The 55,726-nt window shown below is 63.8% G+C and carries 53 protein-coding genes, 1 tRNA gene and 2 pseudogenes (1 of these 56 cut by a window edge); 37 read left to right on the top strand and 19 right to left on the bottom strand.

The features are described 5' to 3' along the window. The 5 genes from C0Z18_RS28250 to nadC form a co-directional block, all read left to right on the top strand. A protein-coding gene (locus C0Z18_RS28250; protein ID WP_102648742.1) for an RsmB/NOP family class I SAM-dependent RNA methyltransferase crosses the window boundary here: on the top strand, window positions 1-1,112 show its 3' portion. The gene continues 286 nt to the left of window position 1, outside the view; 1,112 of the gene's 1,398 nt are visible here — the last part of the coding sequence; the start codon falls outside the window, past its left edge; it ends in the stop codon at window positions 1,110-1,112. A 99-nt stretch (window positions 1,113-1,211) separates the two neighbouring features. Further along, complete coding sequence (locus tag C0Z18_RS28245; RefSeq protein ID WP_102648741.1) at window positions 1,212-2,612, top strand: mechanosensitive ion channel family protein; 1,401 nt, start codon at window positions 1,212-1,214, stop codon at window positions 2,610-2,612. 235 nt (window positions 2,613-2,847) lie between these two features. Further along, a complete protein-coding gene (locus C0Z18_RS28240; protein WP_102648763.1) occupies window positions 2,848-4,044 on the top strand; it encodes a DesA family fatty acid desaturase in 1,197 nt (398 codons plus the stop codon). Window positions 4,045-4,197: 153 nt separating this feature from the next. Beyond that, window positions 4,198-5,331 (top strand): quinolinate synthase NadA, encoded by a 1,134-nt coding sequence (nadA, locus tag C0Z18_RS28235; RefSeq protein WP_102648762.1) that lies wholly within the window; start codon window positions 4,198-4,200, stop codon window positions 5,329-5,331. An 85-nt stretch (window positions 5,332-5,416) separates the two neighbouring features. Further along, window positions 5,417-6,319, top strand: coding sequence for a carboxylating nicotinate-nucleotide diphosphorylase (gene nadC / locus C0Z18_RS28230; protein ID WP_102648740.1), 903 nt, complete (start codon window positions 5,417-5,419; stop codon window positions 6,317-6,319). Between the two features lie 37 nt (window positions 6,320-6,356). On the opposite strand, the gene nadB is transcribed toward nadC, so the two are convergent. From nadB to radC, 4 genes are all read right to left on the bottom strand, one after another. Next, complete coding sequence (gene nadB, locus C0Z18_RS28225) at window positions 6,357-7,955, bottom strand: L-aspartate oxidase (protein WP_102648739.1); 1,599 nt, start codon at window positions 7,953-7,955, stop codon at window positions 6,357-6,359. 165 nt (window positions 7,956-8,120) lie between these two features. Continuing rightward, entirely contained in the window at window positions 8,121-8,288 is a 168-nt protein-coding gene (gene rpmG / locus C0Z18_RS28220; RefSeq protein ID WP_007586229.1) for a 50S ribosomal protein L33, read from the bottom strand. A gap of 10 nt (window positions 8,289-8,298) precedes the next feature. Then, a complete protein-coding gene (gene rpmB, locus C0Z18_RS28215; RefSeq protein WP_102648738.1) occupies window positions 8,299-8,532 on the bottom strand; it encodes a 50S ribosomal protein L28 in 234 nt (77 codons plus the stop codon). Between the two features lie 340 nt (window positions 8,533-8,872). After that, a complete protein-coding gene (gene radC, locus C0Z18_RS28210) occupies window positions 8,873-9,610 on the bottom strand; it encodes a RadC family protein (protein WP_102648737.1) in 738 nt (245 codons plus the stop codon). 202 nt (window positions 9,611-9,812) lie between these two features. On the opposite strand from radC, the gene C0Z18_RS28205 reads away from it, so the two are divergent. The 8 genes from C0Z18_RS28205 (at window position 9,813) to C0Z18_RS28170 (ending at window position 17,454) form a co-directional block, all read left to right on the top strand. Beyond that, window positions 9,813-10,268, top strand: coding sequence for an FKBP-type peptidyl-prolyl cis-trans isomerase (locus tag C0Z18_RS28205; RefSeq protein ID WP_102648736.1), 456 nt, complete (start codon window positions 9,813-9,815; stop codon window positions 10,266-10,268). Between the two features lie 2 nt (window positions 10,269-10,270). Further along, entirely contained in the window at window positions 10,271-11,236 is a 966-nt protein-coding gene (ispH, locus tag C0Z18_RS28200) for a 4-hydroxy-3-methylbut-2-enyl diphosphate reductase (RefSeq protein ID WP_102648735.1), read from the top strand. A 339-nt stretch (window positions 11,237-11,575) separates the two neighbouring features. Next, a complete protein-coding gene (locus C0Z18_RS28195; RefSeq protein WP_102648734.1) occupies window positions 11,576-12,316 on the top strand; it encodes a hypothetical protein in 741 nt (246 codons plus the stop codon). Window positions 12,317-12,538: 222 nt separating this feature from the next. Then, a complete protein-coding gene (locus C0Z18_RS28190; protein ID WP_102648733.1) occupies window positions 12,539-13,489 on the top strand; it encodes a branched-chain amino acid ABC transporter permease in 951 nt (316 codons plus the stop codon). Between the two features lie 18 nt (window positions 13,490-13,507). Further along, window positions 13,508-14,677 carry an ABC transporter permease subunit gene (locus C0Z18_RS28185; protein ID WP_102648732.1) on the top strand — a complete coding sequence of 390 codons (1,170 nt, stop codon included), beginning with the start codon at window positions 13,508-13,510 and terminating at the stop codon, window positions 14,675-14,677. Window positions 14,678-14,702: 25 nt separating this feature from the next. Continuing rightward, a complete protein-coding gene (locus C0Z18_RS28180) occupies window positions 14,703-15,479 on the top strand; it encodes an ABC transporter ATP-binding protein (protein ID WP_102648731.1) in 777 nt (258 codons plus the stop codon). Then, window positions 15,479-16,195 (top strand): ABC transporter ATP-binding protein, encoded by a 717-nt coding sequence (locus C0Z18_RS28175; RefSeq protein WP_102648730.1) that lies wholly within the window; start codon window positions 15,479-15,481, stop codon window positions 16,193-16,195. The genes C0Z18_RS28180 and C0Z18_RS28175 overlap by 1 nt, the downstream gene beginning before the upstream one ends. A 119-nt stretch (window positions 16,196-16,314) precedes the next feature. After that, window positions 16,315-17,454 (top strand): branched-chain amino acid ABC transporter substrate-binding protein, encoded by a 1,140-nt coding sequence (locus C0Z18_RS28170; RefSeq protein ID WP_102648729.1) that lies wholly within the window; start codon window positions 16,315-16,317, stop codon window positions 17,452-17,454. Between the two features lie 151 nt (window positions 17,455-17,605). Here the strand turns inward: C0Z18_RS28170 and C0Z18_RS28165 are convergent, their stop codons facing one another. Together C0Z18_RS28165 and C0Z18_RS28160 are read right to left on the bottom strand one after the other, a co-directional pair. Beyond that, window positions 17,606-18,790: an acetylornithine transaminase gene (locus C0Z18_RS28165; protein ID WP_102648728.1), complete on the bottom strand. Its 1,185-nt coding sequence runs from the start codon at window positions 18,788-18,790 to the stop codon at window positions 17,606-17,608. Window positions 18,791-19,063: 273 nt separating this feature from the next. Beyond that, complete coding sequence (locus C0Z18_RS28160; RefSeq protein WP_102648727.1) at window positions 19,064-20,095, bottom strand: CDP-6-deoxy-delta-3,4-glucoseen reductase; 1,032 nt, start codon at window positions 20,093-20,095, stop codon at window positions 19,064-19,066. Between the two features lie 77 nt (window positions 20,096-20,172). Between C0Z18_RS28160 and C0Z18_RS28155 the strand changes: the two genes are divergently transcribed. Continuing rightward, on the top strand, window positions 20,173-21,240 hold the full coding sequence (locus tag C0Z18_RS28155; protein ID WP_102648726.1) for an NAD-dependent epimerase/dehydratase family protein: 1,068 nt from the start codon (window positions 20,173-20,175) through the stop codon (window positions 21,238-21,240). Here the strand turns inward: C0Z18_RS28155 and C0Z18_RS28150 are convergent. Both C0Z18_RS28150 and C0Z18_RS28145 read right to left on the bottom strand, forming a co-directional pair. Then, entirely contained in the window at window positions 21,233-21,421 is a 189-nt protein-coding gene (locus C0Z18_RS28150) for a hypothetical protein (protein WP_102648725.1), read from the bottom strand. The two genes, C0Z18_RS28155 and C0Z18_RS28150, sit on opposite strands and share 8 nt — an antisense overlap. A gap of 212 nt (window positions 21,422-21,633) precedes the next feature. Continuing rightward, entirely contained in the window at window positions 21,634-22,335 is a 702-nt protein-coding gene (locus tag C0Z18_RS28145; protein ID WP_102648724.1) for a pseudouridine synthase, read from the bottom strand. Between the two features lie 161 nt (window positions 22,336-22,496). Here C0Z18_RS28145 and C0Z18_RS28140 point away from each other — a divergent pair, with 161 nt between their 5' ends. The 3 genes and pseudogenes from C0Z18_RS28140 to C0Z18_RS28130 all read left to right on the top strand — a co-directional run bounded on the left by C0Z18_RS28140 (window position 22,497) and on the right by C0Z18_RS28130 (window position 23,730). Beyond that, a complete protein-coding gene (locus tag C0Z18_RS28140) occupies window positions 22,497-22,901 on the top strand; it encodes a DUF2946 domain-containing protein (protein ID WP_146014118.1) in 405 nt (134 codons plus the stop codon). A 94-nt stretch (window positions 22,902-22,995) separates the two neighbouring features. Then, a pseudogene (locus tag C0Z18_RS28135) lies at window positions 22,996-23,340 on the top strand (hypothetical protein); the annotation flags it as partial. Window positions 23,341-23,355: 15 nt separating this feature from the next. Next, a complete protein-coding gene (locus tag C0Z18_RS28130; protein WP_102648722.1) occupies window positions 23,356-23,730 on the top strand; it encodes a copper resistance CopC family protein in 375 nt (124 codons plus the stop codon). 78 nt (window positions 23,731-23,808) lie between these two features. Here C0Z18_RS28130 and C0Z18_RS33055 read toward each other — a convergent pair whose 3' ends face one another. After that, complete coding sequence (locus tag C0Z18_RS33055; RefSeq protein WP_158244321.1) at window positions 23,809-23,979, bottom strand: hypothetical protein; 171 nt, start codon at window positions 23,977-23,979, stop codon at window positions 23,809-23,811. Between the two features lie 23 nt (window positions 23,980-24,002). Between C0Z18_RS33055 and C0Z18_RS28125 the strand changes: the two genes are divergently transcribed. The 7 genes from C0Z18_RS28125 to C0Z18_RS28095 all read left to right on the top strand — a co-directional run bounded on the left by C0Z18_RS28125 (window position 24,003) and on the right by C0Z18_RS28095 (window position 33,034). Continuing rightward, the gene (locus C0Z18_RS28125; protein WP_102648721.1) at window positions 24,003-24,941 is read left to right on the top strand and encodes a dihydrodipicolinate synthase family protein; all 939 of its coding nucleotides are present in this window, start codon (window positions 24,003-24,005) and stop codon (window positions 24,939-24,941) included. Window positions 24,942-24,960: 19 nt separating this feature from the next. After that, window positions 24,961-26,541, top strand: a complete 1,581-nt coding sequence (locus tag C0Z18_RS28120) for an aldehyde dehydrogenase (NADP(+)) (protein ID WP_102648720.1) — start codon at window positions 24,961-24,963, stop codon at window positions 26,539-26,541. Between the two features lie 56 nt (window positions 26,542-26,597). Continuing rightward, window positions 26,598-28,352 (top strand): L-arabinonate dehydratase, encoded by a 1,755-nt coding sequence (gene araD / locus C0Z18_RS28115; RefSeq protein WP_102648719.1) that lies wholly within the window; start codon window positions 26,598-26,600, stop codon window positions 28,350-28,352. A 275-nt stretch (window positions 28,353-28,627) separates the two neighbouring features. Further along, complete coding sequence (locus C0Z18_RS28110) at window positions 28,628-29,836, top strand: porin (RefSeq protein ID WP_102648718.1); 1,209 nt, start codon at window positions 28,628-28,630, stop codon at window positions 29,834-29,836. Window positions 29,837-30,075: 239 nt separating this feature from the next. Next, window positions 30,076-31,068, top strand: coding sequence for a TRAP transporter substrate-binding protein (locus C0Z18_RS28105; RefSeq protein ID WP_102648717.1), 993 nt, complete (start codon window positions 30,076-30,078; stop codon window positions 31,066-31,068). A gap of 128 nt (window positions 31,069-31,196) precedes the next feature. After that, window positions 31,197-31,676: a TRAP transporter small permease gene (locus C0Z18_RS28100; RefSeq protein WP_102648716.1), complete on the top strand. Its 480-nt coding sequence runs from the start codon at window positions 31,197-31,199 to the stop codon at window positions 31,674-31,676. 5 nt (window positions 31,677-31,681) lie between these two features. Then, entirely contained in the window at window positions 31,682-33,034 is a 1,353-nt protein-coding gene (locus tag C0Z18_RS28095; RefSeq protein ID WP_102648761.1) for a TRAP transporter large permease, read from the top strand. 10 nt (window positions 33,035-33,044) lie between these two features. Here C0Z18_RS28095 and C0Z18_RS28090 read toward each other — a convergent pair whose 3' ends face one another. The 6 genes from C0Z18_RS28090 to C0Z18_RS28065 form a co-directional block, all read right to left on the bottom strand. Continuing rightward, on the bottom strand, window positions 33,045-33,815 hold the full coding sequence (locus C0Z18_RS28090) for an HpcH/HpaI aldolase family protein (RefSeq protein ID WP_102648715.1): 771 nt from the start codon (window positions 33,813-33,815) through the stop codon (window positions 33,045-33,047). A 33-nt stretch (window positions 33,816-33,848) separates the two neighbouring features. Continuing rightward, a complete protein-coding gene (locus C0Z18_RS28085) occupies window positions 33,849-34,661 on the bottom strand; it encodes an NAD-dependent epimerase/dehydratase family protein (protein WP_102648714.1) in 813 nt (270 codons plus the stop codon). A gap of 49 nt (window positions 34,662-34,710) precedes the next feature. Further along, window positions 34,711-35,622 carry a 2-hydroxy-3-oxopropionate reductase gene (locus C0Z18_RS28080; RefSeq protein ID WP_102648713.1) on the bottom strand — a complete coding sequence of 304 codons (912 nt, stop codon included), beginning with the start codon at window positions 35,620-35,622 and terminating at the stop codon, window positions 34,711-34,713. A gap of 35 nt (window positions 35,623-35,657) precedes the next feature. Then, complete coding sequence (gene hyi / locus C0Z18_RS28075) at window positions 35,658-36,434, bottom strand: hydroxypyruvate isomerase (RefSeq protein ID WP_102648712.1); 777 nt, start codon at window positions 36,432-36,434, stop codon at window positions 35,658-35,660. Window positions 36,435-36,676: 242 nt separating this feature from the next. Further along, the gene (locus C0Z18_RS28070; protein ID WP_408647143.1) at window positions 36,677-37,393 is read right to left on the bottom strand and encodes a FadR/GntR family transcriptional regulator; all 717 of its coding nucleotides are present in this window, start codon (window positions 37,391-37,393) and stop codon (window positions 36,677-36,679) included. A gap of 87 nt (window positions 37,394-37,480) precedes the next feature. Beyond that, window positions 37,481-38,440, bottom strand: coding sequence for an SMP-30/gluconolactonase/LRE family protein (locus C0Z18_RS28065; protein ID WP_102648710.1), 960 nt, complete (start codon window positions 38,438-38,440; stop codon window positions 37,481-37,483). A gap of 293 nt (window positions 38,441-38,733) precedes the next feature. Here C0Z18_RS28065 and C0Z18_RS28060 point away from each other — a divergent pair, with 293 nt between their 5' ends. From C0Z18_RS28060 to C0Z18_RS28045, 4 genes are all read left to right on the top strand, one after another. Next, window positions 38,734-40,914, top strand: coding sequence for a TonB-dependent receptor (locus tag C0Z18_RS28060; protein WP_102648709.1), 2,181 nt, complete (start codon window positions 38,734-38,736; stop codon window positions 40,912-40,914). Window positions 40,915-40,988: 74 nt separating this feature from the next. Then, window positions 40,989-41,285 carry a hypothetical protein gene (locus C0Z18_RS28055; protein WP_102648708.1) on the top strand — a complete coding sequence of 99 codons (297 nt, stop codon included), beginning with the start codon at window positions 40,989-40,991 and terminating at the stop codon, window positions 41,283-41,285. After that, window positions 41,267-41,530, top strand: coding sequence for a hypothetical protein (locus C0Z18_RS28050; protein ID WP_102648707.1), 264 nt, complete (start codon window positions 41,267-41,269; stop codon window positions 41,528-41,530). The genes C0Z18_RS28055 and C0Z18_RS28050 overlap by 19 nt, the downstream gene beginning before the upstream one ends. A 2-nt stretch (window positions 41,531-41,532) precedes the next feature. Then, on the top strand, window positions 41,533-43,080 hold the full coding sequence (locus C0Z18_RS28045; protein WP_102648706.1) for a PepSY-associated TM helix domain-containing protein: 1,548 nt from the start codon (window positions 41,533-41,535) through the stop codon (window positions 43,078-43,080). A gap of 31 nt (window positions 43,081-43,111) precedes the next feature. Here the strand turns inward: C0Z18_RS28045 and C0Z18_RS28040 are convergent, their stop codons facing one another. Then, window positions 43,112-43,546 (bottom strand): lysozyme inhibitor LprI family protein, encoded by a 435-nt coding sequence (locus tag C0Z18_RS28040; RefSeq protein ID WP_102648705.1) that lies wholly within the window; start codon window positions 43,544-43,546, stop codon window positions 43,112-43,114. Between the two features lie 169 nt (window positions 43,547-43,715). Between C0Z18_RS28040 and C0Z18_RS28035 the strand changes: the two genes are divergently transcribed. The 4 genes from C0Z18_RS28035 (at window position 43,716) to C0Z18_RS28020 (ending at window position 47,481) form a co-directional block, all read left to right on the top strand. Further along, entirely contained in the window at window positions 43,716-44,903 is a 1,188-nt protein-coding gene (locus tag C0Z18_RS28035; RefSeq protein WP_102648704.1) for a pyridoxal phosphate-dependent aminotransferase, read from the top strand. Window positions 44,904-45,068: 165 nt separating this feature from the next. Beyond that, entirely contained in the window at window positions 45,069-45,932 is an 864-nt protein-coding gene (locus C0Z18_RS28030; RefSeq protein ID WP_102648703.1) for an RHS repeat-associated core domain-containing protein, read from the top strand. 39 nt (window positions 45,933-45,971) lie between these two features. Next, window positions 45,972-46,880, top strand: coding sequence for an RHS repeat-associated core domain-containing protein (locus tag C0Z18_RS28025; protein ID WP_102648702.1), 909 nt, complete (start codon window positions 45,972-45,974; stop codon window positions 46,878-46,880). A gap of 226 nt (window positions 46,881-47,106) precedes the next feature. After that, entirely contained in the window at window positions 47,107-47,481 is a 375-nt protein-coding gene (locus tag C0Z18_RS28020; RefSeq protein WP_102648701.1) for an HVO_A0114 family putative DNA-binding protein, read from the top strand. Window positions 47,482-47,637: 156 nt separating this feature from the next. Here the strand turns inward: C0Z18_RS28020 and C0Z18_RS28015 are convergent. Beyond that, window positions 47,638-47,722, bottom strand: a tRNA-Leu gene (locus C0Z18_RS28015). 374 nt (window positions 47,723-48,096) lie between these two features. Between C0Z18_RS28015 and C0Z18_RS28010 the strand changes: the two genes are divergently transcribed. Next, window positions 48,097-50,007, top strand: coding sequence for a methyl-accepting chemotaxis protein (locus C0Z18_RS28010; protein ID WP_146014120.1), 1,911 nt, complete (start codon window positions 48,097-48,099; stop codon window positions 50,005-50,007). Window positions 50,008-50,020: 13 nt separating this feature from the next. On the opposite strand, the gene C0Z18_RS28005 is transcribed toward C0Z18_RS28010, so the two are convergent. Further along, window positions 50,021-51,193, bottom strand: coding sequence for an ABC transporter substrate-binding protein (locus C0Z18_RS28005; RefSeq protein ID WP_102648700.1), 1,173 nt, complete (start codon window positions 51,191-51,193; stop codon window positions 50,021-50,023). A gap of 86 nt (window positions 51,194-51,279) precedes the next feature. Next, window positions 51,280-52,221: a CysB family HTH-type transcriptional regulator gene (locus C0Z18_RS28000; RefSeq protein ID WP_102648699.1), complete on the bottom strand. Its 942-nt coding sequence runs from the start codon at window positions 52,219-52,221 to the stop codon at window positions 51,280-51,282. Window positions 52,222-52,426: 205 nt separating this feature from the next. Between C0Z18_RS28000 and C0Z18_RS27995 the strand changes: the two genes are divergently transcribed. From C0Z18_RS27995 to C0Z18_RS27980, 4 genes and pseudogenes are all read left to right on the top strand, one after another. Continuing rightward, a complete protein-coding gene (locus C0Z18_RS27995; protein WP_102648698.1) occupies window positions 52,427-54,106 on the top strand; it encodes a nitrite/sulfite reductase in 1,680 nt (559 codons plus the stop codon). A 28-nt stretch (window positions 54,107-54,134) separates the two neighbouring features. Beyond that, entirely contained in the window at window positions 54,135-54,671 is a 537-nt protein-coding gene (locus tag C0Z18_RS27990) for a DUF934 domain-containing protein (RefSeq protein WP_102648697.1), read from the top strand. Continuing rightward, on the top strand, window positions 54,668-55,435 hold the full coding sequence (locus tag C0Z18_RS27985; protein WP_102648696.1) for a phosphoadenylyl-sulfate reductase: 768 nt from the start codon (window positions 54,668-54,670) through the stop codon (window positions 55,433-55,435). The genes C0Z18_RS27990 and C0Z18_RS27985 overlap by 4 nt, the downstream gene beginning before the upstream one ends. Window positions 55,436-55,545: 110 nt before the next feature. Next, window positions 55,546-55,726 (top strand): annotated as a pseudogene (locus tag C0Z18_RS27980) (sulfate adenylyltransferase subunit CysD); the annotation flags it as partial.

Genomic DNA, 55,726 nt, shown 5'->3' with positions numbered 1-55,726 from the left:
CCGTGTTCGCGGTCCTGCGCCGGCGCATGGAGTTCGCTCACCTGGCCGAAAGCGGCAGCGGCAATCCGACGCGGCGTCTGGCGCTGCTCGGTTTGATGCAGACCGCGGGCCGCGCGGCCGTGGCGCCGTTCGTCTCCGAGGCCGAGGGGGCTTGGCTCGAGCACGTCTCGAAGATCGACCCGGCCAGTTTGCCGCTGCGTGTGCGCACAAATCTGCCTGAGTGGATCGTCGAAGCGCTCGCCAAGCGATTCGACGAGCAGGAACTCGCGCAACTCGCGGCGGCGCTAAATTACCCGGCGCCGCTCGACCTGCGGGTCAATCCGATCAAGGCCAATCGCGAGCAGGTGCTCGACGCGTTGCAGGCCTCGGGGATCGAAGCGGGCGCGACGCCGTTCGCGCCGCTCGGCGTGCGCGTGTCGGGCAAGCCCGCGCTGACCAAGCTCCAGCCGTTCGAGGACGGTTGGATCGAAGTCCAGGATGAAGGCAGCCAACTGCTGTGCGCGCTCGTCGCGCCGCGCCGTGGGGAGATGGTCGTCGACTTCTGCGCCGGTGCCGGCGGCAAGACGCTCGCACTCGGTGCCGCGATGCGCTCGACGGGGCGGCTTTACGCGTTCGACGTGTCCGACCGTCGTTTGGCCAAGCTCAAGCCGCGGCTCGCGCGAAGCGGCTTGTCGAACGTGCACCCCGTGCTCATCGACAGCGAACAGGATGCCAAGATCAAACGGCTGGCCGGCAAGATCGATCGCGTGCTGGTGGACGCGCCGTGCAGCGGTCTCGGCACGTTGCGCCGCAACCCCGATTTGAAGTGGCGCCAAAGCCCGGCCTCGGTCGAGGAACTGGTGCCCAAGCAGGGCTCGATCCTCGCCAGCGCGGCGCGTCTCGTGAAGCCGGGCGGCCGGCTCGTTTATGCGACGTGCAGCATGCTCGAGGCGGAGAACGAAGCGATCGTCACGCAATTTTTGGCCGACCATCCCGATTTCACGCTGATTCCCGCGGGCAAGGTGCTGGCCGAGCAGCGCATCGAGATCGAAATGGGCGACTATTTGTCCCTCTGGCCGCATCGGCACGCGACCGACGGCTTTTTCGCGGCCGTCCTCGAGCGCCGCGCTTGAAGTGAGCGGCGGCGGCCCCAGCCCGCTCGCGGCTTGCGAGCGGGCCTTGCCCGTTGATGGACTCCGGGCCGGCCGCGCGGCCGGCCCCTCGTGGAACCGATGACACAGAACCGAATCCTTTCCCATATGCTCGCGGGCATCGTCCGCGATTACGGCGAGCCGGTGATGATCTGGCAGGCCGCCACACTCGTCGGCACGTTGCTGTTCGCATGGATCTTCGCCCGGCTCTTGCGCCGCAAGCTCGATTCTCACCGGCAAGCCCGGCACCAGACGGCCCGCTTCGGCGCCGAAAGCCTGCACAAGGCGCTATTCCCGCTCCTGGGCGGCGCGCTCGTTTGGATCGCGCAGACGGTCCTCGACGAGTACATGTCCACGTCGCTGCTCGAGCTGGCCCTCGTGCCGCTCATCGGCATCGCGTTGATCTATATCGTTTTTTTCATCGCGCGCCGCGTGTTTGCTCGATCGGGGCAGGCGCATGCTTGGCTCTCGATCACCGAGAAACTCGTCTCGTTCCTCGTATGGATCGGCATGGTCGTCACCGTGCTCGGCATCCAGGACGAGGTGTTGCGCTGGATGGCGTCGGTGCACTTTCGCGTCGGCACGGCGCACATGACGCTGCTCTCGCTCACGACCGGGCTCATGTGGGTCGGCGCCACCGTCATCGCGGCGCTTTGGCTCGGTTCCGTGTACGAGGATCGCGTGATGCGCGCGTACTCGATCGACGCGAACCTGCGAGTCGTGCTTTCGCGCCTCGGGCGGGCGCTCTTCGTGCTCGCGGCATTGCTCGTGAGTTTCTCGCTCGTCGGTATCGACATCACGGTGCTGGGCGTGTTCGGCGGCGCGCTCGGCGTCGGGCTCGGCTTCAGCTTGCAAAAGATCGCGAGCAATTACGTGTCGGGCTTCATCATCCTGATCGACCGGTCGCTGCGCATCGGCGACACGATCAACGTCGCGGGGCTGCAAGGGCAAGTCACCGAAATCCGCACGCGCTACACCACGGTGCGCGGCCTCGACGGTATCGAGACGCTGATCCCGAACGAAAAGCTCGTGACCGACGTCGTGCAAAACCATTCGTCGTACCTCACGCGCGGCTATGCCAAGGCAGTCGTCCAGATCGCCTACACATCCGATCTCGATCGGGCGCTGGCGCTGCTCGTCGAAGCGGCGCAGGGTGTCGAGCGCGTGGTGACGGACCCCGCGCCGGCCGCCTACCTGGCCGGCTTCGGGGCCGACGGCATCAACCTCGAACTCGGGTTTTGGATCGAGGAGGCCGCCAAAGGGACGGCCGGCACACGCTCGACGATCAACCGCAACATCTGGCGGCTGTTCAACGAAAACGGGATTTCGATTCCGTTCAGCCGGCGCGATATTCATATCGTCGGCGGGTTGCCGACGGCCGTCGGCGGCGCCGTCGAAATAGGGCGGGAAGGGGCCAACGCTCCGATGCCGCCCGGCGAGCCGCCCGCTGGAGCGGGCACGGCGTTGGCTGCCGATGCATGAGAGGTGCGCATGGGGTGCTCGATCGTCGCTGCGTCGATCGGCCGCAGCGCCCGCGCGCAAGCCGTAAATCGGGATAAACCTGGCGCCCGTTGCGGTCGCGCATCGGGGTAAAACCTCATTTGTTACAACTACTTGCGGCGGTTGAAGTAGAATGCCGAGCAGGTCTGAAAGCCAGCTTTCAACTTTTTGACGCCCGCAACCGAGCTGGGTGTCGTCGCAATACAGGTACAACGCCTTGCTGAACTCCCTTCTCGATTTTCTTGCACACGGTTTCCTTCGCTTTTCTTGGTGGCAAATCGTATTGTTCGCCCTTGCCGTCACGCACGTGACGATTATCGGCGTCACGGTTTATCTCCATCGCTGCCAAGCGCACCGCGCGCTGGATCTGCATCCGGCCGCAAGCCACTTCTTCCGTCTCTGGCTTTGGATGACGACGGGCATGCTCACGGGCCAGTGGGCGTCGATCCACCGCAAGCACCACGCGAAATGCGAGACCGAGGAAGATCCGCATAGCCCGCAAACGCGCGGTATCTGGAAGGTGCTGCTCGAAGGCGCCGAACTGTATCGCGCCGAAGCGAAGAACGAAGAAACGCTGCGCCGTTTCGGGCACGGTACGCCGAACGACTGGATGGAGCGCAACGTCTACACGCGCTATCCGATCCTCGGCGTGAGCATCATGATGGTGATCGACGTGGCGCTGTTCGGCGTGGTCGGCTTGTCCGTCTGGGCCGTGCAGATGGTGTGGATTCCGTTTTGGGCGGCGGGCGTCGTCAACGGGCTCGCGCACTTCTGGGGCTACCGCAATTTCAATTCGGCCGACGCGAGCACGAACATCTTCCCGTGGGGCATCATCATCGGCGGGGAAGAGTTGCATAACAATCACCACACGTTCGCGACGTCGGCGAAGCTCTCGAACAAGTGGTACGAATTCGATATCGGTTGGATGTACATCCGCATGATGTCGGCCGTCGGACTTGCGAAGGTCAAGAAGGTCGCGCCCACGCCGCGGCTCGCCGACCGCAAGCTCGTGCTCGATCAAGAGACGCTGCAAGCCGTGCTGAGCAACCGCTACGAAGTTATGGCGCGTTACGCCAAGACGGTCAAGCGTGCCTATCGTCAGGAGCTCGCGCGTTTGAAGGAAATCGGCTCGCGCGAGAAGTACCAACTGATGCGCGGTGCACGCAACTGGTTCCACAAAGAGGAGGCGGGCCTCGACGAGCCGCAAAAGCGCCAGCTTCCCGAGATCTTCGCGGATAGCCAGACGCTGCGGACGTTCATCGAGTTGCGCAACGATCTGAGCGCGATCTGGGAACGCTCGAACGCTTCGCGCGAGCAATTGCTCGTGCAACTTCAAGATTGGTGCCATCGGGCCGAGCAAAGCGGCATCAAGGCGCTGCAGGAATTCGCGATGCGCTTGCGCCGGTACGCCTGAGCACGGCTAAACGCGAAATCCTTTAAAATTTCGGTACGTCACACACCCCGCGTCTGGCGGGGTGTTGCTTTTTGGGGCCCTCGTTATGCACTCCGCTCATCTCGATCGTCAGGCGAGAGGCCCACGCCGCCAGGCGCACTAGTGGAGAACACGATGGATCCGGCCATCAAAACCGTCGAATTCGACAAGCCGCAGGGCGGCGCCGTGTGCGGCGTCGGCCACGCATGGGCCAAGGTGCCGCCGGCGCCGGCGCCCGAAGAGCGCGCGCGGCTCAAGGCGCGTGTGCGCGAGTTGCTCGTCCGCGAAAAAGCCGTGCTCGTCGCGCATTACTACGTCGACGCCGAGTTGCAGGAGTTGGCCGACGAAACGGGTGGCTGCGTAGCCGATTCGCTCGAGATGGCTCGCTTCGGCCGTGACCACGAGGCGCAAACGCTCGTCGTGGCGGGCGTTCGCTTCATGGGCGAGACGGCCAAGATTCTGAGCCCCGGCAAGCGTATCTTGATGCCCGATCTCGACGCGACGTGCTCGCTCGATCTGGGCTGCCCCGCCGATGAATTTTCCGCTTTTTGCGACGCTCATCCCGATCGCACCGTCGTGGTCTATGCCAATACGAGCGCTGCCGTGAAGGCGCGCGCCGATTGGATGGTCACGTCGTCGATCGGTTTGGAAATCGTGAAGCATTTGCATGCGCGCGGCGAAAAAATCCTGTGGGCGCCGGATCGCCACCTCGGCACGTATATCCAGAAGCAAACGGGTGCCGATATGCTGCTCTGGCAGGGCTCGTGCCTCGTTCACGACGAGTTCAAGGGCATCGAGCTCGATTTGTTGCGCGCCGAATATCCGGGCGCCAAGGTCCTCGTGCATCCCGAATCGCCGGCGGGCGTCGTTTCGCAGGCCGACGTGGTCGGTTCGACGACGCAACTGATCGACGCGGCCACGCGTTTGGACGCGACCCACTTCATCGTCGCGACCGATCTCGGTATCTTGCACAAGATGCGCCTCGCCGCTCCCGGCAAGACGTTTATCGCGGCTCCCACCGCGGGCAACAGCGCGACGTGCAAGAGTTGCGCGCATTGCCCGTGGATGGCGATGAACGGGCTGGCCAACTTGGTCGACGTGCTCGAGCGCGGCCATAACGAGATCTTCGTAGACGCCGGCATGGGCGAGCGTGCGCGTGTGCCGATCGATCGGATGCTGGCATTCGCGGCCGAGCATAAGAAGCGCGTTCGTACGAGCGGCGATTTGGCTCGCGATACGGCGCTGTTCGCGAACGTCGGCCCGGCCTGACGAGACGCCTTTTTCCGCAGTCCCCCCATTCGTGCGCCGTGGCCGCCCGCGTGGCCGCGAAAGGCGCAAAGGATCACTTGACCCTATGACCGAGCAACAAGCAACGCGTGTGGCGGACGCCGTCTCGCCGCTTTTCGCCGAAGTCCGCTCGCGCTACGGCGCGGCGTTCGATGCGGCGCTCGCCCGCAATGTCGCCGATGCGCTCGCGGAAGACGTCGGCGACGGCGACCGCACGGGGCGGCTCGTCCCGGCCGATTCGATTCGCGAGGCGCGCATTCTCGTGCGCGAGGAGGCGGTGCTCTGCGGAGTGCCCTGGTTCGTCGCCGTCATGCGGCAGGTCGACGCATCGATCGAGATCGATTGGCGTTATCGCGAAGGCGATCTCATGACCGCCGATTCGGCGGTCTGTTTCCTGCGCGGGCCCGCGCGCTCGCTGCTGACGGCCGAGCGCAACGGCCTGAACTTCCTGCAGTTGCTCTCGGGCGTGGCCACGGCGACGCGCCGCTATGTGGACGCCGTCACGGGCACCCGGGCCCATATTCTCGATACGCGCAAGACGCTGCCCGGGCTGCGCCTGGCGCAAAAGTACGCGGTGCGCGTGGGCGGCGGCGCGAACCAGCGCCTGGCGTTGTACGACGGCATTTTGATCAAGGAAAACCATATCGCCGCAGCCGGCGGGGTGGGGGCGGCCTTGGACGCGGCCTATGCGCTCGACGCGGGCGTGCCGATTCAGATCGAGGTGGAAACGATCGAGCAATTGGAGACGGCGCTGGCCCACCGAGCCGAATCGATCTTGCTCGATAACTTCTCGTTCGAGGCGATGCGCGATGCCGTCAAGCTAACGGCGGGGCGAGCCCTGCTCGAGGTATCGGGCGGCGTCAGTTTCGACACCGTGCGCACGATCGCCGAGACGGGAGTCGATCGCATTTCGATCGGCGCGCTGACGAAAGACGTGCGCGCCACCGACTACTCGATGCGCTTGATCTAGCGCGTTTGCGAGCCGGCGGCGCGGGCTCGATCCTCGATCAGATCTTCCGGTTGCGTACTCGCTCGGGCGAGAGCACGGTCGGCAGCGCCTTGGGGAGCGCCGACGGCCAATCGCGCGAGAAATGCAGACCGCGGCTTTCCCGGCGCGAGCGAGCGCTATCGACGATCAGGGACGCGACGTCGACGAGATTGCGCAGTTCGAGCAGATCGCGGCTCACCTTGAAATTCGCGTAGTACTCCTGAATTTCGTCGCGCAGCATCGCGATGCGGTGCTTGGCGCGCGCGAGGCGTTTATCGGTCCGCACGATACCGACGTAATTCCACATGAGCCGGCGCAGTTCGTCCCAGTTGTGGGCCACGACGACTTCCTCATCGGGATCGGAGACGCGGCTTTCGTCCCAATCGGGCAGCGGCGCGTGGGCGCCGGCATCGAAACCTTCGGCCTCGATCGCTTCCGCCGCGGAGCGTCCGATGACGAGACACTCGAGCAACGAATTGCTGGCGAGGCGATTGGCGCCGTGCAGGCCCGTGCACGACGTTTCGCCCACCGCGTACAAGCCGGCCAGGTCGGTACGCCCGGCCAGGTCGGTCACGACGCCGCCGCATGTGTAGTGCGCGGCCGGCACGACGGGAATCGGGTCCTTTGTGATATCGATGCCGAATTCGAGGCAACGGGCAAGGATCGTCGGAAAATGCTCGCGCAGGAACTCGGCCGGTTGATGACTGATATCGAGGTAGACGCAATCGATACCGCGTTTCTTGATCTCGAAGTCGATCGCGCGCGCGACGATGTCGCGCGGCGCGAGTTCGGCCCGCTCGTCGTGCGCGGGCATGAAGCGGGTGCCGTCGGGCAACAGGAGCTTGCCGCCTTCTCCGCGTACCGCTTCGGTGATCAGGAAGGATTTGGCGTAGGGGTGGAACAGGCACGTCGGGTGGAACTGGATGAACTCCATGTTCGAAACGCGGCAGCCCGCGCGCCACGCCATGGCGATCCCGTCGCCGGTGGCCGTGTCGGGGTTCGTCGTGTACAAGTAGACCTTGCCGGCCCCGCCTGTCGCGAGGATCGTATGCGGTGCCTGTAGCGTGACCGTGCGGCCGTTGGCCAAATCGAGCGCGTAAAGGCCATGGCAGCGCCGGCCGGGCAAGCCGAGGCGATCCGACGTGATGAGGTCGATCGCGTAATGGTCTTCGAGCAGTGTGATGTTCGGGTGGGCGCGCACGCGCTCCGAGAGCGTGGCGACGACGGCGTGGCCCGTGGCGTCGGCCGCGTGAATGATGCGCCGATGGCTGTGGCCGCCTTCCCGCGTCAGATGGAAGCCGAGCTCGGCGGCATCGTCGCGTGTGAACGGCACGCCTTGCGCGATCAGCCATTCGATGGCGGTGCGGCCGTTTTCGACGATGAAGCGCGTGGCGCCTTCGTCGCAAAGGCCGCCGCCGGCGATCAGCGTATCGCTGACATGATTTTCGACGCTGTCCGCCGAATCGAGCACGGCGGCGATCCCGCCTTGCGCCCAATCGCTCGCGCCCTCCATCATCGATCGCTTGGCGATGACGGCGACGCGCCGTTTTTCAGCCAAATTCAGCGCGACGGTTAGCCCCGCGAGCCCGCTGCCTACGATTACGACGTCGAAATTCATGTGCAAATCCTCTGTCCCCGATCTCGCTTGCGCCCGCCGCGATGTAAAAGTTGCGCGGGTAAACGAGGGAGGATACCGCGCGCCGGCACGGAAGGGGTAGAGCACGACGCAAAAAGCCCCGCACGAGGCGGGGCTTTTAGTGTCTTCGAGCTCGAAGGGAACCGATTACTTGATCTTCGTTTCCTTGTACGCCACGTGCTTGCGGACGACGGGATCGAACTTCATGATCTCCATCTTTTCCGGCATGTTGCGCTTGTTCTTCGTGGTCGTGTAGAAGTGACCCGTGCCTGCGGTCGACTCCAGCTTGATCTTGTCGCGTGCGCCTTTGGCCATGACTTACTCCTTAGATTTCGCCGCGTGCGCGCAGATCGGCGAGCACGGTATCGATGCCGTTCTTATCGATGAGGCGCAGACCGGCGTTCGAAACGCGCAGACGCACGAAACGGTTTTCGCTTTCCACCCAGAAACGGCGGTATTGCAGATTCGGCAAGAAGCGCCGCTTCGTCTTGTTGTTCGCGTGGGAAACGTTGTTGCCGCTCATCGGCGCTTTCCCAGTTACTTGGCATACGCGTGCCATATGAGAGCACTCCTAAAACGCTTAAATTCGGGGTTCAAGCCTGGGTCGGGCCTAACAGGAAAGGTAGACACCGCCGCTTTTCTCGCCGTTCCTAGCAAGCCGAGACATGCGCCTAACGGCGCGCTGCCCTGACAAGCTAAGCCGCGTGAAAGCGATGGATGGTGGGCGGCGGGCGGCCCAAACTGGGCACGGGAAGCCGATCAGCAACCGGTCGCGGCGACCTCCCCCCAAGCTTCTGAACGGGGTTGGAAACAGGCAGACGGCGATTCTAGCAGAAAAAGCGCCGAAAAATCAAACCGAATTTACATCGATCTGTGGCGAACGTGCCGGCGCCCCGCCATCAAAGCCAGCCGGCGTGCGCGAACGAAAAGATATCGTTGCGTCCGACCACCAGATGATCGACGAGCCGCACGTCGATCAGCGCGAGCGCATCGCGCAGTACCTGGGTGAGTTGCCGGTCGCTCGCGCTCGGTTTGACCGCGCCCGACGGGTGATTATGCGCCACGATCAGGCTCGCGGCGTTCGCCTCCAGCGCCCGACGCACGATTTCGCGCGGATAGACGGCCAGGCGGGTGAGCGATCCGCGCGACGTTTCCTCGGTATCGATCAGCCGGTGCCGCGCATCTAAATAGAGGCAGACGAACACTTCATGGGGCCGGGCGCCGATCAGCAGCCGGACGTAATCTTGCACCGCGGCGGTCGAATCGACGAGCGGACGCTCGCGGGCGCGCTCGGCGAGCGCGCGCCGTGCCATCTCGATGACGGCCAACAGCACGGCTGTCTTGGCGGGGCCGATACCGCGCAACCCGCGAAAGTCGGCCGGGGTCGCGTCGAGCATCGCGCGCAGCGAGCCGAAACGCTCGAGCAGCGAACGGGCGACGTCGAACACGTCGTGGCCCGGCAGCCCCGAGCAGAGGAAGATCGAGATCAGTTCGGTGTCCGAGAGCGCGGCCGGGCCGACGTCGATGAGCCGCTCGCGCGGCATATCGCGCGCCGCGCCGGGGCGCGGGCGGCACTTGCCGCCTTGCGCGCGGCCGGGCGGGGCTCGAAACGGTACGACGGTGGAACTATCTTGCATTGTGCGTCTCCGAATAGCGGCGTTGCGGGAGGTTCGCGCCGGGCGCGCTCATAGGGCGCGATCTCGCCCGGCGCGAGCTGGCTTACAATGGATGCTTTGTGCGGGGCGGCCATCCGCGGGGCGGCCACCCTAGGGGCGCGATCCGTCCCGGCGCTCCTTGCGCGCGCCGCGCAACTCACGTTTGCCCAACGAGCTACACAGCATGAGCATCATCGATATTTCAGAAGTGAAGGCCGGCTCGCATGTCACGCTTCACTACCGGCTTGCACTGGCCGATGGCGGCGACATCGTGAACACGTTCGGCGACAAACCGGCTACGCTGCTCCTCGGCGCGGGCCAGTTGGCCGAGCCGCTCGAAGATATTCTCGTGGGGATGAAGACGGGCGACCATTCGACCTTCCGGCTAGGTGAGGGCGAAGCCTTCGGTCCGCGCAACCCCGATTTGATCCAGCGCGTGTCGCTTGCGACGCTGCGCGAAAACGGCATGATGGGCGAGGATTTTGCTCCGGGCGATCTGATCGAATTCAACGCGCCGAGCGGCGGACGCTACGCGGGCGTGCTCAAGGAGGTCGGCGAAACCTCGGCGCTGTTCGATTTCAATCACCCGCTCGCGGGCCAAGCGCTCACGTTCGAAGTGCAAATCATCGGAATTCTGTAGACATGAGCCTCACGGACACCTCCCTCGCCGCAGCCGAGGCGGAAATTCTGCTCGCGCAGCCGCGCGGCTTTTGCGCGGGCGTCGATCGCGCCATCGAGATCGTCGAGCGCGCGATCACACTATTCGGCGCGCCGATCTACGTTCGGCACGAGATCGTCCATAACGCCTACGTCGTCGAGGATCTACGCAAGAAGGGTGCGGTCTTCGTCGAATTGCTCGACGAAGTGCCCGCGGGCAGCACGGTCATCTTCAGCGCCCACGGCGTATCGAAGGCGGTGCGCGAGGAAGCCGACGCGCGCGGGCTGCGCATTTACGACGCCACCTGTCCCCTCGTCACCAAGGTTCATATAGAAGTGGCGAAGATGCGGCAGGAGGGTCTCGACATCGTCATGATCGGTCACAAGGGTCACCCCGAGGTGGAGGGGACGATGGGGCAGTGCGGCGAGGGCATGTATCTCGTCGAAAGCATCGACGACGTCAACGCGCTCGAAGTCGACGATCCCGCGCGGATCGCTTTCGTCACGCAAACGACGTTGTCGGTCGACGACGCGGCCGATATCATCGCCGCCCTCAAGGCGCGTTTCCCGCTGATTCGCGAGCCGAAGAAGCAAGACATTTGCTATGCGACGCAAAACCGGCAAGACGCGGTCAAGTTCATGGCGCCGCAGTGCGACGTCGTGATCGTCGTGGGCAGCCCGAACAGCTCGAATTCGAACCGTCTGCGCGAAGTCGCCGAAAAGCGGGGCGTGCCCGCCTATATGGTGGACTCGCCGGATCAAATCGATCCCGCGTGGGTCGAGGGGAAGGTGCGTATCGGCGTCACGGCCGGCGCGTCCGCCCCCGAGGTGCTCGCCCAAGCCGTGATCGCGCGGCTGCGCGAGCTCGGCGTGCGCAACGTGCGTGCGCTGGAAGGGATCGAGGAGAACATCTCGTTTCCGCTGCCGCGCGGTCTTGCTTTGTCGACCTGACGCAAGGTGGGACGCAAGCCGATCGATCGTTTCCATCGATATCGCGGCTCGGGGTTTTCCCTTGGTGGCTGTTTCGATTGAAAAAGCGCGCCTTTTCGGGCGCGCTTTTTTATTTGCCCCAAGAACGCGCCGGTAGAGGTTGCTCCCAATAAATGCCGAAATGTTGCAACTAGGTTGCGACGTTCACCAAATAAGGGTCTCAAAAAAAGGTTGCAATGCAGGAAAACCCTGGCGATTCAGCATATTGGCCGTTCGGTAATTAGAGTTACAATGCGCGCGTCCTCAAGGTCCCCGGGCCTTCTGGCATCGGTATTGAGTAAGGCGCAGGAGACCTAGTTAATGCAAGTCAAGTTTGCTTACGCCGCAACGAGCAACACGAAGGGCGGCGAGGCGAGCATCGGTGTCGCGGCGAGGGCCGTCGCGGGGCCGGCGAACGAGACGGCGGCTATCGTCTCCTTGGGGCCAGCCGGATGGATGGCGGCATGCCCTGCGCCTTTGGATCAGGACAAACAAAATAAAAAGCAGGCGGCGTCGCGGTTGAGCGACCACGCGCGGCCAGCTCGCTCGCACCGGCTCGTGCCTTCGCGCACGTCGGCGCCGGCGATTTTCCCCACCCGCACCGGGCGCGCTCGAATGAGCACGCGCGGGTATGGCGGAATATTTTCGTTGAGTGTGTTGCCTGCAGCGCAGGCCGCACTCGAAATCGGAGCAACAATCCTTGCGGGCGGCGTGCGTGCCGGCAAGGGGATGCCGTCCGCACTCGATGCGTGGCGGTATCGCGCCGGTTCGCAGGCAGGTTCATCGCCCGCGTGCCGGCGGCAAGAAGCTGACTTCGCGCCGCATGGCGAAGCCCGCGCAAGCACGCTGGTGCCGGAGGCCGCTTTGGCGGCGTTCGACGCGAAAAAGTGTGCCGCCTCGATCGAGACGCCCAAGACGCTGATGGCGATGACACCCACGCACGCGAGTGCGCGGATGGCCCTCATCACCCTCGACGTCCGCGGCGATTCGCGAGACGGTGCCATTACGCTTCACGACTTCAAGGACAGCGTCCGCGCGGTTCTCGACGTCGTGGAGGTGTAGTGACGGAGCATGGCAACGCGACGGCACCGGATACCCGACGGTGCCGTTTTTGCATCCGCCCCACCGGTCTGCTGCCGAATCACGGCTTCGAGCGGTAGCTGTGAGGTGGCCGACCCTTACCGGTTTTTTTATCAGTACCCGCAGTGCCGTTGCGGTTTTCGCCGACCCTGGTTACAACCGGCGCGAAGCGAAGATCCAGTCGCACGGGCTAAGGAGCTTTAAATGGATATCTTCATCCAGCAGATCCTCAACGGTCTGGTGCTTGGGAGCGTTTACGCGATCATCGCACTGGGCTATACGATGGTGTACGGCATCTTGGGCATCATCAACTTCGCTCACGGCGACGTGCTGATGGTCGGTGCGATGGTCGCGCTGTCCACCATCAACGTGCTGCACAACCACTTCCCCGGGCTTGGCAACATCCCGACGCTCATCATCGGGCTCATCGTCGCCGCCGCCGTGTGCGCGGTCGTCGGTTACCTGATCGAGCGTACCGCGTACCGGCCGCTGCGCCGCGCGCCGCGCCTGGCCCCGCTGATCACCGCCATCGGCGTGTCGATCCTGCTGGAAACGCTGGCCATGATGATCTGGTCGCGCAACCCGCTGCCGTTCCCGCAGCTCATTTCGACCGATCCGCTCAACGTCATCAAGGCGACCGACACGAGCGTCGGCGCGGTGATCTCGATGACTGAAATCACGATCATCGTCGTCGCGTTCCTCGTGATGGGCGGTCTGCTGTTGCTCGTGCACAAGACGAAGCTCGGCCGCGCGATGCGCGCCATCGCCGAGAACCCGAACGTCGCGAGCCTGATGGGCGTGAACCCGAACTTCGTGATTTCGGCCACCTTCATGATCGGCTCGGCCTTGGCCGCGTTGGCCGGCGTGATGATCGCCTCCGAATACGGCAACGTTCACTTCTATATGGGCTTCATTCCGGGCATGAAGGCGTTTACCGCAGCGGTGCTCGGCGGCATCGGCAACCTGGGCGGCGCCATGGTCGGCGGCGTGGTGCTGGGCCTGATCGAACAGCTCGGTGCCGGCTACATCGGCAACCTCACGGGCGGCGTATTCGGTAGTAACTATCAAGACGTGTTCGCCTTCGTCGTGCTGATCATCGTCTTGGTCTTCCGTCCGTCGGGTCTGCTCGGCGAACGTGTGGCTGACCGCGCGTAAGGGTAAGGAGCAAAGCAAATGACTTCAATTCAACCGATCGAGCCGTCCACCACGCTCATCCCCGAGAAAAATGCCACGAAGACGCTTGTCGTGGGTGTACTCACGGCTATCTTCGTTATTGCGGCGCCGATGATCATCGGCGCGGCCGGCGGCAACTATTGGGTTCGCGTGCTCGACTTCGCGATGCTCTACGTGATGCTGGCGCTGGGCCTGAACGTCGTGGTCGGCTTCGCCGGCCTGCTCGACTTGGGCTACATCGCGTTCTACGCAGTGGGTGCCTACACGGCCGCGCTGCTCACTTCGCCGCACCTGTCCACGCAGTTCGAATGGATCGGCCATATTTGGCCGAACGGTCTGCACCTGTCGTACTTCGTGGTCGTGCCGATCGCGATGGGCTTGGCCGCGCTGTTCGGCGTGCTGCTCGGTGCGCCTACATTGCGTTTGCGCGGCGACTACCTGGCGATCGTGACGCTCGGTTTCGGTGAAATCGTGCGGATTTTCATGAACAACCTGGACCGCCCGATCAACATCACGAACGGACCGCAAGGGATTACCGGCGTCGACCCGGTGCACGTGGCGGGCTTCAGCCTCGCGCAAACGCACACGTTGTTCGGTTTCGAATTCCCGTCGGTCTATTCGTACTACTACCTCTTCGTGCTGTGCTCGCTGTTCGTGATCTGGGTCTGTACGCGCCTTCAGCATTCGCGTATCGGCCGTGCTTGGGCCGCGATTCGCGAAGACGAAATCGCCGCGAAGGCGATGGGTATCAACACGCGTAACGTGAAGCTGCTCGCGTTCGCGATGGGCGCGTCGTTCGGCGGCCTCTCGGGTGCGATGTTCGGCGGCTTCCAAGGGTTCGTCTCGCCCGAGTCGTTCACGTTCTGGGAATCGGTCGTGGTGCTCGCCTGCGTCGTGCTCGGCGGCATGGGCCACATCCCCGGTGTGATCCTGGGTGCCCTGCTGCTGGCCATCTTCCCGGAATTCCTGCGCTCGACGATGGGGCCGCTGCAACATTGGATGTTCGGCCATCAGATCGTCGACACGGAAGTGATCCGTCAGCTGCTCTACGGTCTGGCGATGGTTCTGATCATGCTCTACCGCTCGGAAGGTCTGTGGCCCGCGCCGAAGCATGAGGACAAGATCGCGAAACTGGCCAAGCGCAACGCCAAGAAGCCGGTGCGCGCTTAACGCTCGACGGAACGGGAGTCTATCTATGAGCAACAAAAGCATTCGTTTGTCCGTCAAGGGCGTGAACAAGCGGTTCGGCGGCCTGCAAGCGCTGTCGGACGTGGGTCTGCAAATCGAGGAAGGTACGATCTATGGTTTGATCGGCCCGAACGGCGCGGGCAAGACCACGTTCTTCAACGTGATCACGGGGCTGTACACGCCCGATTCGGGCGATTTCAAGCTCGACGGGCTGGACTACACGCCGACGGCCGTGCACCAAGTGGCGCAAGCCGGTATCGCGCGTACGTTCCAAAACATTCGTTTGTTCGGCGGCATGACGGCGCTCGAGAACGTGATGGTGGGGCGCCACGTGCGCACCAAGCACGGGCTGCTGGGCGCGGTGTTCCAAACGCCGGCCGAGCGTAAGGAAGAGCGCGAGATCAAGGAGCGCGCGCTCGAGCTGCTCGAGTACGTGGGCGTGCTGCAATACGCCGACTACACGGCGCGCAACCTGTCGTACGGCCACCAACGCCGCTTGGAAATCGCGCGCGCGCTGGCCACCGATCCGAAGCTGCTTGCGCTCGACGAGCCGGCGGCGGGGATGAACGCGACGGAGAAGGTCGAACTCACGCGTCTTCTGGAAAAGATTCGCGACGACGGCAAGACGATTCTGTTGATCGAACACGACGTGAAGCTCGTGATGCACCTGTGCAATCGCATGACGGTGCTCGATTACGGCAAGGTGATCGCTGAAGGTCTGCCGCAAGACGTGCAGAAGAACCCGAAGGTGATTGAGGCATATCTGGGCGCGGGGGTCCACTGATGGCTACGGCAATGTTGAAAATCAAGGGCCTGCAGGTCAATTACGGCGGCATCCAGGCAGTCAAGGGCGTCGACATGGAAGTGGCGCAGGGCGAGCTGGTCACGTTGATCGGCGCGAACGGCGCGGGCAAGACGACGACGATGAAGGCCATCACGGGCCTGAAGCCCTATTCGGCCGGCGACATCGAGTATATGGGCCAGTCGATCAAGGGCGTGCCGGCGCATGAGTTGCTCAAGCGCGGCTTGGCGATGGTGCCGGAAGGCCGCGGCATTTTCGCGCGCATGTCGATCCTCGAAAACATGCAGATGGGTGCCTATCTGCGCAGCGACAACGACGGCATCGAGAAGGACGTCGAGCGCATGTTCGGCTACTTCCCGCGCTTGAAGGAGCGGGCCAAGCAATTGGCCGGTACGCTCTCGGGCGGCGAACAGCAGATGCTGGCGATGGCGCGCGCGATCATCAGCCGTCCTAAGCTTTTGTTGCTCGACGAACCGTCGATGGGTCTGTCGCCGATCATGGTCGAGAAGATCTTCGAAGTCGTGCGCGACATCTCGAAGGAAGGCTTGACCGTGTTGCTCGTGGAGCAGAATGCACGCCTCGCGCTGCAAGCGGCTAACCGCGGCTACGTGATGGATTCCGGCATGGTCACGATGTCGGGCGATGCCAAGCAAATGCTCGACGATCCGAAGGTGCGGGCCGCGTACCTCGGCGAGTAACGCCATCTCTCGCGCGCCCGTGCGAGACGCACGGGCGCCGTCAATGGGCCCACGGCCCGCAGTCGTTGCAGTAGTCGCAGTAGTGTCATCAAAACCCGATCCAACAAGGGAATAAAACAGTGATTAAGTCGCTTCTCACCGGCTGTGCTGCAGCAGCCGCGCTCTCGTTTGCACTTTCCAATGCCGCTTACGCGGATACGACCGTCAAGATCGGCCACGTCGCTCCGCTCACGGGCGGCTCGGCTCACCAAGGCAAGGACAACGAAAACGGCGCCCGCCTCGCGATCGAAGAGATCAATGCGAAGGGCCTCGTGATCGGTGGTCAAAAGGTCACGCTCCAGCTCGATCCGCAAGACGACGCGGGCGACCCGCGCCAAGCGACGCAAGTCGCGCAAAAGCTCGTCGATGACAAGGTCGTCGCCGTCGTCGGCCACGAAACGTCGGGCACGTCGATCCCCGCATCGAAGATCTACAGCGACGCAGGCATCGTGCAGATCTCGCCGTCGGCAACGAATCCGAAGTACACGGAGCAAGGCTTCAAGACGACGTATCGTGTCGTCGCGACCGACGCTCAGCAAGGCCCCGCGCTCGCGAACTACGCGGCTAAGGAACTGCACGTGAAGAAGATCGCGATCGTCGACGACTCCACGGCGTACGGCCAAGGTCTGTCGCAGCAATTCGAAACGGCCGCGAAGGCGGCGGGCATGACGGTCGTGTCGCACGATGCGACGAACGACAAGGCGGTCGACTTCCGCGCCATTCTGACGAAGATCAAGGGCGAAAATCCCGACGCGATCATGATCGGCGCGATGGACGCGACGGGCGGCCCGTTCGCGAAGCAAGCAAAGCAACTGGGCCTGCGCGCGAAGATCCTCGCGGGCGACGGCGTGTGCACGGCTAACATCGCCGATCTGGCAGGCAACGCGGCGGACAACATCGTCTGCTCGCAAGCCGGCGTCGGTCTCGACCAAATGGCAGGCGGCGCGGCGTTCGCGGCGAAGTACAAGAAGCGCTACGAGCAAGACGTGGTGCTGTACTCGCCCTACACCTACGACGCCGTCTACATCATCGTCGACGCGATGAAGCGTGCGAACTCGGTCGATCCGGCCAAGATCCTCGCCGCGATGCCCGCGACCGATTACAAGGGCGTGATCGGCCAGACGACGTTCGATGCGAAGGGCGACCTGAAGCACGGCGTCATCTCGATCTACGGCTACAAGGAAGGCAAGCGGACCTTCATCAACAAGGTCTCGATGTAAGCTGCGGGCATGAGGCCGGCTTGGGTCCATAGGGCCCGGGCCAGGCCTAAGCCCGAGGTGAAATAAAAAGCCGCATGCGTGTCGATCGCGCATGCGGCTTTTTTGCGCAGGCAAGGCGTCCGAAGATCGCCCCGCGCCTCGCTTACACCCCTCAAAGCGAATCGAGGATGGTGCGCAGCATGGCCATCATTTGATCGATTTCTTCGTTCGTGACGTTCAGCGCCGGCATGAAGCGCAGCAGGTTCGGCCGCGCCGCGTTCAGCAGCAGGCCCATGGGCTGCATGTCGCGTGCCTTCTCCACGATTTGCGGACCGATGTCCTTGCCTAGCAGCAACGCACGCAGCAAGCCCTCGCCGCGCTCGCCCTCGAAGCCGCGCTCGGCCGAAAGCTCGAGCAGCTTCGTGCGCAGGTACTCGCCGCGCGCCCGGACGCCGTCGAGGAAACCCGGCGCCGTCAGCGTCTTGATGACCGCGTATCCGACCGCCGTCATCAACGGGTTGCCGTTATACGTGCCGCCTTGATCGCCCGCCTCGAACACGGCCACGTCGGCCTTCGAGAGCAGCGCTGCGAGCGGCACCCCGCCGCCGATGCCTTTGCCGAGCGTCATGATGTCGGGTTCGATGCCGGAGAGCTCGTAGGCGAAGAGGGTGCCGGCCCGGCCGCAGCCGCTTTGCACTTCGTCGACGATCAGCAGCAGCCCATGGCGCTTCGTCAATGCGCGCAACTCGCGCATGAACTCGGGCGTGGCCGGAATGACGCCGCCTTCGCCTTGAATCGGCTCGAGCATGACGGCGACGGTCTTTTCGCCGATGAGCTTCTCGACCGAAGCGATATCGTTCAGCTCGGCTTTCGGAAAGCCCGGCACTTGCGGGGCGTAGATCGTGTCCCAGCCCGGTTTGCCGCTGGCGGACATCGTCGCGAGCGTACGGCCGTGAAAGCTGTGATCGAACGTGATGATCTCGTACGCACCGTTCTTGAATTTCTTGCCCCATTTGCGCGCGAGCTTGATCGCGCCTTCGTTCGCTTCCGCGCCGCTGTTGGCGAAAAAGACTTTGTCGAAGACGCTGTGTTCGGTCAGCAGCGCGGCGAGGTTGGCCATCGGCTCGTTGTAGAACGCCGGCGACGGGTTGATCAGTCGGCGCGCTTGCGTTTCGAGTGCCTCGATCATCGCCGGATGGCAGTGCCCGAGGCAGTTGACGGCCCAGCCCTGAATGAAATCGAGGTAGCGCTTGCCTTCGCTGTCGACGAGCCACGAGCCTTCGCCGCGCGTAAAGACGATGTCCGGCCGGTTGGTGATGTACATCAGCGACTGCGTCGGGTTCTGCGTCGATTGCATGGCACGGCTCCGCGATAAGTGAAGGAAAGGTGAGCGGGAAATGAAAAAAGCCACGGTAGTCCGTGGCTTTGCGGTTTTGACCGATTACGCGCTTGCCTGCTTGCTGCCGATTGCTGGCGAGGCGCGCGTCCGCTACGAGCCGACGGCTTCCCTGGCGGGGAGCGAGCGGCGACGTCGGAGGGCGGGTAGCTTGCGGTTCATGGGCGCAAGAATACGACAGCGTGCGTGTCGATGCAATGACAGTGCCGCATCGGCTGTCGCATTTTCGTCTCGTCAGACCGCGTTGACGAGATCGGCTTCGCTCGTGAACGAATCGGCGTAAAACTCTTCGGCCGGCAGGCCGTGGTGCGCGGTGAAATCGCGCAAGGCCGATTCGACCATGACCGGCGCGCCGCACGCGTACACCTGGTAGGCCGACAAATCGGGCAAGTCTTCGATCACGGCGCGATGCACGAAACCGGTCCGGCCCGTCCAGTCGTCACTCGGATCGGGCTCGGACAGCACGGGGACGAACTTGAAGTTCGGGTGAGCTTGCGCCCAGCTTTCCGCGAGCTCGAGCATGTACAGATCTTTCTTGCGGCGCGCGCCCCAGTAAAGCGTGATCGGCCGATCGATGTTCTTGAAAAACGCGTGCTCGGCGATGGCCTTGATCGGCGCGAAACCCGTGCCCGAGGCCAACAGGACGATAGGCTTATCGGAATCCTCGCGCAGGAAGAAGGTGCCGAGCGGGCCTTCGAAGCGCAGGATTTCGCGCTCCTTCATCGTATTGAAAACGTGGTCGGTGAAGAGGCCCCCGGGCATGTGGCGGATATGCAGCTCGACCGGACCTTCGTCGTTCGGCGCGCTCGCCATCGAGTAGCTACGGCGCTTGCCGTCCTTCAAAATGAACTCGATGTACTGTCCGGCGAGATATTGCAGCCGCTCGTTCGCGGGCAATTGCAGCTTCAGCACGATGACGTCGTCGGCGCGGCGCTCGAGCGCGTTCACGCGGCACGGCAATTTTTTGACCTGGACATCGCCGACGCCCGCGATCTCGCGCACGTCGATGACGAGATCGGACTGAGCCGTGGCGCAGCAAAACAGCGCCATGCCGCGCGTTTTCTCGTCGTTCGATAATGCCGATGACGAATGCGAGCGTTGCTCGACCTGGCCCGACACGACCTCGCCCTTGCACGAGCCGCATGCGCCGTTCTTGCAGCCGTAGGGGACGCCTACGCCTTGGCGCAGCGCGGCGACGAGTACGGGTTCGTCGGGTTCTACTTGAAACTGCCGGCCGCTTTGCCGGAGGGTCACGTTGTATGCCATAGCTCGATGGAAACGAAAAAAGCGAAAAAATCTTGGGCCGAAGCGCGTGCGGCGGCGGACCGCTACAATGCGCGCACATGAACGCCACACGAATCTTGCGCCGGCCCCGCGTGCTCATCGTCGGATGCGGCGATGTCGGACTACGCTGCGCGCGGCGCTTGCTCGCCCGCTCGGTGCCCGCGCGCGTCATCGCGCTGACCACACGCGCCGAGCGTGCCGGCGTACTGCGCGCCGAAGGCTTGACACCGATCGTCGGCGACCTCGACACCCCGCGCACGTTGCGAAGACTCGCGGGGCTTGCGCCTACCGTACTGCATCTTGCGCCGCCGCCGCCGCACGGCAACGACGATCCGCGCACCCGGGCGCTGATCGCGGCGCTCGGGCGACGCTGGCGGCACCGCCCGGCTCGCCTCGCCGCGCCGGCCGAAGGGCGGCTGCGCCACCTTCGGCAAGCGGCCCGTGATCCATTGGAGCCGAGCCGATTTGCGCCTGGCGTGGGCGTGCGGTCTAAACGCCGTATTGTACCCGAGGCGTTTTCGACGGCATGGCCCGGCGCGCGGTTACGGCTCGTCTATGCGAGTACGTCGGGCGTGTACGGCGATTGTGCCGGTGCTTTCATCGACGAGACGCGGCCGGTCAGGCCCGCGAACGCTCGCGCGAAACGACGCGTGGCGGCCGAGCGCCAACTCAGGCAAGCGAGCGCGCGCGGCGCTGTCGCGGCGAGCATCGTGCGCATTCCGGGCATTTACGCGCGCGAGCGCCTGCCGCTCGCGCGGATCGAGCAACGCAAGCCGGCGCTGCTCGAGGACGAGGACGTCTACACGAACCACATTCATGCCGACGACCTGGCCGCGATCATGCTGCGCGTCGCGGTGCGCGGACGCATCGGGCGTGTCGTCCACGCCTGCGACGACACCGTGCTGAAGATGGGGGCTTATTTCGACCGCGTGGCCGATGCGTTCGGCCTGCCGCGCGTGCCGCGTGTCACACGCGAGGCGGCCCAGCGCAGTCTCGATCCCGCGACGCTGTCGTTCATGCGCGAATCGCGGCGTTTGTCGAACGTGCGGCTCAAGCGCGAATTGGGCGCGACGTTGCGCTATCCGACGGTCGACGACTTCTTACGCGGACTTCGGTCCGTTAAATGAGCGCGGGCAGCGCCTCGAGCAGCAAGAAGCACAGCAGGGCACCAAGCAAAGCGCCGATCAGGTTCGGATGGTAGCGGCGCTTGACGTGCATCACCGTCAGCAATGCGCCGATGAGGATTGCACCGAGCGCCGCGAACACGAGCGTCCCGTACGAAATCTCGAGCGTGCTATGAATGGCCACGACACACCTCCCTCCAACTGTCTCTTGATCGGATTCGCGCGGGCGATCCTCATTTGTTCGTTAGAGGCAGTATAGGGGTGGGACCGGGCGGGCCCCATAGGGGGGCGACCCGATATCGAGGATTCCTTCGGATTAGGTGTGCGCCGGCGCACAGTTCGGGCGGCGCGGGGACCCATGCATCGGCGCCCGGCGCAGGGGCGCACCACGCCCGGTCAACCGCGCAGTGCGCGCAAGGCTTCGTCGTCGAGCCACTGCCATGCGCCCGGCGCAAGCGTTGCCGGTAGCGCGAGCGAGCCGATCTTCTCCCGATGCAGTGCCTCGCAGCGGTTGCCTGCCGCCGCGATCATGCGCTTGACTTGGTGATACTTGCCTTCGTTGACGGTAATCTCGAGCAGCTTCTCGCCGCGGATGCTCGCGCCAGCCGCCGCGATCGGCGCCTTTTCTCCATGCAGCAGCACGCCGTCGCGCAGCGCTTGCAGTTGGTGCTCGTCGAGCGCGTGGCGCGTCGTCGCGAGATAGGTCTTCGGCACCTTGCGCTTCGGGGATGTATGAGCGTGAACGAACTGACCGTCGTCGGAGAGCAGCAATAGCCCGGTCGTGTCCTCGTCGAGCCGGCCGACACATTGAACCCCGCGCGCGGCCAATGGCGGCGGCAGCAACGCAAACACGCTCAAATGGTGTTGCGGATCGCGCGAGCATTCGTAACCGGACGGCTTGTTCAACATCAAGTAGGCGCGCTCGCGGTAGCGCCACTCGGTGCCGTCGACGTCGAACGTTAGATCGTCGAGGGCGAAGTCGGTATGCGCCTCGGTGCATACGGTGCCGGCGACCGTGACGCGCCCCTCGGCAATCAACGCGCGGCATTGGCGGCGTGAGCCGAAGCCTTGTTTGAAGAGAATGCTTTCGAGGTCCATGGCATGCGTCGAATCGAAGTGGCGCGATTGTACGCCCGGTGCGACGCGGCCTTTACGTTGCGCCGCCCCTCCGGCGGATTGTCGCAGCCGCCTTGTACGGTCCGGGCGGCGTCGCCGATAATCGAGCGGTTTGGATTCCCTTTGCGTGCGCTGCGCGCCCGATGATGCTCGATCGCCGATTGCAAAAGCTCGGTACGCTGCTCGGATTGCTTGCAATCTGGCTGACCGTGCTCGCGCCGCCGATCTCTCAGGTGCTCATCTCGCGCACGAGCATCGAGCAATCGTCCTACGTCGAATGCGGGGCGCGGCAGGGTGCGGCCCATTACGCCCATCATGCGCATTACGCCGGCGCAGGCGGATCTCATCGGCACGATACGTTTGAACATGGGCAGGCATGCGGCTATTGCGGCTTTTTCGCGCATCTTCCGTTGCTGCCCGGGTTGACGCCGCGCGTCGTTCCCGCCTTCGCCGCGGCGAAGGCCGCCCATGTCGCATCGGCGGCCGTGCCTTGGCACGCGGAGCGCGTTTATACGGCGCAACCGCGCGCCCCTCCCGCCGTTTCCTGAGTCTTGACCGGAACGTTTCCGCGGCCCACGAGCGCCGCGGTGTCGCCGTGCGCGCGAATCGCGCCGGCAATTCGGCCTGAACATCACCACCGCGACCTCGGACAACGGACCGAATTCGTTCGGTTGGGGGCTGACGCTGCAATACAGCATCCCGTACTTGCAGTCGCAGGTGAAAGACTTGCATCTGCCGCAGCCGCTCTCGAACTTGATTCCGGTCGTCGAATTTCCGATGAGCACGTGTACCGCCGGCGCTTGTTCGGGACAAACGACGGGTACCATCAATCCCGGCTTGCTATGGACGAATCGCTTTGGCCAGTTCGGCATCGAGGCGCAGATCCCCGTGAATCGCGCCAGCGGAACGCATACCGGCGTATTGCTGCAAGCCCATCTATTTTTCGACGACGTATTCCCGGGTTCCCTCGGTAAGCCGTTGTTCTAACTTCGGATTCGAACCATGAAAACATCATCGACTTCGCTGTGCACGCGGATTTTCGCGGCCGCATTGCTGCTGGCGTGCTCGCAATGGGCGAGCGCTCACGCTCATCCGAAACAGCAGACACCGGGCGCCGGCCAAAGCGTGGGCACGGATACGAAACAAGTATCGATCGAGTTCGACGACGCATTGGAGCCCGCGTTCAGCTCGATCAAAGTGACCGACGCGACCGGAGCCGATAGCACGAACGGCAAGTCGGGCGTCGACCCGAACGACAAAAAGCATATGACGGTGGCGCTCGGGACGCTCAAACCCGGCGTGTACACGGTCGCGTGGGTGGCGGTGGCCGCGGACGGCCACCGCACGCAAGGACATTACGCCTTCGTCGTGAAATGACCCGCGTGAGCGAGACGCGGCAGGCCCGGCGCAGCCGCGCCCACGCGCACAAGCTTTCGTTATGCAAGTTTATAGTTGTCAAACCTCATAAACGATAGCTTGCAGCGGTTCGGTGGCAAGCGATGACCATTTGGCGGGGGCTGTGACGTCGATCTGAGGGCGAGCTTGTTTAGTCAATGGCATGACAAGCTCGTCAATGTTGTTTGACAAGATGGATTTTGCAGTGATACCGTCCGGCCTGTCAGTCATCAAAACACTCGTTTCGAGGCCCCATGAACGTGTCCCCACTTGTCGAGAGCGAATTCGCCTCGTCCGTGATGGCGGTGCCCCCGCTTGCGCGCCGCGCCGATTTGTCGATCGATGTCGCCGAAAACCGAAAGCTGATTCGCCATATCGAAGCCGGCGGCGTCACCACGCTGCTGTACGGCGGCAACGCGAACTTCTATCACGTCGCCGTGAGCGAATATCGCGAATTGCTCGACATGCTCGCCGAGAGCGCCGCACCGGGTACCCGTGTGATTCCGTCGATCGGCCCGGACTACGGCAAGATGCTCGATCAAGCCCGCATCCTCGCGCAGACGTCCTACCGAACGGCGATGGTGCTGCCGTTCGCGAACTTCGCGACGCCGGCCGGCGTCGAGTCGGGGCTTACGCGCATCGCCGATACGGCGGGCATTCCCCTCACGCTGTATGTGAAAAGCGAGCAATACGTCGACGTCGATACGCTCGCGCGGCTCGTCGACCGTGGCACGCTCTCCGCCGTGAAATATGCGATCGAGCGCGACGATCCGTCGAACGATCCGTATCTGCGCCGTCTGCTGCAAAGCGTGAATCCGGCGCGTGTCGTATCGGGCATGGGCGAGCGCCCGGCCGTCATCCATCTGCGCGATTTCGGCTTGGCCGCCTGGACGACGGGCTCGGGCTGTATCGCCTCGCGCGCCGTGACCGAACTCATGCGCGCCGTGCGCGAGTCGCGTGCCGCCGATGCACAGCGCCTCTACGATGCGTTCATGCCGCTCGAAACGTTGCGTGACGACATCTCGTTGATCCGCGTGTTGCATGACGCCGTGACGTTCTCGGGCGTGGCCGATATGGGCGCGATTCTGCCTTTGCTCAGCGAAACGCCGAAGCAGCACCACGACGCGGTGCGCGCCGCGGCCCAGGCATTGCTCGCGTTCGAGCAAGCCTTGCGTGCCGCAAACGGCGCTTGACGAGTAGGGACGGGCGACTATGCGCATTGCTGGCGAGATGTTGTTGGGCGCGTCTTCGGTAAGAGGGACGCAAGGAACGATGCGTGCGTTCGATCCCGCGCGTAACGCCGAGATCGAACCGTCCTTCGGAATGGGCGGCGTGGCCGAGGTGGAGCGCGCGTGCGCATTGGCGGCCGCGGCCTTCGATCCGTTCAGGGCGGCGCCGCTCGAGACGCGTGCACGGTTGCTCGAGCTGATCGCCGAGCACATCGCCGCGCTGGGCGATATGCTCATCGAGCGCGCGCAGGCGGAATCGGCGTTGCCCAAGGCCCGCCTCGAAGGCGAGCGCGCACGCACGATTGGCCAACTCAAGCTCTTCGCGCAACTCGTGCGCGACGGACGCTGGTGCGGCGCGGTGCTCGATTCCGCAATGCCCGAGCGTACGCCGGCGCCGCGCCCCGATTTGCGCGCGCAGCGTATCGGGCTCGGCCCGGTAGCCGTATTCGGCGCCAGCAACTTTCCGCTCGCATTTTCGGTCGCAGGTGGGGACACGGCATCGGCGCTGGCGGCCGGGTGTCCCGTCGTCGTCAAAGCGCATCCGGCCCATTTGGGCACGTCCGAACTGGTCGGCCGGGTCATTCAAAAAGCGGTGGCAGATCTCGGCTTGCCTGAGGGCGTGTTCTCGCTCGTGATCGGCGCGGGCAACGCGATCGGCGAGGCCCTCGTCGCGCATCCCGCGATCAAGGCGGTCGGTTTCACCGGTTCGCGCGGCGGCGGTTTGGCCCTGATGCGCATCGCTGCGTCGCGGCGCGAGCCGATTCCCGTTTATGCGGAGATGAGCAGTGTGAACCCGATGTTCGTGCTGCCCGCAGCGCTTCGCGCGCGCACGGATGCGCTGGCTCGCGGTTTCGTCGATTCGTTGACGCTCGGCGTCGGCCAGTTCTGCACGAACCCGGGGCTCGTGATCGCGATCGAGGGTGGGGCATTGGACGCATTCGTCGATGCCGCCGCCCGCGCGCTCGAAGCGAAAAGCGCCCAAACGATGTTGACCGCCGGCATTGCGGCGGCTTATCGAAGCGGCATCGATGCGCGTGCGAAGAGCCCCGGCGTCACGCGCCTGGCCGATGGCGCCGCGAGCGACGCGCAATGCGCCGGGCGCCCTGCGCTGTTCAAGACGAGCGCGGCCGAGTTTCTCGCGAACCCGCACCTGCAGGACGAAATCTTCGGCCCGGCTTCGCTGATCGTGCAATGCCGCGACGCCGACGAGCTGCTGCGCGTGGCCGAGTGCCTCGAAGGGCAATTGACGGCTACGCTGCACATCGACGAAGCGGACTATGTGCTCGCGGCGCAGCTCATGCCGACGCTGGAACGCAAGGTAGGGCGGATTCTCGCGAACGGATTTCCGACGGGCGTCGAGGTAACGTATGCGATGGTGCACGGCGGCCCATTTCCGGCAACGTCCGATGCGCGCACGACCTCGGTTGGCGCTATGGCGATCGAGCGGTTCCTGCGCCCGGTGTGCTACCAAGATTTGCCCCAGGCACTCATGCCGGTGGCGCTGCGCGACGAAAACCCGCTGGGTCTTTGGCGCGTGCGCGACGGCGAGCTCGCGCGCCGCTGACGGCGGCGTTCGGTGGCCGGCATTTTCACTGATTCAGTATTGCGGAGTGGCACGAAGTGAGCACGAACAGAAAGAAACCCGAAGAGCTGCGCAGCCACCGCTGGTACGGCGTGAACGATCTGCGTTCGTTCGGCCATCGCTCGCGCAGCGCACAGATGGGCTATAGCCGCGAGGAATATGCGGGCAAGCCCGTGATCGCGATCCTGAACACGTGGAGCGAGATCAATCCATGCCACACGCACTTCAAGGTGCGCGTGGAGGAAGTGAAGCGCGGGATTTGGCAGGCGGGCGGCTTTCCGATCGAGCTGCCCGTGCAAACCCTCTCTGAGCCGTTCCAAAAGCCCACGACGATGCTGTACCGCAATTTCCTCGCGATGGAAGTCGAGGAAACGTTGCGCTCGTACCCGGCGGACGGCGTCGTGCTGATGGGCGGCTGCGACAAGACCACGCCCGCGCTGCTGATGGGCGCGATTTCGATGGACTTGCCCGCGATCTTCCTACCCGCCGGCCCGATGCTCAACGGCAATTGGAATGGCCGTACGCTCGGCTCCGGTTCGGATACGTGGAAGTATTGGGCCGACCTGCGCGCGGGCAAGATCACCGAGGACGACTGGAAGGGCGTCGAGGGCGGCATCGCGCGTTCGCCCGGGCATTGCATGACGATGGGCACCGCCTCGACGATGACGAGCGCTGCGGAAGCGCTCGGCTTTACGTTGCCGGGCTTCGCATCGATTCCGGCCGCCGATTCGCGCCACGCGCAAATGGCCGCGAAAACGGGCATGCGCATCGTCGACATGGTGTGGGAAGACCTCAAGCCCTCCGACATCATCACCGGCAAGTCGGTCGACAACGCCGTCACGACGTGTCTCGCGCTGTCCGGTTCGACGAATGCGATCGTGCACATGATCGCGCTCGCGCGCCGCGCGGGTATCCCGCTCACGCTCGGGCACTACGACGATCTGTCGCGGCGCACGCCCGTGCTCGCGAATATCCGCCCGACCGGCCAGTACCTGATGGAAGACTTCTATTACGCGGGCGGTTTGCGCGCGATGCTCAAGGAACTCGGCGAGCTGATCGACGGCACGCAGCGCACGGTCAACGGCAAGACCCTCGGTGAAAACATCGCGGACGCCGAGATCTTCAACGACGAAGTCATCCGCCGGATCGCGGCTCCCGTCATGCCCGATACGGGGCTCGCGGTGCTGCGCGGCAACTTGGCACCTGACGGTGCGGTGATCAAGCCCGGCGCGGCCGACCCGAAGCTGCACGTGCATACGGGACGCGCCGTCGTATTCAAGGACTACAACGACATGGCGGCCCGTATCGACGACGACGCGCTCGACATCGACGACCAGTGCGTCATCGTGCTCCAGCATGCTGGCCCCGTGGGCGCGCCCGGCATGCCGGAATGGGGCCAATTGCCGATTCCGAAGAAGCTGCTGCAAAAGGGCGTGCGCGATATGGTGCGCATCTCCGACGCGCGCATGAGCGGCACGAGCTACGGCGCGTGCGTGCTGCACGTGGCGCCCGAATCGTTCATCGGCGGTCCGCTCGCGCTCGTGCGCGACGGCGATCTGATCGAACTCGACGTGCCTGCCCGCAAGCTGAACGTCCTGATCGGCGACGAGGAGCTTGCGCGCCGCAAGGCCGCGTGGGTGCCGCCCGCGCCGCGCTTTACGCGCGGCTACGGCGCGATGCATCAAATCCACGTCATGCAAGCCGATAAAGGCTGCGATTTCGACTTCCTGCAACGCGAAGGCGCGCAAGGGGCGAGTTGCGGCGGCAGCGGCGGCGAGCCGGAGATTCACTAACAGCTAGGTTCGCCCGTTCGACGCGTACGCCGAACGGGCTCCCTCGCATCGAAGCGGTTCGGGATGGGTGCGCCTGCAGGAGGCAGGCGCGCGTGCTCCGGCGGCGCGGGGCCCCGCGTCATGTTATTAGGACTCCTAATGAAAAGACGACTGGCACGCACGCTTCGATCGATCGGGAGCGGTTAAAGCAGTGACTGGCGCCGTGCGGCGGCCAGGCGGTATCGAGCGGCAATGCAAACGCGCCGCGATAAGTCCAACAAAGACCAGGAGATTTGATGAAGCACTATAAACAAGCCACGCTCACGCTCGCCGGCGCGGCGGCGGTGCTCGCGAGCACCGGCGCATTCGCGCAATCGAGCGTCACGCTCTACGGCATCGTCGATACCGGCATCGGCTACCTGAGCAACCAAGCGCCCTCCACGGGCGCGACCTCGGGCGGCAAGTCCGTCGTGAAGATGCTCGAAGGCGTGTGGGGCGGCGAACGCTTCGGCCTCACCGGCAGCGAGGATCTGGGCGGCGGCACGAAGACGATCTTCAAGCTCGAAGAGGGCTTCAACCTCGATAACGGCACGATGGGCAAGAGCGGCCTCGCGTTCAACCGCGCGTCGTGGGTCGGCCTCGACAACGCAAAATTCGGTACGTTCACGGCGGGCCGTCAGTACACGCCTTACTACACGATGCTCTCGCCGTACAGCCCGACGACTTGGCTGACGGGCGCCTACGGCGCGCATCCGGGCGACCTCGACGCGCTCGATACCGACTATCGCGTGAACAACGGGCTCGTCTATACCTCGCCGTCGTTCGGCGGATTCAAGGTGAGCGGCATGTACGCGCTCGGCGGTGTGGCAGGCAGCTTCAATGCCGGCTCCACCTGGAGCGTGGCCGCGCAATACCTGATGGGTTCGGCCGGTATCGCGGTCGGCTTCGCGCGCTTCAATAACGCGACGAATGGCGGCGGCGCATGGAGCACGAGTTCGACGGCCTATTCCGGGACGGGCGAGCAAGGCGTCTCGAGCATCACCAACGGCTATCAGAACGCCGCCGCGCAACAGCGCTTCGCCGTGACGGGCGGCTACAAGTTCAGCCCGCAGTGGGATGTTTCGGCAACGTATTCGAACGTGCAGTACCTGCCGGGCATCAGCTCCGGCTTCACGGACAAGGCGATCTTCAATACGGGCGGCGTCGTGCTGCATTTCCGTCCCGCCTCGGCCTGGGACCTCGCGGCCGGCTACAGCTACACACGCGCCACCAAGGCCAACGGAATTCAAGACGCGGCCAGCTATCAGCAAGTGAACTTGACGCAGCTTTACAGCCTGTCCAAGCACACGCGCATCTACGTGCTCGAGGCGTATCAGCACGCCAACGGCCAAACGTTGAGCACGAGCGGCAAGGCGGTGAACGCAACCGCGAGCATCGGCGAGCAATCGGCCTCGGCCACGCGCAGCCAGTTCGCCGCGACGCTCGGCATCAACCACCAGTTCTGATTCGGGCGGCCTCCCGGCGGGCGGTGGCGAGCAAGGCGCCCTGCCCCCGGGTATGTACTAGGCCGCAAGTCCATGACATGTCAATACAATCATCTACATTGTAAGACAACATGGCCAATAGCAATAAAGATGTCAGTCGCGAGCTCGTTTCGTCGGATTTTTCGTCGGACTCTGTAGACAACGACGAGAAGGGCCTTCGCGCAATCAGTAGACGATCCATATCCCGAGGAGATCAGAAAATGAAACGGAAATTCGCCCTGTCCAGTGTCGCCATGGCGCTGGCTGCCTCGTGCCTCGCATTGGCGGCAGGAACGGCGCAGGCTCGCGTGTTTCGCGCGGCCGACGTGCATAGCGATACGTTCCCGACCACGATGGCGTTGAAGTTCATGGGGGACGAAATCTCGAAGGCCACAGGCGGCAAGGACAGTCTGAAGGTGTTCGGCAATAGCGCGCTCGGTTCGGAAAACGACACGATCGATCAGGTTCGGATCGGCGCGATCGATATGGTTCGCGCCAACGCGGCGGCCTTCAACGATATCGTTCCCGAATCGATGATCCCGTCGCTGCCGTTCTTGTTCCGCGACATCGACCATTTCCGCAAGGTCATGTATGGCCCGATAGGACAGAAGATTCTCGATGCGTTCGCCGCCAAGGGGATGGTTGCGCTGACGTTCTACGAGAGCGGCGCGCGCTCGATCTACGGCAAGAAGGCGATCCACTCGCCGGCCGACATGAAGGGCATGAAGGTGCGGGTCCAACCGTCCGATCTGATGGTCGACGAAATCAAGGCGATGGGCGGTACGCCCACGCCGATGCCGTTCTCCGAGGTGTATACGGGGTTGAAGACGGGACTCGTCGATGCGGCCGAGAACAACATTCCGTCGTACGTCGAAACGAAGCACTATGAGGTCGCGCCGGACTTCTCCGAGACCGAGCATTCGATGACGCCCGAAGTGGTGGTCTTCTCCAAGAAGACTTGGGACACGTTGACGCCGCAAGAACAGCAGGCCATCCGCAAGGCGGCGGTCGATTCGGTGCCGTATTACCAAAAGCTGTGGGTGGCCAAAGAGTCCGACGGGGTGCAAACGGTCAAGAAGGCCGGTGTGACGATCGTGCCGGCGGCGCAGATCGATCGCGCGGGATTCGTGAAAGCGATGCAGCCGGTTTGGGCCAAGTACGAGAAGACGCCGGCGATGAAGCAGATCGTCGACGAGATCGTCTCGACCAAGTAAGCGCCGAAACCGCACGCTCCAAAGCTCAAGCGCTCAACGGCGCATAGACGCCTCAAAGGCGCGTCCCGCACGCATGAAGTGCGCGATGCGCCCAAGGGGCCGTCATGTCTTGCATGAGAGACCGACCCATGAACTTCATCAAGCGTCCGAGCGGCATCGTCGCGCTCTTGATCACGGTGCTTGCCTCGATTTGCCTGGCCGTGCTTTGCGTACTCGTCATGTACAGCGTCGTGATGCGCTACGTGTTCGATAGCGCGCCCGACTACGTCGAGCCGATCGGTTTGCTGATGGTGCTCGGGGTGGCCTTCATGGGCGCGGCGCTCAAAGTGCGCGACGGCGGGCATATCGGCCTCGATTCGCTCGCCAAGGCATTGCCGCCGCGCGGGCGGCTCGTGCTCGAGGCGCTGCAGCAGCTTTGCCTCGTCGCGTTTTCGCTCGCAGTGTGCTTCGGCACCAAGGAAATGGCGATGACCACGATCGACGATCGAATCCCGATTCTGGGATTGCCCGAGGCCGTTCGCTATGCGATCCCCTTCGTCGCCAGCGCCTGCACGATCCTTTTCTCAATCGAGCGCTTGCTCGCGCTCTTCGCGCCAAAGCGGACGTGATTCAAATGGAACTCTTGATCCTAGTCGTCAGTTTTATCGTCTTTCTCGTCTTGGGAGTGCCGGTTTCGTTCGCATTGGGTCTTTCGTGCGTATTGACCTATCTGCATGAGGGACTGCCGCTCGCCACCGCGATGCAAGCGATGGTTTCCGGCATCAACGCCTTCTCGTTTCTCGCCGTGCCGTTCTTCATCCTGTCCGGCGAGTTGATGTTGCACGGCGGGATCGCCGACCGGATTTTGCGCTTCGCGCAAGCCACCGTCGGGCATTTCCGCGGCGGCCTGGGGATGGCCAACGTCGTCGCCTGCACGCTGTTCGGCGGCGTCTCGGGCTCGCCCACGGCCGATACGTCGGCGATGGGCGGCGTGGTCATTCCGCTCATGAAGCGCGAGGGGTATAGCGCCGCTTACGCCGTGAACGTCACGACCCATGCATCGCTCGCGGGCGCATTGATGCCCACTTCGACGAACATGATCATCTATGCGCTTGCCGCGCAAGGGATCACGGGCATCGTCGCGGGGCACTCGGTCACCGGCGTCTCGATCGGCGACCTGCTGTTCTCGGGTTTGCTGCCGGTGCTGTGGGTCATGGGCTTCGTGCTGCTGGCCGCGTACTGGCAGGCCGTGCGCTATCGCTTTCCGCGCCGCGCCGACGGCACCTCCGAGCTGCCGATCTTTCCCGGCTGGTTCGCGGTGGCCAAGTCGTTCGTCGGCGCGGTGCCGGGGCTGCTCGTCATCGTCATCATCTTGCTGTGCGTTGCCAAGGGCATCGCGACCGCGACCGAGGCCGCCGCCATCGCGGTAGCGTATTCGCTCGTATTGACCTTCATCGTCTACCGGACGATGACGCTCAAGAAGCTTTGCGTGTCGCTCGCCCGTGCGACTCGCACCACCGGCGTGGTGCTGCTGCTGATCGGCGTGTCGAACATGCTGCGCTTTCAGATGGCGTACCTCGAAATTCCCGATGCGATCGAACATCTGCTCGAGCATGCGACGACGGTGCCCTGGCTCATGCTGCTCTACATCAACATCATCCAGGTGTTCCTCGGCACGTTCGTCGATATGGCCGCGCACATCTTGATCACGACGCCGCTGTTCTTGCCGATGGCGATGCACTACGGTGTCGGCCCCGTGCAGTTCGGGATCATGATTTTGCTGAACTGCTCGCTCGGCCTCGTGCATCCGCCGATCGGCTCGGTGCAATTCATCGGCTGCGCGATCGGCGACGTGTCGATCGGTGAGACGACGAAGATCGCATGGCCGTATTACCTGGCGATCTTCAGCGCGATCAACATCGTCACGTATTTCCCGTACTTCTCGACTTGGCTGCCGAGCTTGATCAACGCGCATCCCGTCTTCTGAACGAGCGCGCTCAGCGGGCGGGTTTGAAGCGCGCGGCGAGCGCGTCGGCACCGCGCCCGAGAATGCCGATGTCGGAGCCGACGGCTGTAAACAAGCACCCCAATTCGATGTAGCGGCGCGCGAACGTCTCGTTCGGCGTCAAGATACCCGCGGGTTTTCCGGCTGCGACGATGCGTTCGATCGTCTGCTCGATCGTCGCTTGTACTTCGGGATGGGCGATATCGCCCGCGTGGCCGAGCGCCGCCGCGAGGTCGCCGGGCCCGACGAACACGCCGTCGACGCCCTCGACGGCCGCGATCCGTTCGAGATTTTCGAGTCCGAGGCGGCTTTCCACTTGCACGAGGACGCATAGCTCGTCGGCGCAATGCTTGGCGTAATCGGCGATACGCCCGTAGCCTGAGCCGCGCGCCCCCGACGCGTAGCCGCGCACGCCTTGCGGCGGGTAGCGCGTGAACGCGACGGCGTCGCGCGCTTGCGCTTCGGTTTCGACGTACGGAATCAGCAGCGTCTGCACGCCGGCGTCGAGCAAACGCTTGATCGCCACCATATCGTTCCACGGCGGGCGGACGACGGGATGCGTTGGGTAGGCGGCCATCGCCTGCAACTGGCTCACGACCATCGGCAACTCGTTGGGCGCGTGCTCCATGTCGAGCACGAGCCAATCGAAGCCGGCGCCGGCCAGCAACTCGACCGAGAGGGGGCTGGCGAGGCTCGACCACAAACCGATTTGCTGTTCGTGTGCGGCGAGCGCGCGCTTGAAACGATTTTCGGGCAGTTGCATCGACGATCCCCGGTGAGGTCGAAGGAAATACGCTCAGCGCGGCGCGGCGCCGGGCGCCTGCCGCGAGAAATCGTAGCTTGCGAAGCTACCGCCTTGATAGCGTTGGCCGACGCTGTCCATCGCGTTCGGCTTGGCGAGGATCTCGGACGCGTAGTCTTCGGCGTTCTGGGTTGGTCGATAGTTTAGGCGCGCAGCCCCCGCGTTGTCCCAGTAGCTGCGCGTATTGGCCGACACGCCCCACACCACCTCGAAGCCGAGATCGGGCGTGTCGATCGAGCGCTCGATCAACTGCAGCAGGTCGTCGAAACCCAGCCACGTGCTCAGATGGCGAAACTCCGTGGGCTTTTCGATGCAACTGCCGATGCGGATGCATACGCTTTCGATACCGTGCTTGTCCCAGTACAAGCGAGCGAGACCTTCGCCCCACATCTTACTCAGGCCGTAAAACCCGTCGGGACGAAAGTCGCAATCGAGCGCGAGTTTCGATTCGACGGGGTGCATGCCGACCGCGTGATTCGAGCTCGCGAAAACGATGCGGCGCGTGCCATGGCGGCGCGCGCCTTCATACACTTCGACGAGCGCGCGCAGGTTGTTCTCGATGATCTCGGGCAACGGGCGCTCCACGCTGGTACCGGCCATGTGAATCAGCACGTCCACGCCTGCGAGCAATCGATCGACGACCGCGGCATCGCGCAGATCGCCGTGCATGACGTCTTCGCCGTCCACGAGCGGCTCGAGCGGTTTCGTGCCCGCCGCCGATCGCAGGTTCACGCCGCGCTCGAGCAGCGTTTTGCGCAACACGCGGCCGAGTTGGCCTGCCGCACCGGTCAATGCAACTTTCTTCACGATACGAATCCTTGTCGAAGGGGCTTGAAAGAGGGGAGCGCGCGCCGCTCTACGCTCTTACGTCGGCTGTGCGCGCCGCTTGTTCGGGCGAGAAGTTCGCCAATTGCTCGAGCGCCCGCACGATCGCGGAATGATCCCAACCGCGACCGCCTTGGGCGACGCAAGCGCTGAATAGCTGCTGCGTGCTCGCGGTATTGGGCAGCGCCATGGCCAGGCTGCGGGCACTATCGAGCGCGAGGTTCAGATCCTTCTGATGCAGTTCGATTCGAAATCCCGGCTCGAAGGTGCGCTTGATCATGCGTTCGCCGTGGACCTCGAGCACGCGCGACGATGCGAAGCCCCCCATCAGCGCCTCGCGCACTTTGGCCGGATCGGCGCCGGCCTTCGCGGCAAACGTCAGTGCTTCGCCGACCGCTTCGATCGTCAGCGCGACGATGATTTGATTGGCGACCTTCGCCGTTTGCCCGTCGCCGTTGCCGCCGACGAGCGTGATGTTGCGGCCCATCAGTTCGAAAAGCGGCTTGGCGCGCGCGAACGCTTCTTGCGAACCGCCAACCATGATCGTCAGCGTGGCCGCTTTCGCGCCGACCTCGCCGCCCGATACCGGCGCGTCGAGGTAGTCGCAACCGAGCGCCTCGATGCGGCGGGCGAACTCGCGCGTGGCGAGCGGCGAGATCGAGCTCATGTCGATGACGAGCTTGCCCGGTGAGAGCCCTTGCGCCACGCCGTTTTCACCGAACAACACCTTCTCCACATCGGCCGTGTCGGGCAGCATGGTGACGACGATGTCGGCCGCGTGAGCCACGGCTTTCGCGCTCTCGCAGGCATGGGCGCCGGCGGCGATCAGTTCGCCCGGCACTTGCCGGCGCGTATGCGCATAGAGTTCGTGCCCGCCCTTCAGGAGATTGCCGGCCATGGGCGCGCCCATGATGCCGAGGCCGATAAAGCCGATCTTGCTCATTGCGTTTGTCCTCGCGGGAGTGCTCGCGCGCTCGGTTAGAGATAGTCCGCGGCCCAGTGCAGGCCGGCGGCCGTCGTCGTCGCCGGCTTGTATTCGCAGCCGATCCAACCGTCGTAGCCGAGCGTCTCGAGGTGCGCGAACAGGAACGGATAGTTGATCTCGCCGGTGCCCGGTTCGTGGCGGCCGGGGTTGTCCGCGAGTTGCATGTGGGCGATCTTCGGCAGATGCCGTTCGATCGTGGCGGCGAGCTCGCCCTCCATGCGCTGCATGTGATAGATGTCGTACTGCAAGAAGACGTTCTCGCTCGCGCTAGCTTCGATCAGATTGATCGCTTGCTGCGAATGGCTGACGTAAAAGCCCGGGATGTCGTAGGTATTGATCGGTTCGATCAAGAGGCGGATGCCGGCGGCAGCCAGCGCGCGAGCAGCGAACTCCACGTTCGCGACGAACGTTTCGCAGATCGTATCGGGCGCCACGCCGACCGGCGCAATCCCGGCCAATACATTCAGTTGCGTGCAACCGAGCGCTTGCGCGTATTCGATGGCCGTGCCCACGCCGTCTTGGAACTCTCCGACGCGATCGGGCAGGCAGGCGATGCCGCGTTCGCCGCCGGCCCAATTGCCCGCAGGCAAGTTGTGCAGCACTTGCTTCAGGCCGTGCACATGCAGTTGCTCGGCGAGCTGGTGCTTGTCGTATGCGTAGGGGAACAGGAATTCGACGCCCTTGAAGCCGGCATGGGCGGCTTGAGCAAAGCGTTCCATAAAATCGACCTCGCCGAACAGCATGGTGAGGTTCGCGCAGAGTTTCGTCATCTCGTGTCTCTTGGGGGAGCGGCCGGATCGGAGGACGATCCTAATCGCTTGCGAAGCGAAGCGTCGAAGGCAAGGGATATCTAGCGCGCATCGGTTCGACGCCGACGCGCCCGTGCCGCCGACCATGTAAGACATCGTCGGCGAAGTGATCAAAGTTGTCAAGCAAATCGCCGTGAACCCAGGGGTTTCCCTAGGTACGGGACCGCGCGATTAGGAAGGAAGGGAAGGGGGATCGGCGCGCGTCAGGAACCGAACATGCGGCTCAGCGCGTGTTCTAGGTGATCGCGCATGGCGCGGGTCGCGCGTTGCGGATCGCGTGCGGCGATCGCTTGCAACACTTCGAGGTGTTCCTGCTGCACGACGCGTTGCCGTTCAATCGACTTCACGAGCGAGAGGTTGCGCGACAGGTTCATGCTGAAGACCATCTGCTCTTGGATGGACGACAGCGCAGCCACGAAAAATTGGTTTTTCGATGCGCGTGCGACGGCGAGGTGAAACGCGAAGTCGTCCTTTGCACCGATACCCGACGTTTCGACGATCGTTTGCAGGTTGTCCCATTCGTGCTGAATCGCGGCGATGTCGTCTTCCTCGGCCTTTTCGGCGGCGAGCGCGGCCGCGCCGGATTCGATCACCACGCGGTATTCGTAGCAGCGGCGAATGTCCGAGAGTGTCTCGAGCGGCGCGAATCGGCGCACGTCCGGATCGGGGCGCCGGACGACGGTCGTGCCCGACCCGTGGCGCGTGGCGATGATGCCGTCGGCGCGCAACTGCGCGAGCGCTTCGCGCACGGTCGGCCGAGAGGTTGCGAAACGCTCGGCCAGCGCGTGCTCGGTCGGCAGCCGTTCCCCTTCCTTGTACTCGCCATCGATGATGCGGTTGAGGATATCGCTGTAAATGCGCGCCGGCATGCGCGGCGCCTTCTGCTCGGCCATTTGGGGCGTGGTGGGATGAGTTGTCATGAGTGTGACCGATTGTAAGTCACGGCAAGTCGGAAATCATAGCGTGCCGCTCGATTGTGCCCCGGGGACCTGTCGGTGAAGCGGCGGCTACAAGGTGCCGCCGAACTCCGGTTCGGGTAAGCCGCGCACCCCCGGATGCAGCGCGAAGACATAGCCGTCGTGCTCGCCGACGGGGTTCGGGCAGATGGTGGTGACGAATAGCGTGTCGAGGCCGTCGCCGCCGAATGCGCACATCGACGGCTTGGCGGCCGGCAACGCGAGCTTGCGATCGAGGCGGCCGTCGGGCGTAAAGCGTAGCAGCAGGCCGGCGTCGTTTGCGCAGGTCCAATAACAGCCGTCGGCGTCGATCGCCGCGCCGTCCGGGCGGCCCGCGTAGTCGTGCAAATCGGCGAAGACGCGGCGGTTCGTCGGCAAGCCGTCGTCCACGTCGTAGTCGAACGCCCAAATGAGCCGGCTCGAGGTGTGCGAATCGGAGAGATACATAGTGCGGCCGTCGGGCGACCAAGCCAGGCCGTTTTGCGTGCACAGGCCCGCGACGATCGGGGCGGAGAGGCCCGTTTGTGCGCCGTATCGATAGAGCTTGCCGGCGGGGTGGGGCTGCGTTGCGTCCTGCACCATCGTGCCGGCCCAGAAGCGGCCCTGGCGATCGCACCGCCCATCGTTGAAGCGCATGCACTCGGCGTCGTGCTCGACCCGGGCTAGGCGGCGAATCGTCGCGGTGCCGATGTGTTCGTTCGCGTTTTCGTGATTTGCGGATTGGCCTTCGGTTTCGACTTCGCCTAGCTCGACCGCGAATAGACCTGTCTCCAAGGCGGCCAACACGGTGCCGACGGCATCGAACGCGATGCAGCCCACGCGCTCCGGCAAGGTCCAGCGCGTGCGTCGCGCGCGCGTTAGCTCATAACGCACGATGGCTTGCGCCGGGATGTCCACCCAGTACAGCGCGCGTTGCGATGCGCGCCAGACCGGGCTCTCGCCGACGGCGCAACGCAGAGGGTCTCGATGCTCGAGGCGATACGGTTGCGCGGTCAGTTGGTCGTCGCTCATGGATGTTCCGTTGCGGTGAGGCGAGGCGTCGAAAGAAAGCGCCGCCCACTGCGGCCGTCTCGACGGAGGTATGGCTATTGTTGTTATACAACATGTAGATTGTCAATCATGTGTGCGCCGGAGTGGGCAGCATCGGGTCATGCGGGACGCAAGCGGTGTCGAGAGAGCCGGGTGATCATCAATGCGAATAGAAATGTTTCTCATTTGCATTTATCATGCGAGCTATCTCAGAATTCCCCGCTACCCGAACGAGGGTAGCGGCCTTGGTCCGTCTGCTTGTTCGCTCAATAACTATGTCTGTCTGCAATCGGGGTGTTGTTCGAGGCGTCGCGCGTCGGCGTCGCATTCTTCCTGTTTCCGTCGCCGGTGCCGTGCTCTCGACGATCGCCGGCCATGCCGCGGCGCAAGCCGAAGGCACGGTGGCGCTACCCACCATCACCGTCAAGGACAAAGCGCCAAGCTTGCCAGGCGACTATGCGCCGACTTTCGCCGGCGGGCAGGTTGCGCGCGGGGCCGAGTACGGCGTGCTCGGCAAACAGACGAACCTCGACATGCCGTTCACTGTCACGAGCTACACGTCTCGGCTGATCGAGCAGCAGCAGGCGCGGACGCTCGCCGACGTCATCGCCAACGACCCGGCCGTGCGCAGCGCGTTCGGTTTCGGCAACTTCTCCCAAGAGTTCGTCGTGCGCGGTTTCCCGCTCGAGGGCGACGATATTTCCCTGAACGGCTTGTATGGAATCGTCCCGCGTCAACTCGTCATGACCGAGGCGCTCGAACGCGTGGATGTGTTCCGCGGAGCGAATTCGTTCGTCGGCGGCGTGCCGCCTTCGAGTTCGGGCGTGGGCGGCGGCATCGATCTGCGGCTGAAACGCGCTGACGACAAGCCGCTCACGCGCATCACGCTGGACGGGACGGCTTCCGGAGAGGTCGGCACGCACGTCGATGTCGGCAGGCGCTTCGGCGATCGCGATCAGTTCGGCATTCGCGTCAATTCGGCCGCGCACGGCGGCGAGACGTCGATCGACGGCGAGCATCGGCGCGATGCGATTACGTCGGTGTCGCTCGACTATCGCGGCGAAAAGCTGCGCGTGTACGGGGATTTCGTCTACCAGCGCGAGAAGATCACCGATGGGCGCTCGGTCGTGTATGTGCGAGGCAATGCGATCCCGGCTGTTCCGTCCGCCACTTACAACTACACGCAAGCGTGGAACTACAGCACGCTTGAAGACACGCTCGCGATGGTCCGAGCCGAATACGACTTCTTGCCGGGCTGGACGGCCTATGCGAGCGCGGGTGTCCATCACGACAGCGAACGCGGTCAATACGAATCGCCGACGTACGTTTCGCCCACCGAAACGTCAGGCTATCGATTGGGCGTGCCGTACAAGGCCGACGGCCTGGCCGGCGAGGCGGGCGTGCGCGGGGCGTTCGCAACGGGACCGGTGACGCACCGGCTCAGCGCGGGCGTGTCGATTTCTCACCTGAACACGTACAGCGCCTACGACATGTCGGGCACCTTCCCGACGAGCCTGTACGACACTGTGCAAGTGCCTCAACCGGCTGCGCTTTTCTCGGGCGGCAACTTGAACGATCCCGGTTTGACGAGCACGACCTTGATGCGCAGCGCAGCGATCGCGGACACGCTCGGGTTCCTGAACGATCGCGTTTTGTTCACGCTGGGTGCGCGCTATCAAAAGCTCCACGTCGCCGATTACGACTACACGGGCGCGTCCACGTCCGTCTACGATCAGTCCGCGACCACACCGGTATTCGGGCTCGTCGTGAAACCGTGGCGAAGCGTGTCGTTTTACTTGAATCGTACCGAGGCGTTGTCGCAGGGCGGACAGGCGCCTTCGACCGCGCGCAACGCGAATCAAATGCTCGCGCCGTATCGCGCGCGCCAAGTCGAGGCGGGCGTTAAATACGACGCCGAGCGCTACGGCGCGTCGCTCGCCGTCTATCAGATCAATCAGCCGTCCGCATACGTGGACCCGGCGACGGAGATCTACGGCACGAACGGCGATCAGCGCCATCGCGGCGTCGAAGTATCGATGTTCGGCGAGCCGATCAAAGGGGTACGGCTGATCGCGGGCGGCACGTTGATCGACGCCACCTTGCGCGGCACGGCGGGCGGGGCCGACGACGGCAATCGGCCGATCGGCGTGCCCCGCTACATGTTCACCTTCACCGGCGAATGGGACGTTCCGGCGCTGACAGGCTTCACGCTGATGGGCCGGGCAACCTATACGAGCAAGCAGTACCTCGACGTGGCCAATCAGTTATCGATTGCGCCTTGGACGCGCATCGATATCGGCGCGCGCTATCGCCGCAAGGTGTTCGGTCACGAAACGGAGCTTCGCGCGATGGTGCTGAACGTCGCCAATCACGCTTACTGGAGCTCGACCCTTGGCGGCTATCTGACGCAAGGCGCGCCGCGCACGGCGATGTTCTCGCTGTCGACCGACTTTTGAGGGGCGAGCATGGCGACGGGAGCGAGGATGGATACGTCGAGCGATATAGCAGGCCATAGCGAGGACTTTTCGGCATGAACGGTTGGCTTGCGTTTGCCGCTAGCCTCGGCGCGGCGGCCTCGGCTTGGCGCGCGTCGCCCGCGGCCGTCCCGAGCGGTGCCGTGCACCGCCGCTTGGCAAGCGGTCTCGCCGCGTCGTTCGCGCTGCTCGCGGCGGTGCAGTGGATCGAGGCGCAAGGGTGGCTTGCGGGCCTGTGCGCGACTTGCGTCTCGATCGGCGTGAGTTGCTGCGCCATGCCGTTCGCGGTGGAGGCAACTCGGCGCTTGGCGATCCGGCGCATGGGAGGGGACAAGTGCCGTTGCGCTTCTTGATCGTGTCGGTTGCGGCGTTGCCGTTTTCCATCGCGCTGTGCGCCGCATTCGCAATGCTATTGCCCGGTGGCTGGCGGCACTCGGCCATCGGTGCGATGGTGCTGTCGATCCCCGTTTGGGTCGGCGCCGCTTCGTGGTGGGTTGGCGTGGCTTCGCACCGGCGCCTGGCGGCGTATCTGGCGGGCGGCAATCTCGTCGCGTTCGCGCTCCTCTACGCGGCGCAGCGGATCGGTTCGGCGAGTTGACGATGCGCGCGCAAACGCTAAAGACCTATCAGTGGCTGCATACCTGGAGCGGCATCGTCGCGGGCTTCGCGCTGTTCATCGCCTTTCTCGCCGGAGCGCTGACGATGTTCGAGGACGAGATCGGCCGCTGGGAGCGCCCGCAGGCGCGCCATGTGCAGCCGTCGATGGACGACGTCGACCGGCTGGCCGCGGCCGTGCTGACGGCGCATCCGTTAGCCGCGACGCGCTTCGGCATCGTGTGGCCGAGCGCGGCCATGCCGGATCCTACGGCGTATTGGTTCGAACGCGGACGCTGGCATTTCGCGGCGCTGGATCGACGCGATGCGTCCGGGCGTGGAGCGCCGTCTCTTATGCCGCTCGATACGCCGAGGCTCGCTTCGTTCGTCAATCAACTGCACTACGCGCTCGCGCTGCCGCCCTTCGGCACGTACCTGATGGGCGCGGTATCGATCGCGTTCGGCTTCGCGATGCTGAGCGGCTTGGTCGTACATTGGCCGCGGATGGCAAAGGATATCTTCGCGTTGCGGCCGGGGAAGAATCGCAAGCGCTTCTGGCAGGATGCGCACAATGCGCTCGGCTTGTTTGCGTTGCCGTACTACGCGATGGTGGCCGTTACCGGGGGCTTCATGTGCCTCGCGACGGTCATCGCATTCGCTTTCAACATCGCGTTCGGGCATCAATTCGCGGCGGCATTGCCAGCGATGTGGTCGCCGAATGCGCTCGCCGCGCCTGCCGAGCAGGCGCGATCCGATTCCGCGCCGCTGAGTGCCGCGCAACTGCTCGCGGCGGCGAGACGGGAAGTGCCGGATCTCGAACCCGAATGGATCACGTTCGTCGACTATGGCGCGCCCAAGGGAACGGCCGAGCTATGGGGCAACGTCCCACGAGCGCTCGGCACGCGCGGGGCGGTGACGTTGCGGTTGAATAGCGGCATCGTCACGGGTGGCCAGTACGCCGGCGCGCGCGATGCGAACCACGCCGTCGGTAGCGCGGTGTACGGGCTTCACTTCGGTACGTATGGTGGGCTTGCGTTGCGCTGCGTGTACTTCGTCCTGGGCCTTTGCGGCGCAGCCATGGTATTCACCGGCAACCTCATGTGGCTCGAGGCGCGGCGCAAACGCCATATGGCCGTGCAGCCGCTTGCGGCGCGTAACGTGGCGCGCGCGACGGTCGGGGTTTGCATCGGCACCTGTGTGGGTCTTGCGGTCGCATTCGCCGGCGCGCGATGTTTGCCCGGAATCGGCGCGAATCGGGTGTTCGGCATCGTGCTCGCGGCCAGTCTCGTCCATTGCGCGTGGCGGGCGCCGGTCCTCGCCGCGCGCGATTTGCTGATCGTCGCGTCCGTCGCGTGCGCAGGCATCGTGCTGGCCGACGTTGCATTGGGCGCAAGCGATCTGCTCGAGTCGATTGCGCGACACGACTGGGCGCTACTCGCGATCGACGTCGCGGCGGTGGCGGCGGCATGCGTGTTCGGCTACGTCGCGCGCATCGCGCACGTTCGCGCGACGCGAGGCGCAGCGACGGGTGTTTGGGCTCGGCGTACTGCGTAGACCCTCCGGGGCGAAGCCGGCGCGTCGTTCGTCAGCCGCCGCCGTTGGACGCGACGAGTGTCTCCAAGAGGTTCGCCTGATCGACGAGCGACCTCAGCAGGAAGTCGGAGCTAACGAGATACACCACTTGTCCGTTCGTTCCGCCGGCCTCTTGCAGCAACGCGTACGTACTGTCGCGCCACTGCACCCATGCCTTTTGCGCCACATTGAATTGGGCGACGGTTTGCGGATTGTCCTTCCAAAGTTTCACGAGCTTGCCGTAGGCAGCATTGATGCGCTTCTTTTGAAACTTGACTTCCTCTGCGTCGCAGTTGGAATCAGCGCTTTGGTCGTAAAACGTGGTGGGCCCCGCTTTATCCAAGCAGGCGTAGTACTGCGGAGAATAGGGCCTAGGCTCCGTATGGGTATCTTTCGCGTGCGCCGACAGGCACGCCAGCAGCATGGGAATCGTGAGCAGCTTTCTCATCGGGTGTAGTTGCTTTTCTGTGTTCGAGGAGGCGGGCGGTGAGCGGCGTTCCCGCCGTCATCCCCGGTATCGGAATGACATGCGAATATTAGCCACCTAATATCGCCGTCGGGAAGCCGCGCTTGCGTTTCCCGCCGCCACTACCCGCCATTGCCCGCCGAGACAAGTTATGACCGATCGCCGCTTTCACCCCCTCCAGGCCAGAGCCGCTATCCAGGACCTAGCCGGCTCCCTTATTCGAGAGGTTGCCAACAGCGGCATGGGCCGCGCGGACGTCTTGCCGTTTTGGTTCGGAGAGTCTGATACGGCAACGGCGGCGTTCATCCGCGAGGAGGCGGCGCGCTCGCTGACGCAAGGCGAAACGTTCTACTCGCAGAACTTGGGCAGGCCGTATCTGCGCGAACACATCGCCACCTATCTCTCGGAGTTGCATGCGCGACCGATCGGGGACGAGCGAATCGCCGTGACGAGTTCGGGCGTGACAGCCCTCATGATCGCCTCGGAACTGCTGCTGTCGCCGCAGGATCGCGTCGTTGCGGTGACTCCGTTGTGGCCCAACATTTGTGAAATCCCCAAGATCCTCGGTGCCCGAGTGGACCGCGTCCCCTTGTGCGTCAGCAATGGCCGATGGACGCTCGACCTCGATCGGCTGCTGGACGTACTCACGCCGGATACGCGGGCGGTGATCGTCAATTCGCCGAATAATCCCACGGGATGGACCATCGACGAGCAAAGCGTCGAAGCGATCTTGAGTCACTGCCGCAAGCATGGCATTTGGATCATCTGCGACGACGTGTATGAGCGATTGGTCTATGACGAGAATCGGCGCTCGGCGCCGTCGTTTCTTCGGCACGGGGAAGCGGGCGACCGCATCATTTCGGTCAATAGCTTCTCGAAGGCTTGGTCGATGACGGGTTGGCGCGCGGGATGGATGGTCGTGCCCGATGAACTCACGGCAGACTTGGCGAAGATCATCGAATACAACTTCTCATGCGTATTCGAGCCCGTGCAGCGGGCCGCGGCCATTGCGTTGCAGCGCGGCGAGCCCGAGATCGCACGCCTGCGGTCTCGCTTGTCGCATACGCGCACGCTGCTTTCGCAAGCGCTGCAATCGCTGCCCGGCGTGCAGGTGCCCGAAGCGGGCGGGGCCATGTATGTGTTCTTCCGCCTCGCCGGTTTCGACGATTCGCTCGATCTCGCCAAGAAGCTCGTGAGCGAAGTCGGCCTCGGCCTCGCGCCTGGTTCGGCCTTCGGCCCCGAGGGAGACGGATGGCTGCGTTGGTGTCATGCCGTGAGCGACGATCGCAAGCTTTTGGACGGCGTCGATCGTTTGACGCGTTTCCTCGCCCGCGCCTGAGCGGTTATTTGAGAAGCGTCGAGGGTTTAGCCGCACCGAGGCTATCAGTTTTACCAGCGCGGCGAACGACGCTTGGCCGTAGGATCGACGAACAGGGCTGGCTCGCACGCTTGCGTGATGTGAGGTTCGTAATGGGCGCGCGTCCTTCTTTAGACGACATGGACCATGACCGCAAACATCCGAATCGGATTCACGGGCACCTATCGGGATCTCGTCGCGTGCGGTTATCCGCTCGGTGCCGGTTATCGTTGGTACGGGCCGGCTCGGATGCGCTTCAACGCGCCGGATAGCGTGAGTCCGTTCGGCGCGGGCGGTATCCATCCGTATGCCTATTGCGGCGGTGATCCCGTCAGCCGCGCGGACCCCACCGGTCGCACGTTCGAGGCGCTCGGGGCATTCGCTGCGCGTGCCGTGAGCGAGGCGGCGGAGCGGGGAACCGAGGACGGCGGCTCATTGGCGGCTAGCGTTGCCGTACCACGCGCGCGCAGCGAGTCGGATGATGTGTGGGAGCCGCAGCGGTTTGAAGTCCCGTGGACGACTTGGAAGAGTCAACTCATAGCCGATGGATCGTGGTACGTGCACGGGTCGAACAGTGCCTCGCTCGAGGGCGTGGCGAAATTTCGCGCACTCTTGAGCATGGAAAAGATGGACGGCACGCCGTGGTTTTTCCGTGACGGACCGAGGTTGCCCTCCGGCGAGTTCCGTAATACGGTCACCGACCTCGAAACCCGGTCGGGGACGAGCCTGGGGATCAGCTTATACGGATTCCATAAGGCCAAGCTCAGCGTAGAGGTCTATAGCAGCTACGGTTCGTCGGACAAGGTGTTTCCGGTGCTATATGGGCTGGATAACGATATGCCACTGCGTTGTTGCGACGTGCATATCTTGACCGTCGAATCGATCAACCTCGACCACTTTCGGGGAATCTACGTGCCCGCCGATCGCGTCGCCGAGGCGAAGCGTTTGTTGTTGGATTACGGGAGCGAGAAGTTGAGTTCCATGGTCTACGGCAGCGATATTTTCCAATAGGGAGCGCTCGATGCGATGCATGCTTACGCCGGATGAACGATGCGCAAGACCACGTCGTTAGCGTTCTCCGGCGCCTATCGGGATCCCGTCACGTTCGCTTATCCGCTGGGCGACGGCTACCGGTGGTATCTCGCGGGCCGAATGGGTTTCAACGTGGCGGATGCCCTCAGTCCATTCGGTGGCGGCGGGCTCGGTCCGTATGCGTACTGCGCGGGCGATCCGATCAATCGCATCGATCCGTCGGGGCATGTTTCCTTCATGCCCGTCCTCAACTGGGCACGAACGACATACTCCCGCTTACGGCCGTACAGAGACGACGACCCGCTCACGGTCGTATATGCCAAGCCCGACTCCGAAGTTTCGCCCGGCGCGGCAGGTCGCGGCATCGGCGAAAGCGCGTCCCCGCCCCGATCGATCATGAGGCAGCGCAGGTCCGGTAGCTTCTTTCGACGAGTCGGTTCGAAGCTGCGATTCTCCCGCCGCGTCCGCTTCAAGCAGAGCAAGCTCGTGAAATTCATCGACGACGATTGGATTGCGCGAGGCAACGTGTCCGGTGCCGAGGCACTCGTCGGGTTGAAGGTCGACGAACAGTCGCAAGCGACGCTCGCCGTGCAGTTCTTGCAATATGCGGACGGTGCGCTCGCGCAAGCCGTTGGCGAAGTGAACAAGATCGCGAATCTCACGATGGCGGATGCTCCTGCCTTAATCGACCCCTATACCGGATGGGATCGTAAGCAGTACGTCATGGACGAGACGGCGCGAGAGGACTACCAGCAAAGCTTGATCGCGGAATACAAAGTCAATGCCGTACGGTTCCTGAACACGGCGCGGACCTACTACGGCAAGGCGGTGGATGCCTTCACCGATGCGGATTCCGTCGCAGACTCGATGTTCGACCCCATCGCCTCGCGGCATGAGCGGATAGGCCAAAGATTGGTCGAGTTGTGAGGCCGCGCGTCGGATGAACGAGCTTTGCTGAGGAGGTAAGTCGGTCCCAATTCAGCCACTACTCATCCTCGGGGGCTGCGACGGAGAGCATGCTGTGAGGCCAGCCCGGGTGCCGGTTCCAGCGCACGGAAGACAAATAGAAAGAGAAAGGGCGTCACCGGGTCGTCAGCTTCGAGGATGTCGAGGAGCGGTTCGAGCGCGACTGGACTGCATTGCGGAGCAAATCATGAGCAAGACACGAATCGAAACTGGTACCGAGGCGGAATTCTTCGCGCGTGGCAAGCGTCTTGCGCGCCAGGCTGATCGCGGCGAACCACTTGCTGAAACTCACATCGTTACGTTCGACGACCCGGCCGAGGTTGCACAGTTGCTCACGCAGGCTCGTATCGGCCTGTTCCGCACGATCAAGGCGGAGCCGGCTTCGATCACCACGATCGCAGCGCGCTTGCATCGTGATCGGAGTGCGGTGAAGCGCGACGTCGACGCGTTGCTTGCCGCGGGACTGGTGTCGGTAGAGACAGCGGTCAATCCCGGACACGGCACGCACAAAGTGGTGCGTGCTGTCGCGTCGCGAGTCGACCTACACGTATTGATCGACTGAATGCGGCGGTATTGGCTTCATTTCGGCGCGTTGGCCGGTTCGACAGTACCGATATGTGCTTGGAGACGGGCACGTGTGCCTTGGAATCGCGCCGCGCCAAATCTGCGCCAAATGAAAAGGCCCAGCCTTGCGGGCTGGGCCTTTCACGGGAATTCTTGGTGCCCAGGGCCGGACTCGAACCGGCACGCCTTGCGGCGGGGGATTTTGAGTCCCCTGCGTCTACCTGTTTCACCACCTGGGCTTTCGCCGGCGCGAGAACACACCGGACGACAAGAGCGCGATTATGGCGGAATTCGTCGCGCCTGACAAGCGGTGGCTCACCGCGTGTTGGCCCACCGCGTCGATCCGCCGCTCGTCCAGGCGGCTTCGCCTTCCTCTCATTGAAAGCCGACCCGATCAGCCAGGACCAACGTCGTGGCCCTTTTTTCCCCGTTTTTTTACCGTTGACGTGCGTCAAGCGGAGGCCCGCTTCGGCCGCGTATCGTCTGACTATCCAAGCCGCCGAAGCGAGGCATGAGCTTTCGCAACATGGAGCGCGGCGATTTATCGGTCTATGCGACGTAGACCGCGCACTTGCTGGGGAACACCGTGATTCGAGCCGTATTTGCGCCTGGAATGGCGCTGATGGGCCGGCTGCGCATGCCGAACAAGCTCATCATCCTAGCGCTGTTGTTCATGGCGCCTTTGTCGACGACCCTCTACGCCACAATTCACTCCGCGCTGCAAGCGTACCGCGCGACGCTCAGCGAGCAAGACGGCATCGCCATGCTCGCCACGACACAAGATCTACTCAAAGCGGTACAAGTGCGCCGCGGCGCCGGCGCGGCGGTATTGGCCGGGAACGCGGGCATGCGATCGGCCTTCGATTCGTCGAGCGCGGCAGCCGATGCCTCGCTGACCCGTCTAATCGCGCAAGCGCAAGCGAGTACGCACTTCGATATGCGCGCGCAGCCCAAGGCGCTGGCCGATCGCTACGCGCAACTCTCGGCGGCGGGGCTCGGGCCGACCGGCACGGCGCTATTCGAATCGCACACGCGCCTCGTGCGCGAGATTTTTTTGTTCGAGCGTGACTTGGCCAATTTGGCCAGACTCGCTCTCGATCCGGACGAAGTGAACGCCGCGCTCATCGACACAGTGGCATTCGAATTGCCGAGCGCCGCCGAAACGGCGGGCCTCACACGGGGAAAGGGGGCGGCCGCATTGAGCGCGGGTGCGCTCGCCGATCTCGACCGAGGCGTGCTGCAAACGCGCGCGGCTTTGCTCGACGAGCAAAGCGCCGCACTGCGCCATGCCCTCTCCGGCATACGCGAAGCGCAAACCGGCCCGGCAGTGGGCGCCAAGCTCTCGGCGATCGATCTCAGCCCCTACGATACCTTCCGGCAGACGGTCGCCGCGTTGGCCCGCGAGGGCGCCCCAGCGCTCGACGCCAGCGCCTTTTTTCAGCAAGGCACCGACGCGATCGCCGCCTTATACGGAGCACACGCCACGCTTTCGCAGCTTGCGCGCGATCGGCTGAACACGCGCGCGCGCCACGAACGCAACGAGGTGATCGTCCTATCGCTGCTGAGTGCGATGTCGATCGGCTGCGCGCTGTATTTATTTGCCGCCTTCGCGTTGCGGACCCAGCGCGATGTCGCCGCCTTGTCGACTTCGATGGCGGCGATCGGCACGGGCGATCTACGGGCATCGCTCGCCGTGGACGGCAAAGACGAATTCGCGTCGATCAAACGCGGCTTGAACGCGCTCGTCGCGGCGTGGACGCAGACGATCGCCGCGACACGCGGCGCCGCGCAATCGGTACTGGTGGGCAGCGGGCAAATCGCGGCCGGCAATCAGGATCTATCGCAACGCACGGAGACGCAGGCGGCATCGCTCCAAGAGACAGCGGCCAGCATGGAGCAATTGACCTCGACCGTGCGGCACAACGCGTCGAACGCGGCCAACGCGAACAAGCTCAGTGCCGAGGCTTCCGAACGCGCTTCGCGCACGGGCTCGATCGTGACCTCGGCCGTGGACATCATGAAGCAGGTACACGACGGGTCGACGCGCATGGCCGAGATCGTCTCCGTCATCGAAGGCATCGCATTCCAGACGAACATCCTGGCGTTGAACGCGGCCGTCGAGGCGGCGCGCGCGGGCGAGCAGGGCAAAGGGTTCGGCGTGGTCGCCGGGGAAGTGCGCGCGCTCGCGCACCGCAGTGCGGCCGCGGCGAAGGACGTCAAGGCGCTGATCCAAACGTCCATCGAACGCGTGACGGGCGGCTCGGCGCTATTCGTTCAAGTCGACGGAGCGATCCATGCGGTCATCGATGCGATCGCCGACGTCGATCGCATCGTCGGTGAAATCGCCGATGCCTCGGAGCAACAGAGCGACGGCATCGAGCAGGTCAACGTCGCGATCGCGCAGATGGACGAAGTGACCCAGCGCAACGCCGCGCTCGTGGAGGAATCGGCGGCCGCGAGCGCGTCGTTGCAGGAACAGGCGGAGCAGATGGAGCGGTTGGTCGCCCGCTTTCAGCTCGCCTGAGGGCGGCTAGCGCTTACTGGCTCAAGTAGACGAACTTGCCGTCCTTGATCGCCCCCATGACGCTCGCACGTTGATCGAGCCCGACGTGATCGGTCGCGGTCGTCGTGACGACGCCGTTCGGCACCACGAGTTCGTGCGCCTGCTCGAGCGCGGTGCGCAGCGCCGAGCGGAAGGCCTCGGTGCCCGGCCGCGCCGTCTTCAAGGCGCGTGCGACGGCGTCGTTCAAGCGCGGGTAGACACCGGCCGCATCGCCGGCGAACTGGGTGACGCTGCCCGCACCGAATTTGGCTTCGTAGCTATCGACGAACGCCATCGCGGCCTTCTTCGACGGGTGGTCGGCCGGTAACGTGCGGGCGACGACGACCGGCTGGGTGGGGAACAGCGTGCCCTCGACATCCTTGCCGCCGAGCTTGATGAACGCCGGCGTGGCGATGCCGTGCGTCTGGTAGATCGGGCCTTTGAAACCGCGCTGGACGAGTTCGCGCTGCGGCAGTACGGCCGGCGTACCGGCGCCCGCGACGAGCATCGCGTCGGGCTTGGCTTCCATCAGCTTGAGCACTTGGCCCGTCACGCTCGAATCGGTGCGGTTGTAGCGCTCGGTGGCGACGATCGAGATATGACGCAGCTTGGCGAACGTCGAAAACTCTTTGAGCCAGCTATCGCCGTAGCTGTCGGCGAAACCGATGAAGCCGACCGTCTTCACGCCGTGGTTGGACATGTAGCGCGTCATGACATCGGCCATCGCGGTGTCGGTCTGCGCCATTTTGAAGGCCCAGACGCGCGGGCCGCTTTGCGGCTCGACCACGCTGCCCGAGCCGATCAGCGTAATCATCGGCGTATGCGAGGCGGCCACCGGATCGAGCGCGGCCAACGCGGCCGGCGTGATGTTCGGGCCCACGACGACGTCGACATGATCCTCGTTGATGAGCTTGTTGATATTGCGTACGGCCGCGCCGGGGTCGGAGCCGTCGTCGAGGAAGATGTATTGCGCCGGTTCTCCGGCGATCGTCTTCGGCCACATCAGCATCGCGTTCTTGCTCGTGATGCCGATGACGGCGGCCGGCCCGGTCGAGGACAAATCGATGCCGACTTTGACTTCGGCTCGCGCCGGGGCGGTCTGTGCCGCACTAACGAACGCGAATGCGGCCAGCGCGAACGCGCGGCGCAAGGTTGCGGACAACGCCATGCGAAGGTCTCCTGAGGTTCGTGGCTGAGTGAAATCGATGATAGGGGCGTCGAGCGAGCACATACTCGCCGGGACGGCCCGCTGGTTCAAAGCTCGTAGCTGTCGTATTCGCCCTTGAGGGCCTGCTCGATCAACTTCCGATTGAGCGTGGGCGAGAGCAGTTCGACGAGCGTATACACATAACTGCGCAAATAAGCGCCTTGCTTGAGCGCGACGCGTGTCAGGTTGCTGCCGAACAAATGGCCGACCGGCATCGCGCGCAGATTACGGTCGCGCTCGGCATTGAACGCGATGTCGGCCATGATCCCGACCCCGAGCCCCAGTTCGACGTACGTCTTGATGACGTCCGCGTCGATCGCCTCGAGCACGATGTCCGGCGCGAGCGAGCGCAGCGCGAACGCCTGGTCGATCTTGGTGCGCCCGGCGAACGCGTTGTCGTAGGTGATCAGCGGATACTGCGCGAGATCCTCGAGCGAGAGTTGCTTGCGCTGCAGCAGCGGATGATCGACCGGCATGATCGCCACGTGATGCCATTGGAAGCACGGCAGCGAGACCAATTCCTTGTATGACGAAATCGCCTCGGTCGCGATCGCGACGTCGGCATGATCGTGCATGACCATTTCGGCCACCTGCGTCGGGCTGCCTTGCAGGATCGACAGGTGCACCTTAGGAAAGCGCTTTTTGAACTCGGCGATCGCCCCGGGCAGCGAGTAGCGCGCCTGCGTATGCGTGGCGGCGATCACGAGATTGCCCTGGTCCTGCGCCGCGAAGTCCTTGCCCACGCGTTTGAGGCTTTCCACCTCCTGCAAGATCCGCTCGACCGAGGCAAGGATGATGCGTCCCGGCTCCGTGAGCGAGCGCACGCGCTTGCCGTGCCGCGTGAAGATTTCGACCCCGAGTTCGTCCTCGAGCTCGATGATCGCCTTCGAGACGCCCGGCTGAGACGTGTACAGCGCCTTGGCGGCCTCGGTCAGATTGAACTTCTGGCGGACCGCCTCGCGCACGAACCTAAATTGGTGCAGGTTCATTTATAACCCTATCGACATAAGGAAAGAATTTTTTAGTCGTTTGAAATATAAGGGCAGTTTATTACGATCGACCCACGTTTTTCAATATGCATAGCTGTTTTCGTCATTAGCGCATGACGAGCTTGTCTGAACGAAGGCTCGCCGCCAGCGTCGATAGCGATTCGGACACCGCGCGATGCCGCGCGACACTAACTTGGGGTCCCGCATGTATCAATACGATCAGTACGACCAGAGAATCGTCGACGAGCGCGTCGCGCAGTATCGCGACCAAGTCCGCCGCCGCTTGTCGGGCGAATTGAGCGAGGACGAGTTCCGCCCGCTGCGGCTGCAGAACGGCCTGTATATGCAGCGTCATGCCTACATGCATCGGATCGCGATTCCGTACGGCAACCTGCGCAGCGACCAATTGCGGATGCTCGCGCACATCGCGCGCAAGTACGACCGCGGCTACGGCCACTTCTCGACCCGCACGAACATTCAGTACAACTGGATCAAGCTCGAGGAAACGCCCGATCTGCTGGCGGATCTCGCTTCGGTGCAAATGCACGGCATCCAGACGTCGGGCAACGACATCCGGAACATCACGGCCGACCAGTTCGCGGGCGTGGCACCGGACGAGATCGTCGATCCGCGTCCGTGGTCCGAGATCCTGCGCCAATGGTCCACGTTCCACCCCGAATTTAGCTGGCTGCCGCGTAAGTTCAAGATCGCCGTGTCGGGAACGAAGGAAGATCGTGTCGCCGTGCAGATCCACGATCTCGGCGTGTATCTGTCGAAGAACGAAGCGGGCGAGGTGGTGTGCGCGATTCTCGCGGGCGGCGGCCTCGGCCGCACGCCGATCATCGGCTCGGTGATTCGGGAGAACCTGCCGTGGCAGCATCTGCTTACCTACTGCGAAGCCGTTCTGCGCGTGTACAACCGCTTCGGCCGCCGCGACAACATGTACAAGGCGCGTATCAAGATTCTCGTGAAGGCACTCGGTCCCGAGAAATTCGCGCAGCAAGTCGAAGAGGAATGGCAGCATCTGAAGGACGGCCCCTCGACGCTCACGCAAGCCGAGGTCGACCGCGTCGCGCGCCATTTCGCACCGCCGGCTTACGATAAGCTGTCGGATACGGATGCCACGTTCGAAAAGCATCTGCTCGAAAACCGCGCGTTCGCACGCTGGATCGAGCGCAATCTGCGTCCGCACCGCGTCCCCGGTTATGCCGCCGTCACGCTTTCGCTGAAGCCGGCCAAGGGCGCGCCGGGCGATGCGACGGCCGAGCAAATGGAAGCGGTCGCCGATTGGGCGGACCAGTACTCGTTCGGCGAGATTCGCGTCTCGCACGAGCAGAACCTGATTCTGGCGGACGTGCGCAAGCGCGACTTGTTCGCGTTGTGGGAGCTCGCCAAGCAGCAAGGTTTCGCCACGCCCAATATCGGTTTGCTGACCGATATCATCGCGTGTCCCGGCGGCGATTTCTGCTCGCTCGCCAATGCTAAGTCGTTGCCGATCGCTCAGTCGATCCAAGATCGTTTCGACGATCTCGACTACGTCTACGATTTGGGGGACCTGTCGCTGAACATCTCGGGTTGTATCAACTCGTGCGGTCACCATCACGTCGGCAATATCGGCATTCTCGGCGTCGATAAGGACGGTTCCGAGTGGTACCAAGTGACGCTCGGCGGCGAGCAGGGCACGGGCGCGAACGGCGCGCGTCTGGGCCGCGTGATCGGACCGTCGTTCGCGGCGGAGGAGATGCCCGACGTCATGAGCAAGGTGATCGACACGTTCATCGAGCATCGCATCGACGGCGAGCGCTTCATCGACACCTACAACCGGATCGGCGTGGCGCCGTTCAAGGAACGCGTCTACGCGTCGCGCCAGCCGGCGCACGCTTAAATTTCGAGCGGATCAAGGATATTTGCAGATGACTTCGATTATCAAGAATCGCTCGGTGGTGCGCGACGACTGGACGGTGGTGCGCGCGCTCGAAGACGGCTCGTTGCCGGCGGCCGAGGCGCTGCCGGGCGGACGCGTGCTGGTCCCGTTCGCGCTATGGACGCAAGCGCGCGAGGCGCTGGTCGCCTCCCGCGGCCGCGATGAGCTCGGCGTATGGCTTGCGCCCGACGACGAACCGGCCGAACTGGCCGGCGACTTCGACAAGATATCGCTGATCGGCGTCGATTTCCCCGTGTTCCGCGATGGTCGCGGCTACAGCACGGCGCGCCTGCTGCGCGATCGCTACGGTTGGAGCGGTGAGTTGCGCGCGATCGGCGACGTGCTGCGCGATCACCTGAACTTCATGGCGCGCTGCGGTTTCGATGCGTTCGCCGTGCGGGCCGACAAGGACATTCACGACGCCTTGCGGGCGTTCGAGGAGTTCACGGTCAAATATCAAGGCGCCTACGATACGCCGGCGCCTCTGTTTCGCCGCCGCGCCGAACTCGAATCGGAGCGTGCATGAGCCAAGACCGCACGCCCGCCGCCGCGGCCGTCGATGCGGCGCTCGAGGCGAAGTTCGAGCGTTTGCATGCATTCATCGACGAGATCGGGCAACGCCATTCGAGCGTGAAGCTGGCCAGCAGCTTGGCGGCTGAAGACATGGTGCTCACGCATGCGATCTTGTCGCGCAAAGCGCCGATCGGCATCTTTTCGCTCAATACCGGCCGCCTGCACGCGGAGACGGTCGGCATGATCGATCGCGTCCGCGAACGCTACGGCTACGAGATCGAGCAGTTTCATCCGCAGGCCGACGCCGTCGACGAATACGTGAAGACGCACGGTTTGAACGCGTTTTACGAAAGCGTCGAGCTGCGCAAGCGCTGCTGCGAGATCCGCAAGGTCGAGCCGCTGAACCGCGCGCTTGGCGGCGTGCAAGCGTGGGTGACGGGCCAGCGCCGCGAGCAGTCCGTGACGCGCACCGAACTGCACGAGCAAGAGCACGATGCGGCGCGAAACATCGAGAAATACAACCCGCTTGCGGATTGGACCGAAGGCGAGGTGTGGGCTTACCTCAAGCTGTTCGACGTGCCCGTCAACCCGCTGCATGCGCGCGGCTATCCCAGCATCGGGTGCGAGCCTTGTACGCGCGCGGTCCGTCCCGGCGAGGACAGCCGCGCGGGACGCTGGTGGTGGGAGTCGCGCGACTCGAAAGAGTGCGGCCTGCACGTCACCGCCTCGACCATTCAATTCGCACCGAGCGGTGCAACGAAGCAGACGCCGGCTTGACGCCACGGGCGACACCGGCGTGACACGCAGTATCCGAATGATGTGACGGCGGCCCCGCGCGTATTCCCGCGCTGGGCGGCACACGAGCAAACGATAGGAAACCGTCAAACATGAGCACGATTCTCGAATCCTCCGCGACGACCCCGCTCAAGGTCAGCGCAACCCGCATGGACCATCTCGACTGGCTCGAGGCGGAATCGATTCACATCCTGCGCGAGCTCGTGGCCGAATGCAGCAAGCCGGCGTTGCTGTTCTCGGGCGGCAAGGATTCCGTCGTCGTGCTGCACCTGG

The sequence above is a fragment of the Trinickia dabaoshanensis genome (genome assembly GCF_002879885.1).
GTDB classification, from domain to species: Bacteria; Pseudomonadota; Gammaproteobacteria; order Burkholderiales; family Burkholderiaceae; genus Trinickia; species Trinickia dabaoshanensis.
Note: the sequence above shows the minus strand (reverse complement) of the source record. Positions and strands in the feature narration are given on the sequence as shown.

Excerpts from the sequence above, each read along its gene's own strand:
- C0Z18_RS28245 (WP_102648741.1), top strand. The coding sequence starts at position 1,212 with ATGACACAGAACCGAATCCTTTCCCATATGCTCGCGGGCATCGTCCGC.
- nadA (WP_102648762.1), top strand. The coding sequence starts at position 4,198 with ATGGATCCGGCCATCAAAACCGTCGAATTCGACAAGCCGCAGGGCGGC.
- nadC (WP_102648740.1), top strand. The coding sequence starts at position 5,417 with ATGACCGAGCAACAAGCAACGCGTGTGGCGGACGCCGTCTCGCCGCTT.
- nadB (WP_102648739.1), bottom strand. The coding sequence starts at position 7,955 with ATGAATTTCGACGTCGTAATCGTAGGCAGCGGGCTCGCGGGGCTAACC.
- rpmG (WP_007586229.1), bottom strand. The coding sequence starts at position 8,288 with ATGGCCAAAGGCGCACGCGACAAGATCAAGCTGGAGTCGACCGCAGGC.
- rpmB (WP_102648738.1), bottom strand. The coding sequence starts at position 8,532 with ATGGCACGCGTATGCCAAGTAACTGGGAAAGCGCCGATGAGCGGCAAC.
- radC (WP_102648737.1), bottom strand. The coding sequence starts at position 9,610 with ATGCAAGATAGTTCCACCGTCGTACCGTTTCGAGCCCCGCCCGGCCGC.
- C0Z18_RS28205 (WP_102648736.1), top strand. The coding sequence starts at position 9,813 with ATGAGCATCATCGATATTTCAGAAGTGAAGGCCGGCTCGCATGTCACG.
- ispH (WP_102648735.1), top strand. The coding sequence starts at position 10,271 with ATGAGCCTCACGGACACCTCCCTCGCCGCAGCCGAGGCGGAAATTCTG.
- C0Z18_RS28195 (WP_102648734.1), top strand. The coding sequence starts at position 11,576 with ATGCAAGTCAAGTTTGCTTACGCCGCAACGAGCAACACGAAGGGCGGC.
- C0Z18_RS28190 (WP_102648733.1), top strand. The coding sequence starts at position 12,539 with ATGGATATCTTCATCCAGCAGATCCTCAACGGTCTGGTGCTTGGGAGC.
- C0Z18_RS28185 (WP_102648732.1), top strand. The coding sequence starts at position 13,508 with ATGACTTCAATTCAACCGATCGAGCCGTCCACCACGCTCATCCCCGAG.
- C0Z18_RS28180 (WP_102648731.1), top strand. The coding sequence starts at position 14,703 with ATGAGCAACAAAAGCATTCGTTTGTCCGTCAAGGGCGTGAACAAGCGG.
- C0Z18_RS28175 (WP_102648730.1), top strand. The coding sequence starts at position 15,479 with ATGGCTACGGCAATGTTGAAAATCAAGGGCCTGCAGGTCAATTACGGC.
- C0Z18_RS28165 (WP_102648728.1), bottom strand. The coding sequence starts at position 18,790 with ATGCAATCGACGCAGAACCCGACGCAGTCGCTGATGTACATCACCAAC.
- C0Z18_RS28160 (WP_102648727.1), bottom strand. The coding sequence starts at position 20,095 with ATGGCATACAACGTGACCCTCCGGCAAAGCGGCCGGCAGTTTCAAGTA.
- C0Z18_RS28155 (WP_102648726.1), top strand. The coding sequence starts at position 20,173 with ATGAACGCCACACGAATCTTGCGCCGGCCCCGCGTGCTCATCGTCGGA.
- C0Z18_RS28145 (WP_102648724.1), bottom strand. The coding sequence starts at position 22,335 with ATGGACCTCGAAAGCATTCTCTTCAAACAAGGCTTCGGCTCACGCCGC.
- C0Z18_RS28140 (WP_146014118.1), top strand. The coding sequence starts at position 22,497 with ATGATGCTCGATCGCCGATTGCAAAAGCTCGGTACGCTGCTCGGATTG.
- C0Z18_RS28130 (WP_102648722.1), top strand. The coding sequence starts at position 23,356 with ATGAAAACATCATCGACTTCGCTGTGCACGCGGATTTTCGCGGCCGCA.
- C0Z18_RS33055 (WP_158244321.1), bottom strand. The coding sequence starts at position 23,979 with ATGACTGACAGGCCGGACGGTATCACTGCAAAATCCATCTTGTCAAAC.
- C0Z18_RS28125 (WP_102648721.1), top strand. The coding sequence starts at position 24,003 with ATGAACGTGTCCCCACTTGTCGAGAGCGAATTCGCCTCGTCCGTGATG.
- C0Z18_RS28120 (WP_102648720.1), top strand. The coding sequence starts at position 24,961 with ATGCGCATTGCTGGCGAGATGTTGTTGGGCGCGTCTTCGGTAAGAGGG.
- C0Z18_RS28110 (WP_102648718.1), top strand. The coding sequence starts at position 28,628 with ATGAAGCACTATAAACAAGCCACGCTCACGCTCGCCGGCGCGGCGGCG.
- C0Z18_RS28105 (WP_102648717.1), top strand. The coding sequence starts at position 30,076 with ATGAAACGGAAATTCGCCCTGTCCAGTGTCGCCATGGCGCTGGCTGCC.
- C0Z18_RS28100 (WP_102648716.1), top strand. The coding sequence starts at position 31,197 with ATGAACTTCATCAAGCGTCCGAGCGGCATCGTCGCGCTCTTGATCACG.
- C0Z18_RS28095 (WP_102648761.1), top strand. The coding sequence starts at position 31,682 with ATGGAACTCTTGATCCTAGTCGTCAGTTTTATCGTCTTTCTCGTCTTG.
- C0Z18_RS28090 (WP_102648715.1), bottom strand. The coding sequence starts at position 33,815 with ATGCAACTGCCCGAAAATCGTTTCAAGCGCGCGCTCGCCGCACACGAA.
- C0Z18_RS28080 (WP_102648713.1), bottom strand. The coding sequence starts at position 35,622 with ATGAGCAAGATCGGCTTTATCGGCCTCGGCATCATGGGCGCGCCCATG.
- hyi (WP_102648712.1), bottom strand. The coding sequence starts at position 36,434 with ATGACGAAACTCTGCGCGAACCTCACCATGCTGTTCGGCGAGGTCGAT.
- C0Z18_RS28070 (WP_408647143.1), bottom strand. The coding sequence starts at position 37,393 with ATGACAACTCATCCCACCACGCCCCAAATGGCCGAGCAGAAGGCGCCG.
- C0Z18_RS28065 (WP_102648710.1), bottom strand. The coding sequence starts at position 38,440 with ATGAGCGACGACCAACTGACCGCGCAACCGTATCGCCTCGAGCATCGA.
- C0Z18_RS28060 (WP_102648709.1), top strand. The coding sequence starts at position 38,734 with ATGTCTGTCTGCAATCGGGGTGTTGTTCGAGGCGTCGCGCGTCGGCGT.
- C0Z18_RS28055 (WP_102648708.1), top strand. The coding sequence starts at position 40,989 with ATGAACGGTTGGCTTGCGTTTGCCGCTAGCCTCGGCGCGGCGGCCTCG.
- C0Z18_RS28045 (WP_102648706.1), top strand. The coding sequence starts at position 41,533 with ATGCGCGCGCAAACGCTAAAGACCTATCAGTGGCTGCATACCTGGAGC.
- C0Z18_RS28040 (WP_102648705.1), bottom strand. The coding sequence starts at position 43,546 with ATGAGAAAGCTGCTCACGATTCCCATGCTGCTGGCGTGCCTGTCGGCG.
- C0Z18_RS28035 (WP_102648704.1), top strand. The coding sequence starts at position 43,716 with ATGACCGATCGCCGCTTTCACCCCCTCCAGGCCAGAGCCGCTATCCAG.
- C0Z18_RS28030 (WP_102648703.1), top strand. The coding sequence starts at position 45,069 with ATGACCGCAAACATCCGAATCGGATTCACGGGCACCTATCGGGATCTC.
- C0Z18_RS28025 (WP_102648702.1), top strand. The coding sequence starts at position 45,972 with ATGCGCAAGACCACGTCGTTAGCGTTCTCCGGCGCCTATCGGGATCCC.
- C0Z18_RS28020 (WP_102648701.1), top strand. The coding sequence starts at position 47,107 with ATGAGCAAGACACGAATCGAAACTGGTACCGAGGCGGAATTCTTCGCG.
- C0Z18_RS28010 (WP_146014120.1), top strand. The coding sequence starts at position 48,097 with ATGGCGCTGATGGGCCGGCTGCGCATGCCGAACAAGCTCATCATCCTA.
- C0Z18_RS28005 (WP_102648700.1), bottom strand. The coding sequence starts at position 51,193 with ATGGCGTTGTCCGCAACCTTGCGCCGCGCGTTCGCGCTGGCCGCATTC.
- C0Z18_RS28000 (WP_102648699.1), bottom strand. The coding sequence starts at position 52,221 with ATGAACCTGCACCAATTTAGGTTCGTGCGCGAGGCGGTCCGCCAGAAG.
- C0Z18_RS27995 (WP_102648698.1), top strand. The coding sequence starts at position 52,427 with ATGTATCAATACGATCAGTACGACCAGAGAATCGTCGACGAGCGCGTC.
- C0Z18_RS27990 (WP_102648697.1), top strand. The coding sequence starts at position 54,135 with ATGACTTCGATTATCAAGAATCGCTCGGTGGTGCGCGACGACTGGACG.
- C0Z18_RS27985 (WP_102648696.1), top strand. The coding sequence starts at position 54,668 with ATGAGCCAAGACCGCACGCCCGCCGCCGCGGCCGTCGATGCGGCGCTC.